The sequence below is a fragment of the Nesterenkonia halobia genome (genome assembly GCF_039536005.1).
Classification (GTDB): Bacteria; Actinomycetota; Actinomycetes; order Actinomycetales; family Micrococcaceae; genus Nesterenkonia; species Nesterenkonia halobia.
In genome coordinates, this window is the sequence record NZ_BAAAYG010000007.1 from 230,193 (window position 1) to 287,863 (window position 57,671).

A 57,671-nucleotide genomic window follows, 5' to 3' on the forward strand; every position below is an offset into this window, starting at 1 on the left:
GGCTCACCAGCGAGCTGATGTTCTTCGCCGGGCTGTTCGCGATGTTCTTCACCCTGCGGTCCTCGCAGGCCGAGATGTGGTCCGAGTACAGCGCGCAGCTCGACCTGCGGCTCGCGACGCTGATCACCGTGATCCTGGTGGCCAGCTCGGTGACCGCGCAGTTCGGCGTGTTCGCCGCCGAGCGCCATCAGCCCCGCCGCACCGGATCGCTGCTGAACGTCAAGGGCTGGGGGATGGTCGAGTGGTACATCCTGTCGTTCCTCATGGGCGCGGTCTTCATCGCCGGTCAGACCTTCGAGTTCGCCGAGCTGGTCCACCACGGGGTGACGATCCAGACGAACTCCTTCGGCTCCGCCTTCTACATCACCACCGGCTTCCACGGCCTGCACGTGATCGGCGGGCTCGTCGCGTTCTGCTTTGTGATCGCCCGGGCCTACTTCAGCGTGAAGTTCACCCATAAGGAGGCCAGCGCGGCGGTCGTCATCTCGTACTACTGGCACTTCGTCGACGTCGTGTGGATCGCCCTGTTCGGCGTCGTCTACATCCTGCCGACCGTCATCTAGCACGCACCCGCAGCGACGGCGCCGGCAGGCGACCGACACCCGTCCACTCGACTCGCGCTCCGCGGGCGGAGCGCAGGTCCCGCACCGAGAAGTTAGGACACGGCACGTGAAGGCACTCTCACAGAAGCGTCGCCACCCGTTCGCCGGCGTGGCACTGCTCCTCCTGGGTCTGTTGATGACCGGAGGTCTGTATGCCGCCGCCACCACGATCAACGAGGCGCAGGCCAGCAGCGAGGCGCAGGAGCACTCGGCCTCGGACATCGACGAGGGGGAGAAGCTCTTCGCGGCCAACTGCGCGAGCTGCCACGGGATCAACGCCGCGGGGACCGAGGACGCTCCCTCGTTGATCGGCGTCGGCGCGGCCTCGGTGGACTTCCAGGTCGGCACCGGCCGCATGCCCATGCAGATGCAGGGCCCGCAGGCGCAGCGCAAGCCGGCCCAGTTCAACGACGAGCAGACCCAGCAGCTGGCCGCCTATGTGGCCTCGCTGGGCGCCGGCCCGTCGGTGCCGGAGGAGGAGCACCTCGACGCCGAGGAGGGCGACGCCACCCGGGGCGGCGAGCTGTTCCGCATCAACTGCGCGATGTGCCACAACGCCGCGGCGGCCGGCGGTGCGCTCACCGAGGGGAAGTTCGCCCCCTCGCTGCACGGCGTCGAGGAGAAGCACATCTACGAGGCCATGCTCGTCGGCCCGCAGAACATGCCGGTCTTCAACGACGCCAATATCCCGCCCGAGGACAAACAGGACATCATCGCCTTCCTGAAGACCTACGAGTCGCAGGGCACGCCCGGCGGCTTCGCGCTCGGCTCGCTCGGGCCGGTGTCGGAGGGGCTGTTCGTCTGGAGCGGCGGCCTGGCGCTGCTCATCGGCGCCATGGTCTGGCTGACCTCCCGGTCGTCCTGATCCCCGCCCGGCGGTGAGCATCAGCACCGCGCACACGCACCCAGCACACGATCACTCAAGCAAAGGACGAGAACCATATGGGCGAGCACGGTAACGGCGACCCGAGGGAATCGGGCGCCGTCATCAATGCCGGTGACGGGGAGTCGGGGCAGTACGCCATCGACGACCCCGGACTGCCCCCGCACCGCCCGCGGCTGGCAGACGAGGACGAGAAGACCGCGAAGCGCTCCGAGCGCCAGGTCGCGGTGCTCTTCCTGGTCTCGATCATCGGCACCGTGATCTTCTTCATCGGCTACTTCGTCGTCGGCCACACCGCCGATCTCCACGAGGTGCGGCTGCAGAACACGCTGCTCGGCGTCGGCGTGGCCTTCGCCATGCTCGGCATCGGGCTGGGCGTGGTGCACTGGGCGAAGACGCTGATGCCCGACCACGAGCTGGTCGAGGCCCGCAAGCCGCTGCGCACCGAGGACCAGCGGCAGGAGGCCGAGCAGATCGTCGGGGACGTGCTGGAGGAGTCCGGGATCAAGCGTCGTCCGCTGATCCGCAACACCCTCATCGGCGCGGCCGTGCTGGCCCCGCTGCCCGCCGTCGTGCTCTTCCGCGACCTCGACCTCTCCGAGGACTTCGGCCCGGAGCGCATGCGTCACACCATCTGGGACGAGGGCGTCCGCCTGGTCCGCGATCCCACCGGCACTCCGGTGCGCGCGGCCGATCTGACGGTGGGCTCGGCGATGCACATCGTGCCGGAGACGCTGCTGGACATCACCGACCACGGGGAGAAGCTCGCCGAGAAGGCCAAGTCCGTGGTGCTGCTGATCCGCATGGACCCCGAGGAGATCCAGACGGTCTCGGAGGGCCGTGAGGACTGGACCTACGAGGGCATCATCGCCGCCTCGAAGGTCTGCACCCACGTCGGCTGCCCGGTGGCGCTCTACGAGCGGCACACTCACCACCTGCTGTGCCCCTGCCACCAGTCGACCTTCGACGCCGCCAACGAGTTCGAGGTGATCTTCGGCCCCGCGGGCCGTCCGCTGCCGCAGCTGCCGATCGCCGTCGACGACGAGGGCTTCCTCGTGGCGCGCAGCGACTTCACCGAACCCGTCGGCCCGAGCTACTGGGAGCGTGGCAACGCATGAGCACACAGGCATCCGACTCCACGGCGGCCGGACCGGCGGCCTTCCAGCCGGAGACTCGCACGGGTCGCATCGCCGACTACGTCGACCAGCGCGTGGGCGGCACGAACATGGTCCGTGAGTTCGGGCGGAAGATCTTCCCGGACCACTGGACGTTCATGTTCGGCGAGGTGGCGCTGTACAGCTTCGTCATCCTGATCATCTCCGGCATCTTCCTGACCTTCTGGTTCGACCCGTCCATGGCGACGGTCGAGTACGAGGGCAAGTACGCTCCGATGAACGGCATGGAGATGTCGGCGGCCTACGCGTCGTCGCTGGACCTCTCCTTCGACGTGCGCGGCGGGCTGTTCATGCGTCAGATCCATCACTGGGCCGCGCTGGTCTTCGTGATGGCGATGTCGGTGCACATGCTCCGGGTGTTCTTCACCGGCGCCTTCCGCAAGCCGCGCGAGCTCAACTGGGTGGTGGGCTGCTCGCTGCTGCTGTTGGGCCTCGGCGCCGGCTTCACCGGATATTCGCTGCCCGACGAGGTGCTCTCCGGCAACGGCCTGCGCATCATCGACGGCATCCTGAAGGCCCTGCCGGTGGTCGGATCCTACATGTCCTTCTTCCTCTTCGGCGGCGAGTTCCCCGGCGAGGCGGTCATCCCGCGGCTGTACGTGCTGCACATCCTGATCATCCCCGGGATCATCCTGGCCCTGGTGGTCGTCCACCTGTTCATGGTCGTGCTGCACAAGCACACGCAGTACCCGGGTCCGGGGCGCAGCGAGCGCAACGTGGTCGGCTACCCGGTCGGCCCGGTCTATGCGGCCAAGGCCGGCGGCTTCTTCTTCATCGTCTTCGGCATCCTGGCGCTGATCGCGGGCACCTTCCAGATCAACGCGCTGTGGAACTACGGGCCGTACGATCCCTCGCCGGTGCAGGCCGGCGCGCAGCCGGACTGGTACATCGGTCCCTTCGAGGGCGTGCTGCGCATGATGCCCGGGTGGATCGGGGACATCCCGCTGGAGTTCGTGATCCCCACGCCGTGGGGCGGCAACACGGTCGCCACTCCGGTGCTGGTTCCGCTGATCCCGATCGGCATCATGTTCGCCGGGATGTTCGTCTGGCCCTGGATCGAGGCCTGGATCAGCGGCGACAAGCGCGAGCACCACATCCTGGACCGTCCGCGCAACGCCCCGGCCCGCACCGCCTTCGGCACGGCGACGGTGACCTTCTACTGCATCCTCTGGGGGATGGGCGCCAACGACATCATCGCCACGCATTTCGATCTCTCGCTGAACGACATCACCTATTGGTCGCGGGTGCTGATCTTCGTCGGTCCGGTGTTCGCGTTCATCGTCACCAAGCGGATCTGCCTGGCGCTGCAGCGCAAGGACCGCGAGACGGTGCTCCACGGCCACGAGGCCGGCGTCATCGAGATGAAGCCGCACGGCGAGTTCACCGAGCGACACCGGCGGCCGGACGACTACGAGCTCTACACGCTGGTGGCCTTCGAGTCGCCGGAGCCCTCGGGCCCGGTGCCGGATGCGAAGGGCCGGATCACCCGCCTCGAGAAGCTGCGGGCCGGACTGAACCGCTGGTTCTACGAGGACCGGGTGGCCCCGGTGTCCCGCCAGGAGTACCTGGAGGCGCTGGAGCATGACCACCACGACGGTCATGACGACGGCGGTCTCGAGGCTCGCGAGCAGCAGCAGATCGGCTCCGGCCACCACTGATCGACCGGTGCTGATCCGCCGCCGGCGGATGCACGAACGGGCCCGGCCCCTCCGCGGAGGGGCCGGGCCCGTTCGTCGTCTGCGTCCGGGGGAGCGGGCGGGGAACGGCCGCCGGGGCCGGTCAGCGTCGACGCCTCCGGGCGCTCAGCGCTGTCCGCGCACGATCGCCCGCAGCTTCTCCAGCCGCTCGGCGACGGCGCGTTCCTGGCCGTTGCCGCTGGGCTGGTAATAGTCGACGCCGACGAGCTCGTCGGGCGGGTACTGCTGCGGCACCACATGGTGCGGCCCGTCGTGGGCGTAGGCGTATTCCGCCCCGTGCCCCATGCGCGCCGCGCCGGCGTAGTGGGCGTCGCGAAGATGGGGCGGCACAGTGCCGGTCCGGCCGGCCTTCACATCGGCGATGGCGGCGTCCAGAGCCTTATAGGAGGCGTTGGACTTCGGTGCGGTGGCGATGTGCACCGTCGCCTCGGCGAGCAGGATGCGCGCCTCGGGCATGCCGATGAGCTGGACGGCGTCGGCCGCCGCCACGGCGGTCTGCAGAGCCGTGGGGTCGGCCATCCCGACCTCCTCGCCGGCGGCGATCACCAGGCGCCGGGCGAGGAAGCGGGGGTCCTCGCCGGCGACGATCATCCGCGCCAGCCAGTGCAGTGCGGCATCGGGATCGGAGCCGCGCAGCGACTTGATGAATGCCGAGATGATGTCATAGTGCTGATCGCCGTCGCGGTCATAGCGCTGCACGGCATGGTCCATCGCCTGTTCGGCGTCGGCGGCGGTGATCACGCCGGCGCCCTCGGCGTCGTCCTCGCGACCTGCGGCGACGGCGGCCGCGGCCTCCAGCGTGGTGAGCACCCGCCGGGCGTCGCCGCCGGACATCCGCAGGATGTGGCCGCGGGCGTCGTCGTCGAGCGTCAGCGTGCCGTCCAGTCCGCGCGGCTCGGTCAGCGCACGGTCGAGGAGTCCGCCGAGGTCCTGCTCGGTCAGCGGCTGCAGGGTGAGCATCAGCGAGCGGGAGAGCAGCGGGGAGATGATCGAGAAGGACGGGTTCTCCGTGGTCGCGGCGACCAGGATGATCCAGCCGTTCTCCACTCCGGGCAGCAGGGCGTCCTGCTGGGCCTTGTTGAAGCGGTGGATCTCGTCGAGGAAGAGCACTGTGGTCACCCCGCGCAGGTCGCGGTCCTCCAGGGCCTGGTCCATGACCTTGCGGACGTCCCTCACGCCGGCGCGGATCGCCGAGAGCTCGACGAAGCGCCGGGTGTCGCCGCGGGCGATGACGTGGGCGATGGTGGTCTTGCCGGTGCCGGGCGGGCCGTAGAGGATGACCGACGCCGGGCCCGCCGGACCCCGCGAGCCCTCGGCGAGCACGCGCAGCGGCGAACCGGCGTCGAGCAGGTGCTGCTGGCCGACGATCTCGTCCAGCGACCGGGGCCGCATGCGCACGGCCAGCGGCGTGTGGCGTCCGGTGCCGGAGGCCCCGCCCGCGCCGTCGTCGGACTGTGCGCTGGAGAACAGGTCCCCGCCGAGCTGATCGGTCACCGTCGTCTCCTCGCCGCCGTCGTCGTCCGGATCCGCCCCGACTCTATCGCGCCGGAACGGGCCGCCGCGCCTCGGGGCGGCGCCGAACAGCACTGAACGGCGCTGAGCAGCACCGGGCGGCCCCCGGCGGGACGTGCCAGACTAGTCGCATGCGTGCTGTCATCCAACGCGTCTCCCGCGCCCATGTCCGGCTGACCGGCGACGACGACCCCGGGGCGACGGCGAGCGGCTTCGACGGCGAGGGCCTGGTCGTGCTGCTCGGCGTCACCCATGAGGACACCGCCGAGGAGGCCGAGCTGCTGGCCGACAAGATCGTCGGGCTGCGGATCCTGGCGGGGGAGCGCTCCTGCGCCCAGGCCGCGGCTCCGCTGCTGGTGGTCAGCCAGTTCACCCTGCACGCCGACGTCCGCCGCGGCCGTCGCCCCTCGTGGAGCCGGGCGGCCCCGGGCCCGGTCAGCGAGCCGCTCTACGAGTCCTTCGTCTCCGCGCTGCGCCGGCTCGGCGCGTGGGTGCACACCGGCAGCTTCGGCGCGGACATGGAGGTCGAGCTGGTCAACGACGGGCCGGTGACGCTCGTCGTCGACACCGACGAGCTCCGGGGCCCGCGGCGGGGCGGCGCCTGACGGCGTTCCGCCGCCGGACGCCGCCGCGCCTCAGGACTCGTCGACCGGCTGCTTCGCCGCGCCCTGGGTGCCCTCGCCCGGTGCCGGCTCCGGCTTGGCGTCCACGCCGGCCTCCCGGCGCTGCTGGGTCGTGATCGGCGCCGGGGCGGCGGTCAGCGGGTCGAAGCCGCCGCCGGACTTGGGGAAGGCGATGACCTCGCGGATCGACTCCTCGCCGGCCAGCAGGGCGACCACACGGTCCCAGCCGAAGGCGATGCCGCCGTGCGGCGGGGCGCCGAACTGGAAGGCGTCGAGCAGGAAGCCGAACTTCTCGCGGGCCTCCTCCTCGCCGATGCCCATGACCTCGAAGATCCGCTCCTGCACGTCCTGGCGGTGCACACGCAGCGAGCCGCCGGCGATCTCGTTGCCGTTGCAGACCAGGTCGTAGGCGTTCGCCAGCGCGGCGCCGGGGTCGACGTCGAAGGAGTCGGCGAACTCCGGCTTCGGCGCGGTGAAGGCGTGGTGGACGGCCGTCCAGGCGCCCGAGCCCACGGCGACGTCGCCGGCGGCGGTGGCCTCGTCGGCCGGCTCGAACATCGGCGCGTCGACCACCCAGACGAAGGACCAGGCGGCGTGGTCGATCAGCCCGACGGTCTCGGCGATCTCCACGCGGGCCGCGCCCAGCAGTCCGCGGGAGGCGGTGACCTCGCCGGCGCCGAAGAAGATGCAGTCTCCGGGGTTCGCGCCCACGGCCTCGGCGAGGCCGGCCTTCTCGGACTCGGAGATGTTCTTCGCCACCGGGCCGGAGAGCTCGCCGTCCTCGCCGACGAGCACATAGGCCAGGCCCTTGGCGCCGCGCTGCTTGGCCCACTCCTGCCAGGCGTCCAGCGTCCGCCGCGGCTGGGAGGCTCCGCCGGGCATGACCACCGCGCCCACGTAGGGGGACTGGAAGACCCGGAACGGGGTCTCGGCGAAGTACTCGGTCAGCTCGGTGAGCTCCAGTCCGAAGCGCAGGTCCGGCTTGTCGGTGCCGTAGCGCGCCATCGCCTCGCGATAGGTGATGTGCGGGATGGGGGTGTCGATCTCCACGTCGATCAGCGCCCAGAGCCGACGGATCAGCTCCTCGGACCAGCCGATGACGTCCTCCTGGTCGACGAAGCTGGCCTCGATGTCCAGCTGGGTGAACTCCGGCTGCCGGTCGGCGCGGAAGTCCTCGTCGCGGTAGCAGCGCGCGATCTGGTAGTAGCGCTCGAAGCCGCCGACCTGCAGCAGCTGCTTGAACAGCTGCGGCGACTGCGGCAGCGCGTACCAGGAGCCCGGCGCCAGGCGGGCCGGCACCAGGAAGTCGCGGGCGCCCTCCGGCGTCGAGCGGGTCAGCGTCGGAGTCTCGATCTCGGTGAACCGTTCGGCGTGCAGCAGCTCGCGGGCCACCCGGTTCGCCTCCGAGCGCAGCCGCAGCGCCTTCTGCGGGCCCTCGCGGCGCAGGTCCAGGTAGCGGTGGCGCAGCCGCGCCTCCTCGCCGACCTCCTGGTGGGCGTCCATCTGGAAGGGCAGCGGGCCGGCGGCGTTCAGCACCGTCACCGTGGAGGCGATGACCTCGACCTCGCCGGAGGCCAGCGCGGGGTTCTCGTTGCCCGCGGGCCGGCGCTCGACGGTGCCGGTGACCTGCAGGACGAACTCGTTGCGCAGCGCGGCGAAGTCCTCCTCCTCGCGGACGACGACCTGCACCACGCCGGAGGCGTCGCGCAGATCGAGGAAGGCCACGCCGCCGTGGTCGCGGCGACGGGCCACCCAGCCCACCAGGGTCACGGTCTCGGAGATGTGTGCGGCGTTCACGTCGCCGTTGTGCAGTGTGCGGAGCACGTCGTCCTTCCTTCAGGCCCTCCGTCGGTCGCGGAGCGGGCCGGTCGCATCGGCTGGTCGGAGCCCGGATCGGCTCAGCTCGCCCGGGGGAGCGGTCGTCCGGATGATTCTGTCACTGGCGGGTCGGCGGGGGCGCGGGCGGCCGCCCGCGGCGCCGCGGAGGGCGACTCCGCGGTCACTCCGCGCTCACTCGACGGGCACCACGCGCGGGGCGGCGTCCTCGAACGGCGGAGTCCAGGTCTGCGGGTCGGCGGGGGCCTGCTCGCCGGAGCGGATGTCCTTGACCTCGTGGTTCCCCTCGGCGTCGGTGAACCAGACGAAGGGGATGCCGCGCCGGTCGGCGTGGCGGATCTGCTTGCCGAACTTCTCCGCGGTCAGCGCGACCTCGACGGCGATGCCGCGGGCGCGCAGCTGATCGGCCACGTCCTGGGCCGCACCCCAGTCCTCGTCGGTGCGCAGGGTCATGTAGACCGCGCTGGGCACCGAGCGGGTGGCGGCGACGTCCTTCAGGATCTGCGAGACCAGCCGGGTGACCCCGATGGAGAGGCCGACGCCGGGGAAGGTCCGCTTCCCCGTCGAGGCCAGCGACTCGTAGCGCCCGCCCGAGCAGATCGAGCCCAGCGCCTCGCGGCCCACCAGCACCGTCTCGCAGACCGTGCCGGTGTAGTAGTCCAGTCCGCGCGCGATGGACAGATCGGCGACGACGCGGCCGGGGACCCGACGCTCCAGCTCGCCGACGACCTCGGTCAGCTCGGCCAGCCCCTCCTCCAGCAGCTCGTGCTCGCCGCCCAGCGCGCGGACCTGCTCGACGAAGGAGGTGTCGTCGGTGCGGATCTCGGCGAGCTTCAGCGCCTTGGCGGCCTGCTCCTCGGTGGCGCCGGCGGTCTCGGCCAGCTCGGCGGCGACCTTCTCCGGGCCGATCTTCTCCAGCTTGTCGATCGCCCGCAGCACGGCGGCGGTGTCCTCCAGGCCGATGGAGCGGTAGAAGCCTTCGGAGAGCTTGCGGTTGTTCAGCCGCAGCCGGAAGTCGCCGAGGGGCAGACGCTCCAGGGCGCGGGCCATGACGACGACCATCTCGACGTCGCTGCGGAAGGGGAGCGCGCCGTCGCCGACGATGTCGATGTCGGCCTGGGTGAACTCGCGGTAGCGGCCCTCCTGCGGCCGCTCGCCGCGCCAGACCTTCTGCATCTGGTACCGGCGGAAGGGGAAGGCCAGGTGTCCGGCGTTCTCCACCACGTAGCGGGCGAAGGGCACGGTCAGGTCGAAGTGCAGCGCCAGCCGGGCGTCTCCGGCGGAGGCCTCGTCGTCCTGCAGCCGGGAGATCCCGTAGATCTCCTTGTCGATCTCGCCCTTCTGCAGCAGCGTGTCGATGGTCTCGACCGCGCGCGCCTCCACGGAGGCGAACCCATGGGCCTCGAAGACCTCCCGCAGCGTGTCGAGCACATGCAGCTCCACGAGGCGCTCGTCGGGAAGCCACTCGGTGAAGCCGGAGAGGGAGGTCGAACGTGCCATGGAGGGTGCGCGCTCCTCGTGATCGTGGGGATGATGCGGGCAGTGCGGCGCGGCGTCGGCGCGGCGCCGGGACGCGCCCGGACCGCGGGTCCGGGGCCGCAGGACATCATACCGGCCGTCGACGGCGTGCGGTGAGCCGGACGTCGGCCGGCCCCGGCCGGGCCGATGCGGCTGAGGCGCAGCTCACCGTCGACGAGTCCGGGCCGGTAGGCTGGTGGACATGAGTCCCGCAGTGAAACCCGGTCACCACGAGACGTCGGCGGAGCAGGCGCGTCAGTTCGCCCGCGTCGACGACGAAGGACACGTCTACGCCCTCGCCGCCGGACAGCCCGAGCGACGGTCGGACGAGGCGGCAGGCCCCGCGGCAGACGCCGAGCGGACGGCCGACGGCGACGGAGACGAAGGCGGGGACGGAGCGCCCGACCCCTCAGCCTCCTCAGCCGCCTCTTCGTCCGAGAGCTCCGAGAGCTCCGCGAGCTCTCCGGACTATGTGGGGCAGTACCCCGAGGCGACCGCCGACGAGGCGCTGCTGTACTTCGCCCGGAAGTTCGACGACCTCTACGACCGGGCGCTGCTGCTGAAGGCCCGGGTGGAGTCCGCCGCCGACGGCGCCAGACCGCTGCGCGAGAGCATGCAGGCGCTGCGTCGCGAGCTGGAGTCGGGGCCGTGGGTCGGCGACGTCGCCGCACTGGGCGGCGTGCTCGACGAGATCGCCGCCGGCGTGGAGGGGCTCGCCGCGCAGGAGACGGCCGAGGCCGAGGCCGCAGTGGACGCCCACCTGGCCGCGCGCGAGGAGATCGTCGCCGAGGCCGAGCGGCTGGCCGCCGCCGACCCGGACCAGCAGCACTGGAAGACCGCCCAGCAGCGCATGCAGGAGCTCTTCGACGCCTGGAAGGCCGAACAGAAGAAGCCGCCGCGGATCACCAAGGCGCAGGAGGACCCCTACTGGAAGCGGTTCCGCGCGGCCCGCAGCACCTTCGACAAGAACCGTCGGGCCTTCTTCAGCCGACGCGACCAGCACCACGCCGAGGTCAAGCAGACCAAGGAGGAGCTGATCGCCCGGGCCGAGGAGCTGCAGCACAGCACCGACTACGGCCCCACGACGAAGGCCTTCCACCGGCTCATGGATGACTGGAAGGCGGTCGGCCGCGGGGCGCGGAAGACCGACGACGCCCAGTGGGCGCGGTTCCGCGCGGCGCAGGACGTCTTCTTCGCCGCCCGCGAGCAGGCCAACGCCGAGACCGATGCGCAGTACGCGCAGAACCTGGCGGCCAAGGAGCAGATCCTCGCCGAGCTCGAGGAGCTGATGCCCTTCACCAAGCCCGACCAGGTCCGGGAGCAGTACCACGCGCTGCTCGAGCGGTGGGACGAGGCCGGCCGCGTGCCGCGCGGCGACGTCAAGCGCATGGAAGGTGCGGTGAAGCGGATCCAGGATGCCTTCCGCGAGGCCGAGGACGCACAGTGGCGGCAGGCGGACCCGGAGACCCGGGCACGGCAGGACTCGATGCTCGCGCAGCTCGACGAGACCATCGGCGAGCTCGAGGAGTCGCTGGCGGCGGCTCGCGAGCACGGCGAGGAACGACGCATCAAGGAGGCCGAGGAGGCGCTCGAGGCCCGGCGCAGCTGGCGGCGGATGCTCGCCGGCGAGTGAGGCCGTCCGCCGGCGGGCGCGCCGTCGTCGACTCCGGGCCCGGTCGTCGACTCCGGACGCCGAGCGCGGCGACACGCCCGCCGCACGTCCCGAGGCGGTCCGCGCCCCGCTGATCACGGATGGATTACGATAGGCGACGAGCATTCCGGCCGGACCGGCCGGCGGGTGCGCGGGCCACGTTCTGGACCGCCCGTGCGGCGACTCCGTCGCGACGCGGCACCGGCGTCCGACGACGGACCGGCGCCCGCCAGCCCTTCGACGACCAGTGAGGACCCCCGCGTGAGCGATGACCAGCCGCCCGAGCACGGGTCGCGGCGGCGGCGAGCCGAGCAGAGCCCGCCGCCCCCGGGCAGCGACGCATCGGACGGGGGCGATCCGGACTCGCCGGAATCCTCGGCGGAGCCGCTCGCCCAGTCCGCCGAGACTCCCGCGGAGGCGCCCATCGGCACGGCGGCCGCCGGCGCGCCGTCGCCCGCGACGGCGGGCACCGGATCGCTGGACGCCGTGCTCTCGCGCGACCCGGTGGAGCCCTCGAGCGATCCCGAGCGCGGGCCGGAGGACGAGACGGACGATGAGACGGACGACGACGCCGACCCCGGGGCGTCGGAGGATCCGCAGGACCGGGAGCCCTCCGAGACCTCGCTCGACGCCCGGCTGCTGGGAGCCGACGAGCACATCGAGCACGATGCCGAGGGCACTCCGGTGCTCATCAGCTCCTCCGACTACGGCCGCGGCTACCAGACGGTGACCCCGCTGGCCGGCGCCCCGGGGCGCCGCATCCTCGACAAGCGGCGCCAGCGCCGTCGGCGGCGCAACATCACGCTGGTCTCGGTGCTCGCCGGACTGGTGGCGCTGATGGTGGTCCTGGCGGTGGTCTTCCGGACCGTCTTCGGCGGAGTCTTCAGCGAGCCCGAGGACTACGACGCCGTCGCCGGCGGGTCGGTGACCTTCACCGTCGAGCGCGGCGACGGCTGGGGAGCGGTGGCCCACAAGCTGTCCTCCGAGGGCATCGTCGCCAGCGCCGAGGCCTTCGACCAGGCGCTGCAGGACGCCGAGGAGGTCGGCACGCTGCAGGTGGGCGACTATGAGATGAACGAGCAGATGCCCGCCGAGGACGCCGTCGGCGTGCTCTCGGCCGAGCAGGAGAGCCAGCTCTACGTGGCGCTGAACTCCGGCACCCGCCTCGACGCCGCCTACGACGCGATCGCCGAGGCCACCGAGTACTCCGCCGACGAGCTCCGGGACGCCGCCGAGGACCCGACGGAGTTCGGACTGCCCGAGCAGGCCGAGAGCCTGGAGGGCTACCTGGCCGCCGGCGAGCATCGATTCCCCGTCGACGCCGGTGCGGCCGAGATCCTGCAGCAGCTGGTCGACGAGACGCTGGGCTGGCTCGAGGACGCGGGCGTGACGGATCCGACCGAGCAGTACGAGGCGGTGACCAAGGCCTCGCTGCTCACCGCCGAGGCGCAGCCGGACGACTACCGCACCGTCGCCGGGATCATCGAGAACCGGCTGCAGCCGGACAACTCGGAGACCGACGGATACCTGCAGATCGACTCGACGGCGAACTACGGGCTCGAGCAGCGCGATCTGCATCTGAGCCGCGAGGAGCTGGACGACCCGGAGAACGAGTACAGCACCCACGCTCACCGCGGCCTGCCGCCCGGACCGATCGAGGCGGTCACGCAGGAGGCGATCGAGGCGGCGGCCGACCCGGAGGACAACGACTACTACTACTGGGTGACCACGAATATCGCCACCGGCGAGACCAAGTTCGCCGAGACCTACTCGGAGCATCAGGAGTACGTGGAGGAGTACGACGCGTACTGCGAGGAGAACCCGGACGTCTGCGGCGACGGCGACGCGCCCAACACCGAGACGCGCAGCGAGTGAACTCCATGATCGACGGACCGGACCGAGCCGGAGACGCCGTCGCCCCGGACGGCGCCGCGGAGGCGACGCCGATCGCCCGCGCGGCGGTGCTGGGCAGCCCCATCGGCCACTCCCTCTCGCCGGCGCTGCACGGCGCGGCCTACGCCCATCTGGGGCTGGCGGCGGAGTACACCCGCCGGGAGGTCGACGTCGACGGCCTGCAGGCCTTCCTGGCCGCCGCCGACGCCGATCCGTCGGGGCCGCCCTGGCTGGGCTGGTCGGTGACCATGCCGCTGAAGGCCGCCATGGTCGAGCATATGGACGCCGTCTCGGACCGGGTGCGCCGACTCGGGGTGCTGAACACCGTCGTCCACCGGGACGGTCGGCGCCGCGGGGAGAACACCGACGTCGACGGCATCGTCGCCGCGCTGCGCGAGGCCCGCCCGGAGGGGCTCCGACCGGCCGCCGGCGGAGCGTCCGAAGCTCCCTTCGCCCTCGTCGGCGCCGGGGCGACGGCGGCGGCGACGCTGGCCGCCGCCGCGGAGCTGGGCTTCGTCGACGTCCGCTGCCACGCCCGGGCGCCGGAGCGCGCCGAGGCGCTGCGCCCGGTGGCCGAGACGCTGGGGCTGCGGCTGCTCACCCTGCCGCTGGAGGACCTGGTGGACGACCTCTCCGGCCGGGGCGCGCATCCGACTCCGGCCGCCGTGGTCTCCACGCTGCCGCCGTCCGCCGCCGACGGACTCGCCGAGCAGCTCGCCGCCCCCTCGGCGGGGCGCGGCGCGGCCGGCGAAGGCGGCGAGGTCGGCGCGCCGCGCACCGCCGAGGTGCCGCTGCTCGACGTCGCCTACGATCCCTGGCCCTCGCGGCTGGCCACGGCCTGGGAGTCTCGCGGCGGCGTCGTGGTCAGCGGGCTGTCGATGCTGCTGCACCAGGCCGTCGCCCAGGTCGACCTGTTCACCGCCGCGACGCCGCGTCCGGCGGCCGAGGAGCCGCCGGAGAGTCGGGCGGCGATGGTCGCGGCGATGCGCGCGGCCGTCGGCCTGCCCGGCTGACGCGCGGCGGCGCGGACCGCGTCCACGATGCGGGACCGGCCCGCCCGCCCCCTCGGCGCGGGGCCTCGACATGGCATGATGGAGCCATGTTGCGTTGGCTGACCTCCGGAGAATCGCACGGCCGCTCCCTCGTCGGGATCCTCGAGGGCCTCCCGGCCGGAGTCCCCGTCTCGACTGAGGACGTGCAGGCCGCGCTGGCCCGCCGGCGGCTGGGCTACGGTCGCGGCGCTCGGATGAAGTTCGAGCAGGACCAGGTCAGCCTGCTGGCCGGCGTCCGCCACGGACTGACCCTCGGCGCGCCGGTGACCATCGAGGTCGGCAACACCGAGTGGCCCAAGTGGGAGAAGGTCATGGCCCCGGATCCGATCGACCCCGCCGAGCTCGAGGGGCTGGCCCGGAATGCTCCGCTGACCCGTCCGCGACCGGGCCACGCCGACTACACCGGCATGCAGAAGTACGGCTTCTCCGAGGCCCGGCCGGTGCTCGAGCGCGCCTCCGCCCGCGAGACGGCCACGCGCGTCGCGCTGGGCACGCTGGCCCAGCAGTTCCTCGCCCAGCTGGACATCACCACGGTCTCGCACACCACCGCCGTCGGCCCGGTGGAGGTGCCCGAGGACGTCGAGACGCCCTCGGCCGCCGACGTCGAGCGGCTCGACGCCGACCCGCTGCGCTGCACCGATCCGGCGACCTCCGAGCGGATGGTGGCCGAGGTGGACGACGCGCACAAGGCCGGCGAGACGCTCGGCGGCTCCGTGGAGGTCGTCGTCGACGGCCTGCCGCCGGGGCTGGGCTCCTACGTGCACTGGGACCGCCGGCTGGACTCCCGGCTGGCCGGTGCGCTCATGGGCATCCAGGCGATCAAGGGCGTCGAGCTCGGCGACGGCTTCCGCACCACGCGGCGTCGCGGCTCGGCCGCCCACGATGAGATGGAGCCCGACGGCGAGGAGGTCCGGCGCAGCAGCAACCGTGCCGGCGGCGTCGAGGGCGGCATGAGCATCGGCACCCCGCTGCGCGTGCGGGCCGGCATGAAGCCCATCGCCACTGTGCCGAAGTCGCTGCGCACAGTCGACACCGCCACCGGAGAGGCCGCCACCGCCCACCACCAGCGCTCGGACGTCTGCGCGGTGCCGGCCGCCGGCGTCGTCGCCGAGGCCATGGTCGCGCTGGTGATCGCCCAGGCGGTGCTGGAGAAGTTCGGCGGAGACTCGGTCGCCGAGGTGCGCCGCAACCTGGAGGGCTATAAGCAGAACCTGCCGCGGCTGGGCGAGGAGCCCGGCGTCGCCGGCGCCGACGGGGACCCGCTGCAGGCTCCGGCGGCGATGCAGGACGAGTGAGCATGGACGGGGGTGTCAGGGTGTCCACGAGCGAGATCCCCGTCCCGGAGCCGCATCAGGGTGAGCCGCGCAGCATCGTGCTGATCGGTCCGATGGGCTCGGGCAAGTCCACCGTCGGCGCGGCGCTGGCCCGTCGGCTGGCGCGGCCGCACGTCGACAGCGACCATTTCTTCGTCGCGCGCCACGGGCCGATCGCCGACTTCTTCCGCGGCCACGGCGAACAGGCCTTCCGCGCCGAGGAGGAGCGGCTCGTCGCCGAGCTCCTCGACGCGCCGCGCCCGTCGGTGATCAGCCTGGGCGGCGGCTCGGTGCTCTCGGCCGCCACGCGCGAGCGGCTGCGTCCGCATCTGGTGGTGATGCTGGACCTGACGGTGGAGCAGGCGCTGCCGCGGCTGGGCGACGGCTCCTCCCGTCCGATGCTCGGCGGGGATCCGGCGGCCCGGTGGGCCGAGACCTACGCCGCCCGCGAGCCGCTCTACCGGCAGAGCGCCGACATCGTGCTCGACCCGGCCGATGGGACGATCGAGCAGAGAGTCGATACCATCGTTGCGCAGCTGGACCGCGGCCGACGTGCCCGGTCCGACGACTGAGCGTCCCACCCCGTCAGGAGAAGACCAGACTCGATGAACGACCAGGCCGATCCCGCACCCGAGCCCGATCAGCGCCCGCAGGGCGAGGAGACGGGCGCCGAGCAGACCTCCGAGGCCGCCGCGCCCGCCGGCGAGGCGCCGGAGCCGACGACGATCACCGTCGGCGACGGCGGCGGATCGGGCGGCCAGGCGCTGGGCTACGACGTCGTGGTCGGCAACGGGCTGCTCGCGCGGCTGCCGGAGATGATCGGCACGCAGCCCGAGCGGGTGCTGGTGATCCATCCGCGCGCGCTGCGGGCGACCGGCGACGTCGTCCGCGAGGATCTGGAGAACGCCGGCTACAAGGCCGTCGTCGCCGAGATCCCCGACGCCGAGGAGGGCAAGCACATCCAGGTCGCGGCCTTCTGCTGGCAGGTGCTGGGGCAGAACGACTTCACCCGCTCCGACGCGGTGGTCTCCGTGGGCGGGGGAGCGGTGACCGACGTCGCCGGCTTCGTCGCCGCCACCTGGCTGCGCGGCGTGCGGGTGGTGCACATGCCGACCACGCTGCTGGGCATGGTGGACGCCGCCGTCGGCGGCAAGACCGGCATCAACACCGCCGAGGGCAAGAACCTGGTGGGCTCCTTCCACCAGCCGGCCGGCGTGCTGGCGGATCTGGACACGCTGCTGACCCTGCCGCGCAATGAGCTGGTGGCCGGGCTCGCCGAAGTGGTCAAGTGCGGGTTCATCTCCGACGAGCGGATCCTGGAGATCATCGAGGAGCATCCGGAGCAGGCGCAGAATCCGCATTCGGCGCAGCTGCGCGAGCTCATCGAGCGGGCCATCGCGGTCAAGGCCGCCGTCGTCGGCCGGGATCCGAAGGAGGCCGGCCTGCGGGAGTCGCTGAACTACGGCCACACGCTGGCCCACGCGATCGAGCTCGCCGAGCGCTATCAGTGGCGGCACGGCGCGGCGGTCTCGGTCGGGCTCGTCTACGCCGCCGAGCTGGCGCGCAGCCTGGGCCGTCTGGACGACGCCGCCGCCGATCGGCACCGGTCGGTGCTGCAGCTGCTGGGCCTGCCGACGACCTACCGCGACGACCGCTGGAACCAGCTGCTCGAGGGCATCCGCCGGGACAAGAAGAACCGCGGCGACCAGCTGCGCTTCGTGCTGCTCTCCGCCCAGGGACAGCCGGCCACTGTCGAGATCCCCGACGCGTCGATCCTCTACGCCACCTACCAGGAGATCGCCGAGCCGGAGACGGCCGGTCCGGTGAGCCTGTAGAATCGACTGTCGGCGTCCGCCGGGGCCGCCCCCGTCGCGTCCTCGCAGCACGCGCGCGGTGCGCCGACCGAGCACGCCGACGTCGACGACACGCCGTCGGCGTCGCGACCATGACCACGCGATACGAGCACGCGAAGAAGGGCAGTCTGTGGCCTCCTCCAACGACATCAAGAACGGAGCCGTCCTCGAGCTGGACGGCCAGCTCTGGACCACGCTGGAGTTCCAGCACGTCAAGCCCGGCAAGGGCGGCGCGTTCATCCGCACCAAGCTGAAGAACGTCACCTCCGGCAAGGTCGTGGACCGCACGTTCAACGCCGGGGCGAAGGTCGACTTCGCCGTGGTGGACCGCTCGAACTACCAGTTCCTCTACGTCGACGGCGACGAGTACGTCTTCATGGACCTGCGGGACTTCGACCAGATCGGCGTGCCGGCCGGAGTCGTCGGCGACGCGGCGAACTTCCTGATGGAGAACCAGGAGGTCACCGTCGCGCTGCACGAGGGCACTCCGCTCTACATCGAGATGCCGCCGTCGGTGGTCATGGAGATCACCTACACCGAGCCCGGCCTGCAGGGCGACCGCTCCTCCGGGGCGACCAAGTCGGCCACTGTGGAGACCGGCCACGAGGTGCAGGTCCCGCTGTTCGTCGAGCAGGGCACCCGCATCAAGATCGACACGCGGAACTCGGAGTACCTCGGCCGCGTCACCGACTGAGGCGCCGGCCGCCGCGGACGACGACGGCGGGCACGACTGACGACACGAGCGACGAGACGACGGACCCCAGGACGGACGAGGAACAGTGGCCAAACGAAGCAAAGCGCGCCGGCGGGCGCTGGAGATCCTCTTCGAGGCCGAGCAGCGCGGCGGCGATCCGCTCGAGGTGCTGCGGCGGCGCCGCGAGAGGGACGACATGGTCGTCAACGATTACACCGTGACTCTTGTGCAGGGCGTCGCGGAGGAGCAGGATCGCCTCGACGAGCTCATCTCCACCTATGCCCGCGGCTGGACGCTGGACCGCATGCCGCGGGTGGACGTGATGGCCCTGCGCCTCGGCGCCTGGGAGCTGCTCAGCAACGACGAGATCCCCGACGGCGTCGCCGTCTCCGAGGCCGTCGCCCTGGTGCGGGAGATGTCCACCGACGAGTCCCCGACCTTCGTCAACGGTCTGCTCGGCCGGCTCCAGCAGCTCAAGCCCACGCTGGAGTGAGCCGCCGATCCCGTCCGGGCGTCTCCGCCGACCATGACGCGCGGCGCGCGCGGTCGGCGGCGACGCGCTAGGATGGGACCCGGCGCCGGCTCTCCGACGGCGACGGCGCCGACAACTGCACATCGAGCTCCCCGGCGACCTGCCGGGGGAGCCGTCTCCTTTAAGGATCGTCCCGTGAGGCGAGGAAGGAGCCCCTGGTGGCACAGACCCCGGAGACCTCCCAGGTCATGTCCGCGTCCGATCTGGACCGGGCACTGACCCGCATCGCGCACGAGATCGTCGAGTCCCATCGCGGGGTCGAGGGTCTGGTGCTGCTCGGCATCCCGCGCCGCGGGGTGCCGCTGGCCCGCCGCCTCGGCGAGCGGCTGGCGCGCATCGACCCCCGGTTCTCGCCCGAGGACGCCGTCGGGTCGCTGGACATCACGCTGCACCGCGACGATCTGCGCACCGCCGCGGCCCGCACCCCGGAGCCCACTCGGGTGCCGAGCACCGGCGTCGACGGCACCACCGTGGTGCTCGTCGACGACGTGCTCTACTCGGGCCGCACCGTCCGCGCGGCGCTCGACGCGCTCTCCGCGCTGGGCCGTCCCGCCACGGTGCGACTGGCCGTCATGGTCGACCGCGGCCACCGCGAGCTGCCCATCCGCGCCGACCACGTCGGCAAGAATCTGCCCACCTCCCGCGACGAGCGGGTCTCGGTGGTGCTGTCGGCCGTCGACGAGGTCGCCGCCGAGGACGAAGGCGTGCTCATCGAGAGGGGGCGGGCATGAAGCATCTGCTCTCCACCGCCTCGCTGGCGCACGCCGACGCCTCGGCCATCCTGGACACCGCCGAGGAGATGTCGGCGGTGTCCACCCGCGAGGTCAAGAAGCTCCCCACGCTGCGCGGCCGCACCGTGGTCACGCTCTTCCACGAGGACTCCACGCGCACCCGCGTCTCCTTCGAGGCCGCGGCCAAGCGCCTCTCCGCCGATGTGATGAACTTCTCGGCCAAGGGGTCCTCGGTCTCCAAGGGCGAATCGCTGAAGGACACCGTCCAGACGCTGGAGGCCCTGGGCGCCGACGCCGTGGTGATGCGCCACGCCGCCGCCGGAGCGGCCCATCAGCTCGCCGCCGCCGACTGGACCGACTGTGCCGTGGTCAACGCCGGCGACGGCACCCACGAGCACCCCACCCAGGCGCTGCTGGACGCGCTGACCCTGCGCCGCGGACGCGCCGCGGCCGCCGGAGTGGACCCGCGCGGCACCGATCTGGCCGGCATGCGGGTGCTGATCGTCGGCGACATCCTGCACTCCCGGGTGGCCCGCTCCAACGTCTGGCTGCTGCACACTCTCGGCGCCGAGGTCCACCTGGCCGCACCGCCGACGCTGCTGCCGGTCGGCGTCGAGCACTGGCCTGCCGCCGTGCACTATGACGTCGACGTCGCGCTGGCCGCCGAGCCGGATGCGGTGATGATGCTGCGCGTGCAGGCCGAGCGGATGGGCGGGGCCTTCTTCCCCAGCGCCGGCGAGTACACGCGCCGCTGGGGGCTCACCGACGAGCGGCTCGCCGTCGTCGAACGCCTGCCGGGCCCGGCCCGCGACGGCTCCGGGGCGATGATCCTGCACCCCGGGCCGATGAACCGCGGCGTGGAGATCTCCTCCGCCGCGGCCGACTCGCCGCTGAACCGGGTGCTCGACCAGGTCTCGCACGGCGTCTCGGTCCGGATGGCGGTGCTGCACCTGCTGCTCAGCGGCGACCGCGGCCCCGACCGGGCCGCGGAGGCCGCCTCGCCCGCCGCCGAACCCTCCACGGACAGGAGCCGCTCATGAGCACCATCTCCCAGCCGCCGCACTCCGCCGCGCCGAGCGCCGAGGAGGCGACCGCGCCGGTGCTGATCCGCGGCGCCCGGCCGTACGGCGACGAGCCGACCGACCTGCTGCTGCGCGCCGGCCGCATCGCGGCCCTCGGCGCGCAGGCGGCCGCGACGGCCGCGGAGCTGGCCGAGGACGGGACGCCGGTGCTGGCCGTCGAGGCGGCCGGCCAGATCGCCCTGCCCGGCCTGGTCGACCTGCACACCCACCTGCGCGAACCCGGCCGGGAGGACGCCGAGACCGTCGAGACCGGCAGCCGGGCGGCCGCCCTGGGCGGCTTCACCGCCGTGCACGCGATGGCCAACTCGACCCCGGCCGCCGACTCCGCCGGCGTCGTCGAGCAGGTCCACCGGCTCGGCCGCGAGGCCGGCTGGACCCGCGTGCAGCCGGTCGGGGCGGTCAGCGTCGGACTGGCCGGCGAGCGGCTGGCCGAGCTCGGCGCGATGGCCGAGTCCTCGGCGGCGGTGCGGATGTTCTCCGACGACGGGATGTGCGTCCACGACCCGGTGCTGATGCGTCGGGCGCTGGAGTACGTCAAGGCCGTCGACGGCTTCGTCGCCCAGCACGCCCAGGAGCCGCGGCTGACCGCCGGAGCGCAGATGCACGAGGGCGCCGTCTCGGCGGAGCTGGGCATGCCGGGCTGGCCGGCGGTCGCCGAGGAGTCGATCATCGCCCGCGACGTGCTGCTGGCCGAGCACGTCGGCTCCCGGCTGCACGTCTGCCACGTCTCCACCCGCGGCTCGGTGGAGATCATCCGCTGGGCGAAGTCCCGCGGCGTCGACGTCACCGCCGAGGTGACCCCGCACCACCTGCTGCTGACCGACGAGCAGGTGCGCAGCTTCGACCCGGTCTACAAGGTCAACCCGCCGCTGCGCACCGCCGAGGACGTCGAGGCGCTGCGCGCCGCGCTGGCCGACGGGACGATCGACGTCGTCGGCACCGACCATGCCCCGCACCCCGACCAGGCCAAGGAATGCGAGTGGGTGGACGCGGCGATGGGCATGACGGGGCTGGAGACCGCCCTGCCGGTGCTGATCGCCACGATGATCGAGACCGGGGCCATGGACTGGCGACGCCTGGCCGAGGCCACGTCGGCCCGTCCGGCGCAGATCCACCGCCACGCGCATCTGGGCCGGCCGATCGCCGTCGGCGAGACCGCCGACCTGGTGCTCGTCGACCCGGCGGAGCGGCGCACCGTGCGGCCTCAGGAGCACGCGACGAAGGGCCGGAACTCGCCGTACGCCGGCCGGGAGCTGCCGGGCCGGGTGCGGGCCACCTTCCTGGAGGGCCACCCGGTGGTCCTCGACGGCGCGCTGGCGACCTCGCGGACCGGACGGACCGCGGACCGGACGGTCGCGCCATGACGCCGACCTACCTGCTCTGGTTCGCCGGAGCGGCCGTCGTCGTCGCCCTGCTCGTGCTGCTGCTCGGACTGGGCTGGCGGGCCCGACGACGACGGCAGCGGCACCTGCCCGCGCCCGCGGCGCTGCCCGAGGAGCTCGTCCGCGCGGAGCCGCTGGCCGCCGGAGAGGGCATGGTCATCGGCACCGTCGACGCCGCCGACCCGCTGGACCGGGTCGCCGTCCACGGACTCGGCATCCGCACCGACGGACGGCTGGAGGTCCACGAGTCCGGCGTCGCCGTCTTCCGGGCGGGCGCGCCGAACCATCTCATTCCGCGGGAGGACCTCACCCACGCGCGCACCGATCGCGGCGTCGTCGGTAGATTCGTCGAACGGGACGGAGCGCTGATCGTCGGCTGGCGGCTCGGCGACCAGCGGGTCGAGACCGCCTTCCGCGCCCGTCACGCCGACTCCCATCGCACGCTGCTCGAGGCGCTGCACCGCCTGACCCCGACCACCGACGCCACGCTCGACGAGCCGGCGTCGACCGATCCTGAGGAGCGACAGTACCCATGAACACCTTCGAGCCGGCCCTCCTCGTCCTCGAGGACGGCACCGTCGAGGAGGGGACCGCCTACGGCGCCCGCGGCACGCGGCTGGGCGAGGCGGTCTTCTCCACCGGCATGACCGGATACCAGGAGACGCTGACCGACCCGTCCTACGCGCGGCAGATCGTGGTCCAGACGGCCCCGCACATCGGCAACACCGGGGTCAACGACGAGGACCCCGAGTCCCGCCGCATCTGGGTCGCCGGCTACGTCGTCCGCGACGCCGCCCGGCGGCCGTCGAACTGGCGCAGCCGCCGCACGCTGGAGGAGGAGCTGATCGCCCAGGACGTCGTCGGCATCCAGGGCGTGGACACCCGCGCGATCACCCGGCACCTGCGCGAGGCCGGAGCGATGCGCGCCGGGATCTTCTCCGGCGCCGAGGCCGAGCGGCCGACCGCCGAGCTGGTCGAGGCCGTGCGCGGCCAGGAGCCGATGGCCGGGACCCGGCTGGCCGAGGAGGTCAGCGTCTCCGAGCCCTACGTCGTCGAGCCCGCCGACCACGGCTTCGCCGGCGAGCCGCTCGCCGCCGTCGCGGCGATCGACCTGGGCATCAAGACGATGACTCCGGTGCGGCTGGCCGAGCGGGGGCTGCGCGTCACCGTGCTGCCGGCGACGACGAGCTTCGCCGAGCTGCAGGCGCTGCGCCCCGACGGCGTCTTCCTCTCCAACGGGCCCGGCGACCCGGCGACGGCGGCCGCGCAGATCGGGCTGCTGCGCGAGGTGCTCGCCGCGCGGATCCCGTTCTTCGGCATCTGCTTCGGCAACCAGATCCTCGGCCGGGCGCTGGGCTTCGGCACCTATAAGCTGCCCTTCGGCCATCGCGGGATCAACCAGCCGGTGATGGACCACGCCACCGGCACTGTCGAGATCACCGCGCAGAACCACGGATTCGCCGTCGACGCGCCCATCGGGCAGGTCGTCACCGCCCCCGAGGAGCGCTTCGGCCGGGTCGAGGTCAGCCACTCCAGCCTCAACGACGACGTCGTCGAGGGCCTGCGCTGCCTGGACGTGCCGGCCTTCTCCGTCCAGTACCACCCCGAGGCCGCCGCGGGTCCGCACGACTCCGCCTACCTCTTCGACCGCTTCGTCGAGCTGATGACCGGCGCCGACGCCACGACCACAGGAGGAGACACCACCCATGCCTAAGCGCACCGATCTGCAGTCGGTCCTGGTCATCGGCTCGGGGCCGATCGTCATCGGCCAGGCCGCCGAGTTCGACTACTCCGGCACCCAGGCGCTGCGGGTGCTCAAGGAGGAGGGCATCCGCGTCGTCCTGGTCAACTCCAACCCGGCGACGATCATGACCGACCCGGAGTTCGCCGACGCGACCTACGTCGAGCCCATCAGTCCGGAGGTGGTCGCCAAGATCATCGCCCAGGAGAAGCCCGACGCAGTGCTGCCCACGCTGGGTGGGCAGACTGCGCTGAACACCGCCATCGCCCTGGACAAGCAGGGCGTGCTCGCCGAGCACGGGGTGGAGCTGATCGGCGCGAACATCGACGCCATCGAGCTGGGCGAGGACCGCGAGAAGTTCAAGGGCGTCGTCGAGCGCTCCGGCGCGGAGTCGGCCCGCTCGCGGATCGTCAATTCCATGGACGAGGCGCTGGCCGCCGCCGAGGACCTCGGCTATCCGATGGTCGTGCGCCCCTCGTTCACCATGGGCGGGCTCGGCTCGGGGCTGGCCCACGACGAGGAGGACCTGCGGCGCATCGCCGGCGCCGGTCTGCACTACAGCCCCACCTCGGAGGTGCTCCTGGAGGAGTCCATCCTGGGGTGGAAGGAGTACGAGCTGGAGATGATGCGCGACGCCAACGACAACGTCGTGGTCGTCTGCTCCATCGAGAACCTCGACCCGGTCGGCGTGCACACCGGCGACTCGATCACCGTCGCGCCGGCGATGACGCTCACCGACCGCGAATACCAGAAGATGCGCGACGTCGCGATCAACGTCATCCGCGAGGTCGGCGTGGACACCGGCGGCTGCAACATCCAGTTCGCCGTCGACCCGGCCACCGGCCGTGTGGTGGTCATCGAGATGAACCCGCGGGTCTCGCGCTCCTCGGCGCTGGCCTCGAAGGCCACCGGCTTCGCGATCGCGAAGATCGCGACCAAGCTGGCGGTGGGCTACACCCTCGACGAGATCCCCAACGACATCACGCAGAAGACTCCGGCGAGCTTCGAGCCGACGCTGGACTACGTGGTGGTCAAGGTCCCGCGCTTCGCCTTCGAGAAGTTCCCCGCCGCCGACCCGACGCTGACGACGACGATGAAGTCCGTCGGCGAGGCGATGGCCATCGGTCGCAGCTTCACCGAGGCGATGCAGAAGGCCCTGCGGTCGCTGGAGCAGCGCGACAGCGAGTTCGCCTTCCCGCAGCTGACCGGCGAGCAGATCGAGGAGCTGCTGGCCGGCATGGCGACGCCGACCACCGAGCGCCTCCACCAGGTCCAGCAGGCGATGCACGCCGGCGCGGCCCTGGAGCGCGTGCAGGAGATCACCGGCATCGACCCCTGGTATCTGGACCAGCTGCAGCTGATCAACGAGACCGCCGCGGCGCTGCGCGCGGCGGGCGAGCTCACTCCCGCGCTGCTGCGGACGGCCAAGCGCCACGGCTTCTCCGACGAGCAGATCGGGGCGCTGCGGCACATGGCGCCGGCCGTGGTCCGCGGGGTGCGCCATGCGCTGGGGATCCGCCCGGTCTACAAGACGGTGGACACCTGTGCCGCCGAGTTCGAAGCCTTCACGCCCTATCACTACTCGGCCTATGACCGTGAGGACGAGATCGCCTCCCACGACAAGCCCTCGGTGATCATCCTGGGCTCGGGGCCGAACCGCATCGGGCAGGGGATCGAGTTCGACTACTCCTGCGTCCACGCGACGATGGCGCTGCGCGAGGCCGGGCACGAGACGGTCATGATCAACTGCAACCCGGAGACGGTCTCCACCGACTACGACACCTCCGACCGGCTCTACTTCGAGCCGCTGACCCTGGAGGACGTCCTGGAGGTCATCGCCGCCGAGGAGCGCACCGGGGGAGTCCTCGGCGTCTACGTCCAGCTCGGCGGCCAGACGCCGCTGAAGCTCGCCCAGCAGCTCGCCGACGCCGGCGTGACCATCCTGGGCACCTCGCCGGAGGCCATCGACCTGGCCGAGGAGCGCGGCGAATTCGACCAGGTGCTGCGCCGCGGCGGGCTGATCGCGCCGAAGAACGGCACGGCGGTCAGCTTCTCCGACGCGAAGCGCGAAGCCGAGGAGATCGGCTACCCGGTGCTGGTCCGGCCGTCGTACGTGCTGGGCGGCCGCGGCATGGAGATCGTCTACGACGAGGCCGGCCTGGAGCGCTACATCAGCAACGCCACCGAGGTCTCCGCCGAGCACCCGGTGCTGGTCGACCGCTTCCTGGAGGATGCGATCGAGGTCGACGTCGACGCGCTGTTCGACGGCGAGGAGCTCTACCTCGGCGGCGTGATGGAGCACATCGAGGAGGCCGGCATCCACTCCGGCGACTCGGCCTGCGCGCTGCCGCCGATCACCCTGGGCCCCGACGTCGTCGAGCGGGTCCGGCAGGCCACCGACGTCATCGCCCGCGGCGTGGGCGTGCGCGGGCTGATCAACATCCAGTTCGCCGTCGCCTCCGACGTGCTGCACGTCATCGAGGCCAACCCGCGGGCCTCGCGGACGGTGCCCTTCGTCTCCAAGGCCACCGGCGTCGCGCTGTCCAAGGCCGCCGCGCTGATCGGCACCGGCGTCTCGATCGCCGAGCTGCGCGCCGGCTCCGGCCACCCGAGCGCCGGGGCGCTGCCGGCGACCGGCGACGGCTCCCAGCTGCCTCCGGGCGCGGCGGTGGCGGTCAAGGAGGCCGTGCTGCCCTTCAGCCGCTTCCGCACCCCGGAGGGGCGCGTGGTCGACTCGCTGCTCGGCCCGGAGATGCGGTCCACCGGCGAGGTCATGGGCATCGACAAGCACTTCGACACCGCTTTCGCGAAGTCCCAGCTGGCCGGCAACAACCCGCTGCCCACCGGCGGCCGGGTGTTCGTCTCGGTGGCCAACCGCGACAAGCGGGGGGTGATCATGCCGGTCAAGCGCCTCGTCGACCTGGGCTTCGAGATCGTCTCCACCGGCGGCACCGCCGACGTGCTGCGGCGCAACGGCGTCGAGACCGAGGTGGTCGACAAGATCGCCGACGTCGACGGCGGCCGCACCGTGCTCGACCTGGTCGAGGGCGGCGAGATCTCGCTGATCGTCAACACGCCCTCCGGCGGCGACGCCCGCAGCGACGGCTACGAGATCCGCGCGGCGGCCACCTCGGTGGGCACCCCCGTGATCACCACTGTCGCGGAGTTCGGCGCCGCGGTGCAGGCCATCGAGGCGCTGGGCCGGTTCAGCTGGTCGGTGACCTCGCTGCAGGACCACCACGCGCGTCTGGCGAGCCTGGGATGAGCGACGGCGACCGGCCCGGCGTCGGCGACCGGCTCAGCTTCGGCGACCGGCTCGCCGCGGCGATGACCGCCTCCGGCCGGCTCTGCGTGGGCATCGACCCGCATGCCGAGCTGCTGGCCTCCTGGGGGCTGGCCGACGACGCCGAGGGACTGCGCGCCTTCGGCGAGCGGGTGGTCGCGGCCGCGGCCGACGTCGTCGGGGTGGTCAAGCCGCAGGTGGCGTTCTTCGAGCGGCACGGCCCGGCCGGGATGCAGGCGCTGGCCGAGGTCCAGCGCAGCGCCCGGCAGGCCGGCCTGCTGGTGATCGCCGACGCCAAGCGCGGCGACATCGGCTCGACGATGGCCGGCTACGCGGAGGCCTGGCTGGACCCGGCCGCGCCGCTGGCCGCCGATGCGCTGACCGTCAGCCCGTACCTCGGCGTCGGCGCGCTGGCCCCGGCGGTGCAGGCCGCCCGGACCCACGGCGCCGGGCTGTTCGTCCTCGGGCTGACCTCGAATCCCGAGGGGCAGGACGTGCAGCTCGCCCGGTCGGCCGCCGGAGCGACGGTGGCCGGCGAGGTCGCCGCCCGGGTGGCGGAGCTCAACGCCGCCGGCGGCCGGCCCGCCGGAGACCAGCCCTCCCCGGCGCCGCTGGGCGATCTCGGCCTGGTCGTCGGCGCGACCACCGCTCCGCTGGCCGCCGAGCACGGGATCGACCTGACCGCCGGACGGCCGCCGCTGCTGGCGCCCGGCTACGGAGCCCAGGGCGCCGACGTCGCGGCGATGCGCGCCGGCTTCGGCGAGGCCTGGGAGCGTCAGGTGCTGGTGAACGCCTCGCGCGGGATCCTGCGCGCCGGGCCCGCGGAGCGCGATCTGGTCGCGGCGATGGAGGCCGCGCGTGAGGACCTCGACGGCTGACGGGCCTGGGCCCGGTGCCCGGACCTGGGGAAAGACGGATCTGAGGGAGGAGATTCCCTCGTCGCTGATCTATTGCCCCGGGCGACGGAACAGGGCTAGATTCGTCGACATGAGTTGGATGGCGTGAGGGAGGCTGCGAGCAGCAGGAGCACCCCGGGCGCCTCGTCATGAGGAGAATCACGTGGCCCTGCGAGAACTGAGCAAGGAAGAACGCGACGTCGCCCGTCAGAAGGCCCTGGCGGCGCGCATCGAGCGCGCCGAGCTGAAGGAGGCCTTCGGGGAGGGACGCGTCAGCTTCGACGACGTGCTGAACAAGGCCGAGCGCTCCGAGGCGGTGGCCCGACTGAAGACGGTCGAGCTGCTGGAGGCGCTGCCGGGCATCGGCAAGGTGACCGCGGCGAAGACCCTGGAAGACCTGGGCATCTCGGAGAACCGCCGCATCGGCGGGCTCGGCGTGAAGCAGCGCACCGCGCTGGCGCGCCACCTGGCCCAGCTCTGACCGACCGGCCGCCCCGCCGGAGGCCTCGAGCCTCCGACGGCGTGCGGACCGCCGGGGGAGCGGGTCCGACCGGAGCGCGGGGAGGGGTGTGTGCCGGATGCCGGGGAGGTCCGGCGGGCGCGACGCGCCGGGCAGGCGGTACGATGGTCTGCGATCCCGCCCGTCGACGCGCTCGAGAAGGAGCATCCTGTGAGCCGACCCCAGGTCACCGTGCTGGCCGGTCCCACCTCCGTGGGCAAGTCCACGATGAGCCGGCACATCCGCGAGAATCACCCGGAGGTGACCTTCTCGGTCTCGGCCACCACCCGGGCGCCCCGGCCCGGAGAGGTCGACGGCGTCGACTACCACTTCCTCAGTCCGGAGGAGTTCGACCGGCTCATCGAGGCCGACGAGCTGCTCGAATGGGCCACCGTCCACGGCGCGCATCGGTACGGCACGCTGCGCTCGACGGTGCAGGAGGGGCTCGACGCCGGCCGCAGCGTGCTGCTGGAGATCGATCTGCAGGGCGCGCGCCAGGTCAGGCGCACGATGCCCGACGCGCAGTTCGTCTTCCTCACCCCGCCCTCCTGGGAGGAGATGGTGAGTCGCCTCACCGGACGGGGCACCGAGTCCGAGGAGGAACAGCGTCGACGGCTGGAAACCGCTAGGATGGAGCTCGCGGCGGAATCGGAGTTCGACGTCACCGTGGTGAACGACGAGCTCGAGCGCGCCGCCGCCGAACTTCTCTCCCTCATGGGCTTCGACCTGGACTCGCACCCCGCCGAGCCGGGCGCGGAGCCGTCGACGGACCGCCCGTGACATCGTCCGAAGCGCCGTCCGACACGTCATCCGACACAGCACCCGAGACCCGAAGGACACCCCCGCAGTGACTGAGCAGCTCGAAGGCATCATCAACCCGTCGATCGACTCCCTGGTGCAGAAGACCGACTCCAAGTACGCCCTGGTGCTCTTCGCCGCGAAGCGCGCCCGGCAGATCAACGCCTACTACGCCCAGCTGCACGAGGGCCTGTTCGAGTACGTGGGCCCGCTGGTGGACACCAAGCTGAACGAGAAGCCGCTGTCCATCGCGCTGCGCGAGATCAACGAGGACCTGCTGGTCAACCACCCGGCCAGCAACCCGGCCTCCTGATCCGCGGCGAGGCACGGCACGCCAGCATGCGCATCGTCCTGGGAGTCAGCGGAGGCATCGCCGCCTATAAGGCCGTCCATCTGCTGCGTCTGCTCCGCGAGGAGGGCCACCAGGTCGACGTCGTGCCGACGCGCGCCGCGCTGGAGTTCGTGGGCCGCCCCACCTGGGAGGCCATCAGCGGCCGCGCGGTGACCACCGACGTCTTCGAGTCGGTCGACGAGGTCCGCCATGTCCGGCTGGGCCAGCAGGCCGATCTGGTCGTCGTCGCCCCGGCGACGGCGGATCTGCTCGCCCGCGCCCGGGCCGGCACCGCCGACGATCTGCTGACCTCGACGCTGCTGGCGACCGAGGCGCCGACTGTGCTGGTGCCGGCGATGCACACCGAGATGTGGCGGCACCCGGCCACTGTCGACAACGTCGCCGTGCTGCGCGACCGCGGCGTCGACGTCGTCGAGCCGGCCTCCGGGCGGCTGACCGGCGCCGACACCGGACCCGGACGGCTGCCCGAGCCGGAGGAGATCCACGCGCATCTGCGCCCGCTGCTCGACGGTGAGGGCGCCTGCCCCCGCCCGGCGGACGAGCCGGCCGCGGCCTCGGATCCCATCCGGGCCGAGGAGGCGTCCTCGGCCGCCGGGCCGCTGGCCGGCCGCCGCGTGGTGGTCACCGCCGGCGGCACCCGCGAGGCGCTGGACCCGGTGCGCTACCTGGGCAACCGCTCCTCGGGTCGGCAGGGCGTCGCGCTGGCCGAGGCCGCGCTGGCCGCCGGCGCCGAGGTGCATCTGATCGCCGGCATCGTCGAGACCGAGCTGCCGGCGGCAGGACCCCGGCTGAGCCTCGAGCATGTCGAGTCGGCCCGCGAGCTGCAGCAGGCCGTCGCCGCGCAGGCGCCGAGCGCCGACGTGCTGCTGATGGCCGCCGCCGTCGCCGACTTCCGTCCGGCCGACTACGCCGCGGCGAAGATCAAGAAGACCGACGACGTCGACGCCCCGACGATCACGCTGACCCGCAACCCCGACATCCTCGCCGAGACGGTGCGCGCCCGCCCCGCCCGTGGCGGCCCGACGGTGATCGTCGGCTTCGCCGCCGAGACCGGCGACGGCGCGACCGATCCGCTGGAGCTGGCGCAGACCAAGCTGCTGCGCAAGGGCTGCGAGCTGCTGGTGCTCAATCGCGTCGGCGAGGGGCTGGTGTTCGGCCGGGACAGCACCGAGATCCACGTGCTGGCCTCCTTCGGCGTCCAGGGCGTGCTCGGCGACGTCGAGCCGGCCCATGTGGTCGGCACCAAACGAGAGGCCGCCGACGCCGTCGTCGACCGCGCGGCGCGGCTGCTGGTCGCCGCCGGCGGCCGTTTCTGAGTGTGACGCCGACCGTCCCGCCCGGCGGGTCGGGGAGTAGGATGTGGCAGTGACTTCGAGCAACCGCGCAGCAACCCAGTCGGCGCAGGACCGCGCCCTCCGCCTGTTCACCTCCGAGTCGGTGACCATCGGCCATCCGGACAAGATCTGCGACCAGATCTCCGACGCGGTCCTCGACGCCATGCTCACCGTCGATCCCGACTCGCGCGTCGCCGTCGAGACGCTGACCACCACCGGTCTGGTCCACGTGGCCGGCGAGGTCACCACCTCCGGCTACGTGGAGATCCCGCAGATCGTGCGCCAGACGCTGCTGGACATCGGCTACGACTCCTCGGCCAACGGCTTCGACGGCGCCCGCTGCGGCGTCTCGGTCAGCATCGGCCAGCAGTCCCCGGACATCTCCGCCGGGGTGTTCAACTCGCTGGAGGCCCGCTCGGGCGCCCGCGACCCGCGCGACGCCCAGGGCGCCGGCGACCAGGGCATCATGTTCGGCTACGCGACCAACGAGACCGACACCTACATGCCGACCTCCATCGCGCTGGCCCACCGGCTCTCCGCGCGGCTGACCGAGGTGCGGCAGAACGGGCAGCTGGAGTTCCTGCGCCCCGACGGCAAGACCCAGGTCACCGTCGGCTTCGACGGCGCCCGCCCGGTGACGCTGGACACTGTGGTCGTCTCCTCGCAGCACGCCGAGGAGACCACCCAGGCCGAGCTGCAGGCCGCGCTGAACGAGCAGGTCATCGCCCCGGTGGTGGAGTCCTCCGGACTGGACGTCTCCGGCACCGACACGATCATCAATCCCTCCGGGCCCTTCGTCGTCGGCGGTCCCGTCGGCGACGCCGGGCTGACCGGCCGGAAGATCATCGTCGACACCTACGGCGGCTTCGCCCGTCACGGCGGCGGCGCCTTCTCCGGCAAGGATCCCTCGAAGGTGGACCGTTCGGCCGCCTACGCGATGCGCTGGGCGGCGAAGAACGTCGTCGCCGCCGGGCTCGCCGACCGCGCCGAGATCCAGGTCGCCTACGCCATCGGCCGGGCCCGTCCGGTCGGGGTCTACGTGGAGACCTTCGGCACTGAGCACGTCGATCCGGAGCTGATCGCCCGGGCGGTCGACGAGGTCTTCGACCTGCGGCCGCTGGGCATCATCGAGGATCTGGACCTCAAGCGGCCGATCTACCGGCAGTCGGCGCGCAACGGCCACTTCGGCCACGACGGCGACACCTTCCCCTGGGAGCGCCTGGACCGGGTGGACGAGCTGACGTCCTTCGTCGGCGCCTGAGGGGCGCCGGTGCACGGCGTGGACGACGGGGACGGCAGGGACGCTGACGGGCCGGACTCCGGCCCGGCGTCGGAGACGGCGGGCGACGCCGGCGAGGCGGCCGGTGACGCGCGGCAGGAGTCCGCACCGCGCCAGCCGGCGCTGCTGGACAGCCTCGCGCCGCCGCCGGCGCCGAGCCTGCCCGCCGGGGCGGCGACGCAGCAGCCCATCGCCCGCGTGCTGCTCGACTCCGGGGTGCCGCATCTGGACCGGCCCTTCGACTACGTCGTCCCCGCTGACCGCGACGAGAGAGTCGTGCCCGGCTGCCGGGTCAAAGTCCGCTTCTCCGGCCGCGAGATGCTCGGCCACGTCGTCGAGCGCGCCGAGGCCGCCGGCACCTCCTCGCGGCTGTCCCTGATCCATAAAGTCGTCTCCTCGACGCCGGTGCTCGCCCCGCAGATCCTGCAGCTGGCCGAGCAGGTCGCCGCCCGCGGCGCCGGAGTGGCCTCCGACGTGCTGCGCGCGGCGGTGCCGCCGCGGGTCGCCCGGGTGGAGAAGGAGTTCGAGGGCCTGGTCCCGCCCGAGGAGTCGCTGCGTCCCGAGACGCCGGGACTGCGCCGGGCCGCGCTGGCGCTGACCTCCTACGGGCCGCAGAGCTGGGTGGAGATGATCGTCAGTGCGGTGCGCGAGGCGCTGGAGCCCGGCGAGGGCTCGGACGGCGCCGCGGCGTCGGACGCGGGGACCGGGGGAGACGCCGTCGTCGTGCTGCCCGACCAGCGCGACGTCGACCGCGCCGCCACGCGGCTGGAGGAGGTCTTCGGCGCCGAGGACGTCGCCCGGCTGACCGCCGACGTCGGCCCGACCCCGCGCTACCGGGCCTTCCTGCGGCTTCGGATGGGCCAGGCCCGGATCGCAGTGGGCACCCGCTCGGCGATCTTCGCCCCGGTGGCCGCTCCGCGGCTGATCGTCGTCCTCGACGACGACGACCCGTCCCACGCCGAGCCGCGCGCGCCGTATCACCACGTCCGCGAGACCGCGCTGCTGCGCACTGTGCAGACGGGGGCCTCGCTGCTGTTCCTCTCCACCGCCCGCAGCCTGGAGGTCCAGCGGTTGGTGGATCTGGGCTGGCTGACCGAGACCGCCCCGGATCGGCAGCTGCGCCGCGAGGCGACGCCGCTGGTGATGGCCAACGCCGACTCCTACCAGCAGGAGCACGACCCCTCGGCCCAGCGCGCCCGGATGCCGGCGGCCGCCTACCGCACCTCCCGCGAAGCCCTGGAGCACGGACCGGTGCTGATCCAGGTCGGCCGGGCCGGCTTCATCCCCGCGGTGCTCTGCGAACGCTGCCGCAGCCGGCAGGAGTGCCCCAGCTGCCACGGGCCGCTGACCATCCCGGCCCACCACGGCCAGTCCCGCACGCTGCGCTGCCGCTGGTGCGGGCTGCACCACCGGGACCACCGGTGCACCGTCTGCGGCCACGGAGCCTTCCGCGCCGGCTCGCGCGGCGCCGACCGCACCGCCCATGAGCTGGGCCGGGCCTTCGCCGGGGTGCCGGTGGTCTCCTCGACCGGTGACCACCCGGTGGAGTCGGTGTCCTCGCAGGCCGCCCTGGTGGTCTCCACTCCGGGCGTGGAGCCGGTGGCCGAGGACGGCTACGCCGCGGCGCTGCTGCTCGACGGCGACGCTCAGCTCACCCGCGAGGGTCTGGACGTGCCGCGCCGGGTGCTGGCCCGCTGGTTCCGCGCCGCCTCGCTGGTCCGCCCGCGCCGTGAGGCCGCCCGCGGCGAGGGAACGGTGGTGGTCACCGCCGGCGCCGAGGAGCTCACCGCCGCGCTGGTGCGCTGGGACCCGGTCGGCTGGGCGCGGCGCGAGCTGGCCCGCCGCCGCGAGCTGGGGCTGCCGCCGGCGCGCCGGATGCTCTCGCTGACCGGCGAGGCGCAGGAGACCGAGCAGCTGATCGGCCAGCTGCAGCTGCCCGAGGGACTGGCCTGGATCGGCCCGGCGCCGGTGGACGAGGAGCGGCAGCGCTGGCTGCTGTTCTTCAGCTATGCCCAGGCCGAGGAGGTCGTCGGCGAGATCCGCCGGGTGCGCCGGACGCACAGCGCCCACCGCGAGGGCCGCGGGGTGCGGATCGCCGTCGACGACGTCGACGCGCTGCAGTTCTGAGGGGTCGTCCTTCCCGCGGCGAAGGGCTCGTTCTGCCGTAGGGCTGTGAGATGTCGTAGGGCTATAGCGTTGCGACATCTCACAGCCCGGCGATGAATCGCCGTGGAGGCGGGGGGCGCGATCAGGTCACCGTCGCGGCCCGGTCAGAACACCCCGGCGTCGAGGTCGGCGAGGAAGCGACCGATGGCCCGGGCCGCCGGGGCGGGCGTCTCGTAGTGGACCAGGTGCCCGACGCCGCGCAGCACCTCCAGCCGCGCCTGCGGCAGCGCCTCGCGCAGCCGCCGTCGGCCCTCGGCGGTGCTGAGCTGGTCCCGGGCGGCGCCGATGAGCAGCACCGGCAGGTCCAGTGCGGCGGCGAACTCGCCGACAGTGTGCCGGCTGGAGGCCCGGTAGGCCTCGTCGACGGTGCGCCGATCGGAGAAGCCGCTGAAATGCCGCCGGTGCTGGTCGCGGACGTAGGCGGCGATCTGGGCGTCGCGGCTGGTGAGCATCGTCAGGTTCGTCAGTTCGATGACCGGCCGGCAGCGCAGCAGTCTCAGCGCCGCCGGCTCGGGCACCGCCCGGGCGGCGGCGTAGAAGGCCTCCACGCTCAGTGCGCCGGGCAGCAGCGAGCCGGTGAAGATGTCGTCGCTGATCGGGCAGATCAGCACCAGCGACGCCCAGGACCGCCGGGTGCGGGCCGCATGGGCGGCGACGACCAGCGAGCCGAAGGAGTGCCCGGCCAGCACGTCCTCGGCGCCCAGCCCCAGGGCCGCGGCCAGCCCCTCGACGACGGCGGCGTAGGTCTCCAGGTCGTGCTCGCGTCCGGGGACCGGGGCGGTCTCGCCGAAGCCGGGCAGATCCGGGACGAGCACCTCGTGGTCCGCGAGCGCATCGGCCAGCAGCGCCATGCCGTGGTGGTCGCCGCGGAAGCCGTGGATGAGCAGCAGACGGCGGGCGGGGGAGCCGTCGGAGGAGCCCGTCGTCGGGGCGGCGTGCCGCCAGACGCGGACCGGGTGGTCGCGTCCGCCGACGTCGACGGTCACGGTCGCCGGCTCGCCGGTCCGCGGCGGGGCGCCGGTCCAGGAGGCGCCGCCGTCGTCGGCGGATGCGGCAGGGGTCGCGGCGGGCATCGCGGAGCGGAGGTCTGTCACCGTGCCAGGCTAGCGCGGCGGGCCCGGTGACGGCCTCAGAGTCGGCACCGCGCCGTCGTGCGCGTCCCGTTAGACTGGGTCGGGTCGGCGCGCGGCCCTCCCGCGCCGCCTGCCCCTGACCACGCCACTCGACCACGAGGTGCCCCACACGTGAGCAACGCGAGCGATTCCGCGGCGACGCCGGCCGCGCCGTCCGGCCAGCACGAGCAGCAGCACGACCAGTACGACGTCGCCGCGATCGAAGCTCGGTGGCTGCCGTACTGGGAGCAGGAGGGCACCTTCGTCGCCGCCGAGGACGACGAGCGCGAGCGCAAGTACGTGCTGGACATGTTCCCGTACCCCTCCGGCGACCTGCACATGGGCCATGCCGAGGCCTTCGCCATCGGCGACGTCCCGGCCCGCTACGCCCGGCTGCGCGGCTACAACGTGCTGCACCCGATCGGCTGGGACTCCTTCGGGCTGCCGGCGGAGAACGCCGCGATCAAGAACGATGCGCATCCGGCCGAGTGGACCTACCGCAACATCGACACGCAGGCGGCCTCCTTCAAGCGCTACGCCATCTCGGCGGACTGGACCCGCCGGCTGCACACCTCCGACGAGGCCTACTACCGCTGGACCCAGTGGCTGTTCCTGCAGTTCCACCAGCGCGGACTCGCGTACCGGAAGGACTCGCCGGTCAACTGGTGCCCGAAGGACCAGACCGTGCTGGCCAACGAGCAGGTCGTCGACGGCGCCTGCGAGCGCTGCGGCACCGAGGTCACCAAGAAGTCGCTGAACCAGTGGTACTTCGCCATCACCGAGTACGCCGACCGGCTGCTCGACGACATGGAGCAGCTCTCCGGCCGCTGGCCCGAGCGGGTGCTGGCGATGCAGCGCAACTGGATCGGCCGCTCGACCGGCGCCTCGGTGCGCTACACCATCGAGCCGGCCGCCGACGGCGCCGACGTCGAGCCGGTGGAGGTCTTCACCACCCGGCCCGACACGCTCTACGGGGTGACCTTCATGGTGGTCGCCGCCGACGCTGAGCTGGCCGAGCAGCTGGTCACCGACGAGCACCGCGCGGCGCTTCAGACCTACCGCGAGCAGCTGGGCTCGGTCTCCGACATCGAGCGGCAGTCCGCCGAGCGCGAGCGGACCGGCGTCTTCCTCGGCCGCTACGCGGTCCACCCGCTGACCGGGGAGAAGCTGCCCGTCTGGGCCTCGGACTACGTGCTGGCCGACTACGGCACCGGCGCGGTGATGGGCGTGCCCGCCCACGACCAGCGCGACCTGGAGTTCGCCCGGGCGATGGGCCTGGACGTGCGCGTCGTCGTCGACACCGGCGAGGACGACCCGGCCGAGACCGGTGTGGCCACCGCCGGCGAGGGCACTGCGATCAATTCGCCGGCCTGGGAGGGCGAGGACAAGGCCGCGGCCATCGAGCGCGCGGTCGAGGTGCTGGCCGAGCAGAGCGTCGGCGAGGCGACGGTGAACTACCGGCTGCGCGACTGGCTGCTCTCCCGCCAGCGGTTCTGGGGCGCGCCGATCCCGATCGTCCACTGCGCGGCCTGCGGCGAGGTCCCGGTGCCGGAGGACCAGCTGCCGGTGCGGCTGCCCGACGACCTGCGCGGCGAGCAGCTCTCCCCGAAGGGCCGCAGCCCGCTGGCCGCCGCCGAGTCCTGGGTGCACACCACCTGCCCGTCCTGCGGCGGTGCGGCCGAGCGCGACACCGACACCATGGACACCTTCGTCGACTCCTCCTGGTACTTCCTGCGCTTCCTGAGCCCGAACGACGACAGCCAGGTCTTCGACGTCGAGGCCGCGAAGCGCTGGATGCCGGTGGACCAGTACGTCGGCGGCGTCGAGCACGCGATCCTGCACCTGCTCTATGCGCGCTTCTTCACTAAGGTCATCCACGACCTGGGGCTGATCGACTTCGACGAGCCGTTCAGCGCGCTGATGAACCAGGGACAGGTGCTCAACGGCGGCAAGGCGATGAGCAAGTCGCTGGGCAACGGCGTCGACCTGGGCGAGCAGCTCGACGCCTACGGCGTCGACGCGGTGCGGCTGACCATGGTCTTCGCCTCGCCGCCGGAGGACGACGTCGACTGGGCCGACGTCTCGCCGTCGGGCTCGGCGAAGTTCCTGGCCCGCGCCTGGCGGCTGGCCCAGGACGTGACCAGCGCGGTCGGCGCCGACCCGGCCGAGGGTGCCGCCGGACTGCGGGCGACGACGCATCGCACCGTCGCCGAGGTCGAGCAGCTGGTCGAGGCGCAGAAGTTCAACGTGGTCGTCGCCCGGCTGATGGAGCTGGTCAACGCGATCCGCAAGGAGATCGACGCCGGCGCCGGCGCGGGTGATCCGGCGGTGCGCGAGGCGACCGAGATCACCGCCCAGATCCTCTCGCTGGTGTCTCCGTACACCGCCGAGGACATGTGGGCGGCCCTGGGCCGCGAGCCCTCGGTGGCGAACTCGAGCTGGCCGGTCGTCGAGGAGACGCTGCTGGTCGACGACACCGTCACCGCCGTGGTGCAGGTCAAGGGCAAGCTGCGCGACAAGCTCGAGGTCCCGGCCGACATCTCCGCCGAGGACCTGGAGGCGAAGGCGCTGGCGCTGCCGAAGATCCAGAAGTACGTCGACGAGGGCGGCGGCGTCCGCAAGGTCATCGTCCGCGAGCCGAAGCTCGTCAACGTGGTGACCGGCTGATCGGCGCAGAGCCTGCGATGGACGATGCGCAGCGGATCGGCCAGCGGAGCGAGCCACGGACTGAGCAGCGCCTCGAGTCCTGGGGCGCGGCCTGGCAGCGGCGACTGCGCGGCTCCCGACGCGCGGCGGGGCTGCGCGCCGGACTGCGCCGCCGCCGGCCGCGCGTCGCAGTGGTCACCGACTCCTCGGCGGCGTTGCCGCTGCCGGCGCTCGGGTCGCTGGCCGAGGCGATCACCGTGGTGCCGATCCCGGTGATGATCGGCGAGCAGATCCACTCGGAGTCCGGCGAGGAGCTGGCCCGGGAGCTGCCGCTGGCGCTGGCCCAGGGCAGCCGGGTGGTCACCTCGCGGCCGTCGCCGGGGCGGCTGGCCGAGGCCTATGCGGAGCTGGCCCGGAGGGGCGTCGACCACATCGTCTCCGTGCACCTCTCCGCCGAGCTGTCCGGCACCGTCGAGGCCGCCCGGCTGGCCGCCGAGCAGGTCGACGTCGCCGTCGAGGTCGTCGACTCCCGGCAGACGGGGATGACCATGGGCCATGCGGTCCTGGAGGCGGCAGTGTGCGCGCTGCTGGGCGGCACGGCGGCGGAGACCGCCGCAGCGGCCCGGAAGACCGCAGAGGCGAGCACAGCGCTCTTCGTGGTGCCCAACCTGGAACAGCTGCGCCGCGGCGGTCGGATCACCGCGCTGAGCGGGCTGCTGGGCACGTTGCTCTCGGTGCGGCCGCTGCTGGCGCTGCGCGAGGGGGCGATCCAGCTCGAGGAGCGCCCGCGCAGCCTCGAGAAGGCCGTGGAACGGCTGACCGCCCGGGCGGTCGAGGAGGCCGCGGTCCGTGCTCCGGCGCGGATCGCCGTCCACGGCTTCGGCAACGCCGAGCAGGCCCTCGCATTGGCCGAGACCCTCGACGAGCACTCCGCGGCGCCGGTGCCGGTGGTCGACGTCCCGCCCTCGCTGGCGGCGCATCTGGGCCTCGGCGTCCTCGGGATCTGCCTGAGCCCGCTCGACGGCTCGGCCGGATCAACCGATCCTGCCGCCCCGGCCCGCGAGACTCCTGCACAGGGCGGCTCCGCGGGCTGAGGACACGCCGTGGCCTCCACAGCCGCGGCCGATCGGCTCGGCCCGGGCTCGCCGAGTCTCTAGCCTCGGCGGCATGGACGACCAGGGGCCCTTCGACGACGACCCCGTGCTCTCCCGACGGGAGCGGCTGCGCGTCCAGCGCGAGGCCGCTCACCGGGCGCCGACGCGCGTGGGTCTGCGCTTCACCGCCGCGGCGACGGTGGTGGTCGGGCTGCTGGTCTGGCTGGCGGTCTCCTGGCTGACCAGCAGCCCCTCGGCCTCGGAGCAGCCGCCCGAGGATCCCACGCTGCGCGCCGAGCCCGGCCCGGGCGGAGGAAGCGGCTCGGCATCCGGCTCGGAAGCCGGCGGAGAGGCGACGACCGACGCCGGGGAGGCGACCGCGAGCGATCCGGAGTCCGCCGACGCCACGAGGACGGACCCGCCGTCGGGCTCCGAGGCTCCCGAGACCTCGGCGACGGCGGAGACCCCTGCGGCGATCGTCGTGCACGTCGCCGGCGCCGTCGTCGAGCCCGGGGTGGTGGAGCTTCCGCCCGGCGCCCGCGTCCGCGACGCCGTGGAGGCCGCCGGCGGACTGACGGAGGACGCCGCCGCCGAGGGGATCAATCTGGCCGCCGAGGCCGTCGACGGCGGCTATCTGCGCGTGCCCACGCTCGAGGAGCTGGAGTCCGGCGAGACGGCGGGCGGACCGGCCGCCCCGGGCGGCGGAGGCGCCGGGCCGAGCGGCGGAGCCGGAGGAGGCGCGGAGGGCACCGAGGACGCCGGGCCGATCGACCTGAATCGGGCCGACGCGGAGACGCTGCAGGGCCTCACCGGCATCGGGCCGGCGCTGGCCGAACGGATCCTCGAGCACCGGGAGACGGCCGGGCCCTTCGAGTCGTTGGAGGACCTGGCGGGAGTGCGCGGCATCGGTCCCGCCACGCTGGAGGACCTCGAGGGCCAGGTGACCTGGTGAGCCCGCGGCCGCTGGATCTGCGGCTGCTGCCGGCGGCCGCGGGGACCTGGGCGGCCGCCGCGGCGGCAGTGCACCTCGACGCCGCGGGCGCGCTGGCGCTGGGGCTGGTGCTGCTGGGCGGGGCCGTCCTGCTGGGCGTGCTGCTGGCGGCCGTGCTGCGCCTGCTCTCCGACGGCGGGCAGTCGCGACGCCTGCGGCAGACGGCGGTGCATCTGGTGCTGGCCTGCAGCCTGGCCGGTGCCGCGGCGCTGACCGCGGGCCTGGAGCTCTCCGGGCATCAGGAGAGCGGATGGGACCGGGTCGTCGAGGAGCGGGCGCCGCAGCAGCTCACCCTGCGTGCGATCTCGGATCCGCGGCGGCTCGCCGAAGCCGGCCTCGACGGCACGCCCCGGGCGATCGTCGAGGTCGAGGTGCTCACCCGACGAGAGGCCGAGCAGCCGCGTGAGGTCGAGGCCTCGGCGGTGCTGCTGCTCGAGGCCGAGGAGGCCGGGGCGATCCATCACGGCGAACGCCTGCGCGGGCTGCTGCAGTCGACGCCGACTGAGCCCGGAGACCGCGCGACGGCGCTGCTCACGCCCTTCGGCGAGCCGATCGACCAGCTGCCGCCCGACGGCTGGACGCGCCTCTGGCGGGTCGTGGAGCCCATGCGGACCGCCACCGCGGAGGCGGCGGAGTCTGCGCCGGGGGAGGCCCCGCAGCTGCTGCCGGGGATGGTCCTCGGAGACCGCTCGCAGCAGTCCGAGGAACTGACCACGGCGATGCAGCAGGCGGGACTGAGCCACCTGACCGCAGTCAGCGGGGCGAACTGTGCGCTGGTCCTGGGCGCGGTGCTGGCCGGGCTGCGGCTGCTGCGCCTGCCGCGCTGGTGCTCGCCGCCGGCGGCCGTGGTCACGCTGGGTGCCTTCGTGCTGCTCGTCCACCCCGAACCGAGCGTGATCCGAGCCGCAGTGATGGGCGGGATCGGAGCGCTGGCGATCTTCGCCGGCCGCGGGCGGGCGGCCTTCCCGCTGCTCTGCGTCTGCGTGATCACCCTGCTGGTCGTCGACCCGTGGTTCGCCATGGAGCCGGCCTTCGTGCTGTCGGCGGCCGCGACGGCCGGGATCGTGCTCATCGGCACGCCCCTGCAGCGGCTGCTGGAGACGGTGATGCCGCGCTGGGCGGCCTCCGTGCTGGCACTGGCGTGCGCGGCCCAGCTCTTCGTCACCCCGCTGCTGGTTCCGCTGGCCGAGGGGATGAGCCTCTATGCGATCCCGGCCAATGTGCTCGCCGCGCCGCTGGTTCCGCTGGTCACCGTGCCGGGGACCGCCGCGGCGGTGCTGGCCGCCTGGCTGCCGGGCCTCGCCGAGGCGATGCTGTGGTGCTGCGGCATCCCGGCGGCGCTGATCGCCGCCGTCGGTCGCGAGACTGCCGACCTTCCGCAGGCCATGGTCGACTGGCCCGACGGCGGCGCCGGAGCGGTCCTCGGCATGCTCTATATCCTGGCCGCGCTGGGTCTGGTCCGCTCTCTGGTCCTCCGGCGTCTGAGCCGGTCGGGGACCGGGGTCCTCGCCGCCGCGGCGGCGGCGCTGCTCGCCCTGGTGATGCCGGTGCAGGCGGTGCCCGGCCTCTCCGGGCTGCTGGCGCCGACGCCGGTGGGCTCGGGACCCGGCGAGGACTGGCGGATCGCCCAGTGCGACGTCGGCCAGGGAGACATGCTCGTGGTGCGCACCGGGGACGAGGAGGCGATCGTCGTCGACGCCGGGCCCGCTCCGGACCCGGCCGACGCGTGTCTCGACACGCTGGGGGTCGCGCAGGTGCGGGTGCTGGTCCTCTCCCACGAGCATCAGGATCATGTCGGAGGCGTCGACGGCGTCGCCGAGGGTCGGAAGGTGGGGAAGGTCCTGCACGGCGGCAGTCGCGCGTGGGACGCCGCCGCCGAGCTGGGGCTCGACGGCGTCCCGGTGCACCGGGCGGAGCCGGGCGTCTCCGGACGCGTCGCCGGCCGGATGCCCGTGGAGTGGCGCGTGGTCCATGCCGCGGCCGAGGCGGAGAGGCCGAACGACGCCTCGGCGGCGGTGCACTTCGCCGTGTCGTCCCGCGGCGCGCCGTCGTCCCCGACGGACGGCGGCGACCGCACCGTCGATGTGCTGACGCAGGGGGACCTGGAGGCCGCCGAGACCCGGAAGGCGCTGGACGCCGGCATGCTGCCCGAGGACATCGACCTGTTGAAGGTCTCGCACCACGGGGCCCGCGACGGCGGCACGGCGCTGATCACCCGACGCCGTCCCGAAGTCGCGGTGATCTCCGTCGGCGAGGAGAACGACTACGGGCACCCGGCCGGGGTGACCCTGCAGGCGCTGCAGGCGGCGGGGACGACGGTCTACCGCACCGACGAGCACGGGCTGGTCACGTTCTCCCTCGACGACGGCGTCCTGCGGGTGCGGACGGGCGGCTGAGCGCATCCCTCGGCCGGGTCGCGGAGGACGGAGCGGACAGACGCAGGGGCCGGACACGACAGAAGGGGCGGGAGCCGACGGTGTCCGTCGACTCCCGCCCCTTCCGGGCGGTCACGGTCCGCGCAAGGCGGACCGAGCCGGCTGCGGCGGCGTCAGCCGCCGCGGATCAGGTCGTTCAGGCGACCGGCAGCTTCAGCTCGTCGCCGACGAAGATGAGGTTCGGGTCCTCGATCTGGTCCGCGTTGGCGTTCAACAGGTCGCGCCAGTTCTCGATGCCGTGCTCGGCGGCGATCTTGGCCAGCGTGTCGCCGGACTGGACCTGGTGGGTCTCGCCGGAGACCTCGACCTCGGCCGACTGGGCGGCGGACTGCTGCTGAGCCTCGGCCTGAGCCTGCTGCTCAGCCTCAGCCTGGGCCTGGGCCTGGGCCTCAGCCTGGGCCTGCTGCTCGGCCTGGCGCTGGGCCTCCGCCTCAGCCTCGGCCTGAGCCTGCTGCTCAGCCTCGGCCTGGGCCTGCTGCTCGGCCTGGCGCTGGGCCTCGGCCTCAGCCTCGGCCTGGGCCTGCTGCTCGGCCTCCGCCTCAGCCTGACGCTGGGCCTCCAGCTCCGCGTCGGTCGGGCCCTGGTCGGCCGGCTCCGGCTCGGGCTCCGGTGCGGGTGCCGGGTCGCCGGAGAGGCCCAGCTTCGCCGAGCAGGCCGGCCAGGCGCCCCAGCCCTGCATGGACTGCAGCTTCTCGGCCCGCTGGATCTGCTCAGCCTTGGAGGCCTCGTGCGGCATGCCCGAGCCGCCGACGGCGGCCCAGGAGGACGGGGTGAACTGCAGTCCACCGTAGAAGCCGTTGCCGGTGTTGGCGCTCCAGTCGCCGCCGGACTCGCACTGAGCCAGCTGGTCCCAGACGGAGGCGTTGGCGGCCGGGGCGGTCGCGGCGACGCCGACGCCCGCCAGGGTCGCGGCGGCCATTCCGCCGCCGACGATCTTCTTGAAAGTCTGCTTGGTCTGCATTGGCAGTTCGCTCCGAAGTCCCCACACTCGGACCCTCCCGGGCCGTCGTCATGCCACCGTCCGCCTTCTTTCACATGTATTGCGGTCATGGTCACCGGAGCCGGCAGTGTGGACGGTGTCAGGGGGCCTGCCGGCACCTGTGCTTCTGCGAGGTCGGCCCGGAACGGGAGGAGCTGAAGCCGGAGGCCGGTGCTGCCACCAGCTGCGCCTCAGATCACGCCGACATCACAGAAGATGTCCGCAAACCAGTAAAAGGTCTCAGAACGGTTGCGTCAACTCGCTCCATGAGCGTGTCGAACATCCAGATCGGCGCCATGGCGGGGATCGAGGGGCGTTATCGTCCTGTGATCAAGTTTTCTGTGAAAATCATGTGAGCGGGGTGTCGTCCCGGCCGACCCGTCGTCGCTCCAGGTCAGGAGGTCGGGGGCGGGTGCTGCCCGACCATCGACCGCAGGGTGTGACACTCAGCACAGCCTGCGTCCACCCGGCGTTCGCCTGCTCGTCACCTGCTCGTCGTGCCCTGCGCGACCTCAGGCGGTGCTCAGGTCACGCTCAGGTTACGACGTGCTCGAAGCGGCGGCGCCGGGACTCGGCGCGGGCCTCGGGACGACGACGGGGCCCATGCTTCCGATCAGAAGCATGGGCCCCACGTACCATCCGGGTGAGCGACGGGATTCGAACCCGCGACCCTCGCGACCACAACGCGATGCTCTACCTGCTGAGCTACGCCCACCACGACTGCGACCTGCGCCGCATCCGTGCTCTTCGAGCGCCCCGGTGAACCCCGGGGCTGTCGAACAGCAGATGACAGTCTACACATATCCGTCCGGCGATGAGACATCGAGACCCGCCCGAAGCAGGTGTGATGTCCCTCTCACCGGCATCGGGCCGGCGTCACGCCTGGCGGAAGACCGTCGCCCGGTAGTGCCGCAGCTCCTCGATCGAGTCCCGGATGTCGCCCAGCGCGCGGTGGTTGCCGGTCTTCTCCGGCGCGCCCTCGCGGGCCTGCGGGTGCCAGCGAGAGGCCAGCTCCTTGATCGTGGAGACGTCGATGATCCGGTAGTGCAGATGGTCGACCAGCTCCGGCATGGCCAGGCGCAGGAACGCCTTGTCCGCGTGGACCGAGTTGCCGGCCAGGGGGGCGACCCCGGCCTCCGGGACCCAGGTGCGCACGTAGTCGAGCACGCGGCGCTGAGCCTCCTCGACACTCGTGCCGGAGTCCAGCTCGTCGAGCAGGCCCGAGGAGCGATGCATCCGCCGCACGAAGTCGCCCATCGCCTCCAGCGCGCCGTCGTCGGGGCGGATCACGACGTCGACGCCGTCGCCGAGGATGTTCAGCTCGGTGTCGGTCACCAGGGCGGCCACTTCGAGCAGCACGTCGGAGTCGGGATCGAGTCCGGTCATCTCGCAGTCGATCCAGACCATGCGCCCGGACCAGTCGCCGGCGGCGCTGGAGCCGGACGGCCGGGTGCCGGGAGCCGCTCCGGAGGCGGTCTCGGTCGTCGCGGCGGTCGTCGCAGGGGGAGTCGTCTCTGAAGAAGTCACGGGCAGAGTCTATCGAGGAGTCGGAGCCGGCGGCACGGCGTCGGGCACGGTATCGGGCACAGCGACCGGCACCGTGACCGACTCTGCGTCGCCGGGCGTCGCCGGCCTTCCCGGGGCGCCGGCTCGAGCCCCGCCAGCACGCGGATCCGCGCCCGCACGGCGCCCCGGCGTCGTGCGGCCCCGGTGGTATCTTCGGGGGGATGACCGAGCAGGCCGCCGCCGACGATCCCGCTTCCCGGACGCCGAGACCCGGCGGTCGGTCCCGCGAGGTGCTCTCCCGCATCCAGGAGTTCGGCCGCACCGAGCACCGCCCGCGCAGTCCCCGCGGACCCCTCGTGGAGGGGGTGCTGGGCTCGCTGCTGGTGCTGCTGGGTTCCTTCGGCGTCGGCTGGCTGGTCTCGATCTCGGCGGCCGCGCGGCTGGACTGGGTGATCCTGCTGCGCACCGAGCCGGCCGGGGTGATCGCCTCGACGGCGGCGCTCACCCTGGGCTGCTGGGTGATGTTCCGCGCCTGGCTGCGCCTCGGGCGAGCGCTGGAGGGCTTCGGCGGGAGGAGCCTGCGCACGGTCACGCTGGCCGCGGTGCTCTGGTCGCTGCCCCAGCTGGTCTCGGCCCCGATCTTCTCCCGCGACGTCTTCGCCTATCTGGGCCAGGGGAGGCTGGTGCTCGCCGGCCGCGACCCCTACGAGACCGGCGTCTCCTCGGTGGCGAACTGGTTCCAGCTGGGCACCGACGTCCTCTGGGCGGAGTCCGAGACGCCCTACGGCCCGATCTTCCTCTGGCTGGAGGCCGGGGTGATGCGACTGACCGGCGACGACGTCGACCTGGCCATCCTGCTCTTCCGGGCCGCCTGCGTGCTCGGCGTCGTGCTGATCATGGTCTGCGTGCCGCCGCTGGCCCGGATGCACGGCGTCGACCCGGGGCGCGCCCAGTGGATCACCGTCGCGAACCCGCTGCTGATTGTCAGCTTCATCTCCTCTGCGCACAATGATGCGCTGATGGTCGGCCTCGCCCTCGCCGGGATCTGGGCCGCCGCCCGCGGCCGCGGCGTCGTCGCCACGCTGCTGGTGGTGCTCTCGATCGGCATCAAGCCCATCACCATGGTGCTGCTGCCGTTCATCGGGCTGCTCTGGGCCGGCCCGGGCGCCTCCTGGCCGCGACGTCTGAGGTATTGGGCGATGACCGCGGCACTGGCCGCCGTGGTGCTCGTCGCCGTCGGGTTCGTGCAGGGCTCGGGCTTCGGCTGGGTGAGCGTGCTGGCCGGCACCGGCACCGGCAGCGTGTTCTGGTCGCCGATCGGCATCCTCGACACGGCGCTGAGCACGCTGCTGGACTCGCTGGGCCTGGCCTCGTACTGGACGCTGGACACGCTGAAGCTCCTCGGCCGACTGATCTCGGTGGCGATCGTGATCGTGCTGATGATCCGCGGCTCGGAGCAGCACATCGTCCAGCGGATGATGTGGGCGCTGACCGCGCTGGTGGTGCTCTCGCCGATCATCCAGCCCTGGTACCTGCTGTGGCTGCTGCCGCTGTTCGCCGTCACCGGCATCCGCGGCGACTGGCAGTTCAAATGGGTCGTCTTCACCGTGGCCTTCTTCCTGGCCTTCGGCGCGATGGACCAGCTCTCGATCTGGAACTTCCTGCAGCTGGAGGGCCGGATGGCGGCATTGTCGCTGGCCATCTCCTGGACCTGCATCGCCTGGATGGCGCTCGTCGACCGCGGCACCCGCTGGGTGCTGTTCCAGGGGTGGCGCACCTGCGGGCCGACGGCGCGGCACGCGGCGGATCCGACGACGGCGCGGCGGCCGGGGCGGCACGAGCGTCCCGGGAGCAGCGGGGATGCGCATGCGTGAGTCCCGTCTCGGCCGCTTCGTGGTGGCTCTGCGCGAGCTGCTCGGCCGTCTGCCGGTGACGTCCTGGCTGATCGGCGGCGAGGAGGCGGCGGTCTCGCACACGCTGCGCCAGGGGCTGCTGGCCGCGCTGCTGATCATGGTCGGCTCCTGGGGCGTGGGCTGGCTGCCCATCACCCCGGACTCGCTGCTGGCGACCAGCCCGATGCTGCTGCCGCTGCGCACCACCACTGGCGGGGTGGTCACCTGTACAGTGCTGCTGGTGCTGGGCACGCTGCTGCTGGTGCGCTCCTGGCTGCGCCTGTCGCGCCGGGTGGGCGGCTGGACTGCGGAGGCCACGGCGACAGCGCGCACGGCGGTGTGGATGTGGTCGGCTCCGCTGCTGCTGACGCTGCCGATCATCTCCCGCGACGTCTATTCCTATCTGGCCCAGGGGCGGGTGCTGCAGAGCGGGATGAATCCCTACGAGACCGGGGTATCGGAGCTGCCCGGCTGGTTCATGGAGGGCGCCGACGGCGTCTGGGCGCAGTCGCCCTCGCCCTACGGGCCGCTGTTCCTCCTCATCGCACGCGGCATCTGGGTCCTCTCCGGCGGGGTCCCGGAGATCGGCATCCTGTGCTTCCGCCTGCTCAGCCTGGCCGGAGTGCTGCTGATGGTCCGCGTCATCCCGCGGCTGGCCCGCGCGATGGGCTCGCAGCCGGCCTGGGCGCTGTGGCTGTGCCTGCTGAATCCGCTGAGCCTGCTGGTGCTGCTGCCGGCGGCGCACAACGACGCGCCGATGCTGGGGCTGGTCCTGCTGGGCCTGTGGTGGTGTCTGCGCCGCCGGCGGCTGGCGGCCGTCGTGGTGCTCACCGCCGCCGTGGCGATCAAGCCCATCGCCGTGGTCGTGCTGCCCTTCGCGATGCTGCTGACGCTGGACCGCACCGACTCCTACGCGCTGCGGCTGCGCGAGTGGCTCGTCGCCGGAGCGGTGGCGGTGGTGCTGCTGCTGGCGGCCGGCCAGGCCCTCGGCGTCGGGCTGGGCTGGGTGACTGCGGCGCTGACCGCCGGGTCGGCGATCACCCAGGCGGCACCGGTGGGGCTGCTCGGCGGCGCCGTCGGCTGGGTCGTCGCCGAGGCCGGCGGTCCCGAGGCCGACGTCGTCGCCTCGGCGGTCCATCTGGGCTTCCGCGTGCTCTCGGTGCTGCTGGTCGCAGTGATGCTGCTGCGGCCGCGGCTGGGCAATCCGGTGCTCTGGGCGGGCTACGCCGTCGCCCTGGTGGTGGCCTGCTCGTCGGTCATCCAGCCCTGGTACCTGCTGTGGGTGCTCCCGCTGGTCGCCGTCGTCCACGTCCACCGGGGGCGGCTGCTGATGCTGGTGACGCTGGTGCTCACCGGAGTGGTGCTGGTCTCGCTGGTCGGCCAGCTCTCGGTGGCCCAGTGGATCGACACTGCCACAGTGCAGAGCATCGCCGTGCTCGTCGCGCTGGCCTACCTGGCCTTCCTGGTGCTCATCGACCCCGGCACCGGCGAGCATTTCGACCTCTCCCGCCCCGCCCAGCGGTGGAACCTCGCCGAGGGCTGGACCTCGGTGCGCGCCCCGACGATCCGCAGCCGCTCCTGGTCGAGGCGGGAGCTGGTGCCCGACACAGTGCCCGGCCCCGGGGGCAGCTCCGGTGCCGGTGCCGATGCCGGTGCCGATGCCGGTGCCGATGCCGGGACCGCCCGAGGGTCGCCCGCCGACGGGCCGACAGATCCCGCCGACCACCCCCGCCCCGCCGACCACCCCCGCCCGGAGGACCCCAGGTGAGACGACCGTCGCAGCACTCCGCCGACCATCCCGCCGATCAGCCTGCCGAACGCCCCGCAGAGGACCGCCGGGAGGATTCCGCCCGCCCGACCGGGCCGGGCCGGCTGCACCTGCCGACAGGCCCGCGCCTGCTGGCGCTGCTGCTGGCCGCGACCGTCGTCGGCGCAGTGCTCTCGGTGCTGGCGGTGCAATGGTGCCGGATCAACGGCTGGGCCAGCCCCGACCAGCACGTGCACATGTGCTACTCCGACTTCTCGCTGCTGTTCACCGAGCGCGGGCTCGCCGCGGGCGTCTTCCCGTTCCTCGATCCGGCTCCCGAGGGCCAGGTGATGGAGTACCCGGTGCTCCTCGGCCTGGTCGCCGGCGCCCTGGCCTCGCTGGTGCCGGGCACCGGCGAGGGCGCGGATCGGGTGCTGGCCTTCTACGACCTCAACCACGCCGCCGTCGTGCTCTGCTGGCTCGGCACGGTGCTGGCCACCGCCGCCTCGGCCGGACGTCGGCGCGGCGACGCGCTGCTGGTCGCTCTGGCCCCAGGGATCATCCTGACGCTGTCGGTGAACTGGGACATGTGGGCGGTGTTCCTGGGGGCGCTGGCGCTGCTGCTCTTCGGCCGCTCGCGGCCGGTCTGGGCCGGGGTGCTGCTGGGCCTGGGTACGGCGATGAAGCTGTATCCGCTGTTCTTCCTCGGCGCGATCCTGGTGCTGTGCCTGCGCAGCGGGCGGCTGCGCTCGCTGGCGGCGGTCGTCGGCGGCGCCGCGGGCACCTGGCTGGTGGTCAACCTCCCGTTCATGCTCACCGCCTTCGACCAGTGGGCGACCTTCTACCGGTTCTCCTCCGACCGCGAGGTCTCGTTCTCCTCGATGTGGCTGGCCTTCACCTGGCTGCCGCTGGACGGGCAGGGCTTCTCGCTGCTGTCCAACGGGCTGTTCCTGCTCTGCTGCCTGGGCATCGCCTGGCTTGCCCTGGCCGCGCCGACGCGTCCGCGCCTCGCGCAGCTGTGCTTCCTGATCGTCGCCTGCTTCATCCTGCTGGGCAAGGTCTATTCGCCGCAGTTCGTGATGTGGCTGATCCCGCTGGCGGTGCTCGCCCGGCCGAAGCTGCGCGGGCTGGTCGTCTGGCAGGCCGTCGAAGTCTTCCACTGGGCGGCGGTGTGGCTGATGAGCGCGAAGATCACCTCCGGCGGGGAGTTCGGCGCCGGCCATCACCTCATCGAGGTCGCCTACGGGCTGGGCATCGTGCTGCACATGGCGGCGGTGATCCATCTGGTGGTCCAGGTGGTCCGTGAGATCCTGGACCCGCAGCGCGACGTCGTCCGCGTCGGCGAGCCGCCGGTGTTCGATCCGCTGGCCGGCACCACCGCCGGCCGCGAGGACCGGTTCACGCTGCCGGGGCGGGGAGCGCGGCTGCGGGCGGGGCTGCGCTGGTGAGCACGCCCGGACACACGCCGACGGCGGAGAGAGCGGCGGAGAAGGAGGCGAGGCGAGCATGTGCGGCCGCTACGTGATGGCCCTGCGGGCCGGCGACCTGGTCGACGCCCTCTCGGCCGCCGGGCTCGATGAGGTCGAGGTCCCGGCGACGACGGCGATCCAGCAGTCCTGGAACATCGCTCCGACGGCGACAGTGCCGATCCTCGTCGAGCGGCTCGTCGAGGCGGCCGACGGCGCGGAGTCGTCCGCCGCGTCCGCCGCGTCCGCCGCGTCCTCCGCGGAGCCCTCGGCGTCGCCGGCCGGGGCGAGGCGCCGCGAGATCCACTCGGCGCGCTGGGGCCTGCTGCCGCGCTGGGCCGAGTCGGCGGCGTTCAGCGCCAAGACCTTCAACGCCCGCTCGGAGACGGCGGCGAGCAAGCCCAGCTTCCGGTCGGCGGTGCGTCGGCGGCGCTGCGCCGTGCCGGCCCAGGGCTACTACGAGTGGCGGGCCGCCGTCGACGAGACCACCGGCAGGACGGTCCGCACCCCGCACCACATCCGCCCGGCCGACGGCTCGGTGCTGCTCTTCGCCGGGCTCTACGAGTGGTGGCAGGACCCCGAGCTGGTCGCCGCCGGCGCCGACTCCTGGGTGCTGTCGACGACGATCCTCACCGGCCCCTCGCCCGAGCCGGGACCCGGCGATGCGACCAACGAGGGAGACGAGACGCTGCAGACGCTGGCCGATCTGCATGATCGCCTCCCGCTTGCCCTGGACGCCGAGACCGCCGCGGACTGGATCCGCCCGGGCGAGCGCGACCGCGACGAGGCCGCCGTCCAGCTGGAGCGGCTGCAGGCGGCGGCGCTCGACGTCGCCCGCGGCTTCGCGATCGACGAGGTCGACCGGGCGGTGGGCAACGTCCGCAATGATTCCCCGGAGCTGACGCGGCCGATCGAGGGTCTGTTCTAACATCGTCAGATGCTCTCGATGCTGACGACGATCGCGCCGATGTTCATCGTGCTCGCCGTCGGATTCCTGGCGGGCTTCGCCGCCCGCTTCCGTCAGGCCCAGTCCGGGCTGAACGCCTTCGTCTTCTACTTCGGGCTGCCCTCCTTCGTCTTCTCGGCGGTGCTGGCCGCCCCGCCGGCGCAGGGCGTGCCGGCCGCGGCGATCCCGCTCGCCGCCGGCGTGACGCTGATGCTCTCAGTGCTGACCTACGCCGCGACGCGGGCGATGGGAGCGCGGGCGGCCTCCGGCGCCGCCCCGACGTCGTTGGCGGCGACCTTCGGCAACGTGGGCTACTTCGGCATGCCCATCACGCTCAGCACCGTCGGCCCCGAGGCCGCACTGGCCGCCGGCGTGCTGCACCTGACGCACAACATGATCTACATGACCGGCTACCCGGTGGTGCGCACAGTAGCCACCGGAGCGACGGGCCCGGCCGGTTTTCGCGCGGCTTGGCGCCGTCGGCTCTGGCCGATCGTGCGCAAAGCGGTGCTGCTGAACCCGGTCGCGCTGTCCATGGCCGCGGCGCTGGCGGTGGTGCTGACCCCGCTGGCAGTGCCGGAGGTGCTCTCCGAGAGCGTGGCGATGGTCGGCGACACCGCGGTGCCGGTGGCGCTGTTCGCCGTCGGGCTGGCCATGCATCCGGCGCTGGAGGGCGTGCGCTCCGGAGGGGTCCCCAAGCGCGCCATCACGCTGGGCACTGCGGTGAAGATCCTCGTGCTGCCGCTGGCCACCTGGCTGGCGGTGCTGCCGCTGGCCGATCACCTCGGCCCCGTCTGGGCCGCGGCCCTGGTGCTGATGGCCGCGATGCCCTCGTCGACGACGGTCTTCGTCTTCTCCGAGGAGTACGACGGCGACGGGCGGCTGGCCGCGGCGATCCTGGTCGCCGGCACGCTGGCCTCGATCCTCACGATCCCGCTGGCGGCCGAGTTCCTGCTGCTCTGACGGGACGGAGGCCGTCGCCGGCCCGGCTCAGCCCAGCCGCTGGGCGAGCATCACCAGGATGTCGCCGGGGCCGCGGAGGTAGGTCAGCCGGACGGCGTCCCGGTAGGTGGCCACGCCGCGCAGCGGGCGGCAGCCGTGGCTCGCCGCGATCTCCAGGGCCTCGTCGAGGTCGTCCACGGAGAAGGCCACCCGATGCATCCCGACCTGATGGGGCTGGGCGGGCGCCGCCGCGATCGCCGGCGGACGGATCTGCTCGAAGAGCTCCAACCGTCCGGCGCCGTCCGGCGTCTGGAGCATGGCGAGGCGTGCCCGGTGGCCGTCGAGCCCGACCACGGTGTCGGCCCACTCGCCTTCGACGGTGTCCCGGCCGAGCACGGTGAGGCCGAGGTCGGTGAAGAAGGCGACGGCGGACTCCAGATCGGGGACGGCGATGCCGACGTTCTCCAGTGCGATGCTCATGCACGGCAGGTTACTGCGCCCGGGGTCCGTGCGGACAGAGTCGGCCCCACGGGGCACGGGGCACGGGGCGTCGTCGGCTCCCTCGGCCGGCCCGACGTCTCGTCTGGGCTCGGCTCGGCTCGGCTCAGCCCGAGCGCACGGTCTGCGTCGTCGACTCCACCGCGCGGCGCAGGGTGTCGGCGGCGCGCTCGCCGATGAGCCGGTGCGTCGCGGTGTCGGGATGCAGCGCATCGGGCAGCGGGTGGGTCCGCGCATCCTCGGCGCCGTAGAGCCCCGGGCCCTCGACCAGGTGCAGATGCGGATCCTCGGCGGCGCGGTCGGCGGCGATGCGGGCCAGCTCCTCGCGGATGATCGTCAGCGTCAGCCGGCCGGCGGCCACCTGAGCCGGATCGCCGGTCGCCCGGGCGAGGGACCGCGGCCCGCCGCCGTCGTCGACCTCCGCGATCTCCACCGGGCCGGGGGTGTGCTCGTGGATGCCGCACCAGATCGGGGTCATCAGCAGCAGCGGCGTCTCCGGGTGCCCGTCGCGGATCGTGTCGAGGAATCCGTGGACGGCCGGGGCGAAGCTGCGCAGCCGGAAGGTGTCGCCGTTGACGATGTTGATGCCCAGCTTCACCGAGAGCAGATCTGCGGGCAGATCCCGGAGGGACCGGGCGGTGTACTGGTCGAGCATCGCCTGGCCGGCGAAGCCCAGATTCACCAGATCCAGCCCGGCCGAGCGCGCGGCGACGGCGGGCCAGGCATGGGAGGCGCCGACGGCGACGGCGCCGTGGCTGATCGAGCTGCCGTGGTGGACCCAGCGTGGACCCGGCTGGGCGGCCGGGGCCACCGGGGCGTCGCCGTGCACGGCGATCAGTTCCGTCGGCTCCTCAGTCGGCAGCCAGATCTCGACGAGCCGCTCGCCGTCGGGCAGCCGCCCGCCCGGGCAGGCCGCGGCGACGTCGACGACCCATTCCTCCGCGGCGGGTTCGGCGACCGGCTGGGCGAGCAGCTCGCCGTCGACGAGGACGTCATAGACCTGGGCCGGGCGCAGCGGGTCGTCATGGACTGTCCGGTCCAGCGGGACCACTTGCAGCAGCAGCCGGTCCGCGGCAGTGCGCATCCGCAGCCGCACGCCCGAGGGGGCGGCGACGACGGCGGCCATGCCCTCGTCATGGATCTGCCGGCGGGCCCGGCCGGGCAGTCGCCACGGGCACAGCCCGCGCTCGCCGGCGGTCAGCTCCACCGCACCATGGACCAGCTCCGCCGTGACGGGGGAGGACTGCAGGGAGGCGTCGTCGAGCATGTCGCGCATGCGCTCCACTCTACTGCGGCCGCCGCGAGGCCGCCGCCGCGTCAGTCAGTCCGGCCAGCACCAGGGGCAGCACGGGCCGCGGGGTGCGCGTCAGCCCCACGACGGCGATCCAGAGGAGGGTGAGCAGCACGGTCGTCAGGATCGGCGTCTCGAGCACGCCGGTCATGCGGGTCAGCGGGCGCCGCAGCGCCAGCAGTCCCAGCGAGAGGATCATTCGCCAGCGCAGGTCACTCACGGCGCATCACCCGCCCCAGGTTCTGCAGACCCGCGGCGACGGCGCCGGTCACGAGACCGAGCGCGACCCCGGTGAACAGGCTCGAGATCACCGCCGCTCCGCGGGTGAGGAGCGCATTGGCGGCGGGCGGGAGATCCTGGAGCCGCCCGCCGAGCTGCGGCGTCCCGCCGTCGAAGGCCTGTTCCCACAGCAGCTGGTGGCCGAGGGCCAGCAGGAATCCGTAGACCGCCCCGACGGCCAGCAGGCTCAGCAGCGGCCGGGGTGCGCGCCGCAGCAGCACCACGAACACCCAGAGCACCGGCGGCAGCACTGCCAGCAGGGCGTTGAGCGGAGATCCGGGTGGGACGAGGGCGAGATCGTGAGTGATCACCCGCGGCACCGCCAGCAGCGCCAGCAGCAGCACCCCGTACCACCGCAGCCCGGGGGAGTATGCGGCGGCGTCGGCGGGGGCGTCGGGGACGGCAGAGGCGCGGGCCGAGCGCGACGAGGGATCGGGCGACAGTCTTTCCGGTGTCATGGGTCCACGATCCCGCGGGGCCGGCGCGGGCGAATCCGTCCGGAAGCGACGTCCTCGATCGCCTGCGGGCGACGTCGGGAGCCGGCCGACGTCGCCCGCAGGCGATCCCGCCGCGGTCCGAGGCGCCCTAGACTCGCTGTCATGGGCACTGCGAGAGGACTGCGGCCGAGCTGGGCGCCGATCGTCGTCGACGCCCTGCTCGGGGTGCTCGTCGTCCTCGCGGTCGCCATCATGATCAGCGCCGACCAGGCCGGGGAGCGCCCGCCGGAAGTCAGCACCTATCTCTGGGCCCTCGGGCTCGGGGCCCTGATGCTGCTGCGCCGCACCCGTCCGCTGCTGGTGCTGTGGCTGACGGTGCTGGGGATCTTCGCCTACTACGCCGCCGGCTACCCGGTGATCGGCCTCTCCGTGCCGGCGTTCGCCGCCCTGTTCTCCGCCGCCGAACGGCGCGGTCCGCGCTCGCCGGCGCTGGCCGCCGGCGCTCTGCTGGTGGTCAGCTATGCCGTCCGCCTGCTCCAAGGCCAGGACCCCGCGCGAATCCTGGGCTACGAGGCGGTGGGACATGTGGCGCTGATGGCCAGCGCCGTCGCCCTGGGGGATGCCCTGAGGGCCCGGAGGAGGCTGCAGCGCAGCGGCCGGGAGCTCCTCGAGGCCACGGTGGCGGCCGAACGCAGTCGCGCGCGGCAGGCCGTCGCGGAGGAGCGTGCGGCGATCGCCCGCGAGCTGCATGATTCGCTCGGCCACCAGCTCACAGTGATCGCGATGCACGCCGAGATCGCCCGCGAGGCCGAGGCCCGGCGGTCGCCCGGCCCGCCTGACCAGCCTGACCAGCCGCGCGCGGCGCTCCAGACCATCGGAGAGACGGCACGGTCGATGCTCGTCGAGCTGCGCGCCACGGTGCGCCAGCTACGCCGCGCCGGAGCCGAGGCCCGGACCGAAGATCAGGATGCCGGGGCCGAGCATCTGCCGCCGGCGCATCGGCAGACCGCCGCAGCGCGGACGCCGCCGACGCTGGCCGGACTGCGCGAGACGGTCATCCCACAACTGCCGCTGACGGTGGACCTGGACCTGTCCTTGGAGACCGATGCCCCTCCGGCCGTGGAGTCCGCCGTCCACCGGATCGTCCAGGAGTCGCTGACCAACGTGGTGCGCCATTCCCGCGCCGATTCCGCACAGGTGACGATCGCCGCCGACGCCTCGCAGCTGCATGCGGCGGTCCGGGATCCGGGACCCCCGCGTCCTGAACCAGGCCCTGTCTGCCCCGATGGGGTCGGGCTCGCCGGCATGCGGGAGCGTGCCCGGTCGCTGGGCGGAGAGCTGGAGGCAGGACCGGCCGAGACCGGTTCGGGACCCGGGTGGCGCGTGGATGCCTGGATCCCGCTGGGCGGGCAGGAGGAGCAATGAGCATCCGTGTGCTGATCGTCGACGATCAGGACCTCGTCCGCGCCGGGCTGCGGACCCTGCTGAGCGGCGGCCCGGGGGAGGAGGGCGAGTCTCTGGACGTGGTCGGCGAGGCGACCGACGGCGACGACGCGCTGCGCCGGGTCGAGCAGCTGCGGCCCGCGGTGGTGCTGATGGATCTGCGGATGCCCGGCCGCGACGGGATCGCGGCGACCCGGGCCATCCGCGCTCGAGAGGACCTCGTCGAGGTCCGGGTGGTGGTGCTCACGACCTTCGACGACGACGCCGACATCCTCGCCGCCGTCCGGGCCGGAGCCGCGGGATATCTGCTGAAGGACACCCCGGCCGCCCGGCTGCGCGAAGGGGTGCGCACCGCCGCTGCCGGCGGCAATCTCCTCTCGCCGATGATCGCGCGCCGACTGATGGAGCATCTGGCCGACGGAGCGCTCGGAGACGATCCGGGTGACCATGACGGAGGCGAGGACGACGAGCAGGTCGGTCCGTCGGCGGACCTCTCGCAGCTGACCGGACGTGAGATCGAGGTGCTCGCCGAAGTCGCCCGCGGCCGGAGCAACGCCGAAGCCGGCGCCGCGCTGCACCTGAGCCCGGAGACCGCGCGCACCTACGTCAGCCGCATGCTGCACAAGCTGAGCGCCCGGGACCGCACCGAGCTGGCCATCCTCGGGCGACGCGCCGGTCTGCATCGTGGAGAGGAGCGTGGAGACCGGCGCCGCAGCTGACCCTCGGCGCCGACGCCCGGCCGCGTTCTCCGGGCGTTAACCTCCAGGCTCCATGCTGTCGGTCCGTGAGAGACGCAGAAACTGCCCGGCCGGAGCCGAACAGCTCATCCGGCCGCATCGAGGACAGCACACCCGGCCGCACCCTGGAGGTGCTGCTGGTCTTCCTGCGCCTGGGCCTGACCTCCTTCGGCGGCCCCGTGGCGCATTTGGCCTACTTCCGCGAGGCCTTCGTCGAGCGCCGCGGCTGGCTCTCCGAACGGGCCTACGCCGACCTCGTCGCCCTGTGCCAGTTCCTCCCGGGACCGGCCTCCAGCCAGGTCGGCATGGCCCTGGGACTGCAGCGGGCGGGATTCCGCGGCATGTTCGCCGCCTGGGCGGCCTTCACCCTGCCCTCGGCAGTGCTGCTGGTCGCCGCCGCCCAGGGCGTCGCGCTCGCCGGCGACCTCTCCGAGGCCGGGTGGGTGTCCGGGCTGAAGGCCGCCGCCGTCGCCGTCGTCGCCCATGCGGTGCTCGGCATGGCTCGGGCCCATGCTCCGGATCCGCGCCGGGCGACGATCGCCGCGACCGGGATGATCCTGGTGCTGCTGATCCCGCATCCGGCGGTCCAGGTCGGCGTCATCGTCCTCGCCGGGCTCGCCGGACTGCTCCTGCTGCCCGACGACGAGTCCCCGGCCGGCGTCGAGGACGCCTTCACCGTGCGCATCCGCCGCCGTGTCGCCGTCGCCGCCCTGACGGGCTTCGGACTGCTGCTGGTCGGACTGCCCGCGCTCGCCGCCGCGCTCGCCGGCACCGTCGCCGGTCCGGCGGCGACGCTGGTCGACCTCTTCTACCGCGCCGGCGCTCTGGTCTTCGGCGGCGGCCACGTGGTGCT

General features: G+C 72.9%; 48 protein-coding genes and 1 tRNA gene (2 of these 49 cut by a window edge). 38 read left to right on the top strand and 11 right to left on the bottom strand.

All coding sequences use genetic code 11. The features are described from left to right. From ctaE to qcrB, 4 genes are all read left to right on the top strand, one after another. Window positions 1-563, top strand: partial view of an aa3-type cytochrome oxidase subunit III gene (gene ctaE, locus ABD652_RS10055; RefSeq protein WP_344720849.1) — the 3' portion only. 85 nt of this gene lie to the left of the window's left edge; 563 of the gene's 648 nt are visible here — the last part of the coding sequence; its start codon lies beyond the left edge, outside the window; it ends in the stop codon at window positions 561-563. 106 nt (window positions 564-669) lie between these two features. Then, complete coding sequence (qcrC, locus tag ABD652_RS10060) at window positions 670-1,467, top strand: cytochrome bc1 complex diheme cytochrome c subunit (protein WP_344720851.1); 798 nt, start codon at window positions 670-672, stop codon at window positions 1,465-1,467. A 77-nt stretch (window positions 1,468-1,544) separates the two neighbouring features. Further along, a complete protein-coding gene (gene qcrA, locus ABD652_RS10065) occupies window positions 1,545-2,603 on the top strand; it encodes a cytochrome bc1 complex Rieske iron-sulfur subunit (RefSeq protein WP_344720853.1) in 1,059 nt (352 codons plus the stop codon). Continuing rightward, entirely contained in the window at window positions 2,600-4,318 is a 1,719-nt protein-coding gene (gene qcrB, locus ABD652_RS10070) for a cytochrome bc1 complex cytochrome b subunit (RefSeq protein WP_344720855.1), read from the top strand. Before qcrA ends, qcrB begins: the two co-directional genes overlap by 4 nt. 144 nt (window positions 4,319-4,462) lie before the next feature. Here qcrB and ABD652_RS10075 read toward each other — a convergent pair whose 3' ends face one another. Beyond that, window positions 4,463-5,851 carry a replication-associated recombination protein A gene (locus ABD652_RS10075; protein ID WP_344720857.1) on the bottom strand — a complete coding sequence of 463 codons (1,389 nt, stop codon included), beginning with the start codon at window positions 5,849-5,851 and terminating at the stop codon, window positions 4,463-4,465. A gap of 149 nt (window positions 5,852-6,000) precedes the next feature. Between ABD652_RS10075 and dtd the strand changes: the two genes are divergently transcribed. Next, on the top strand, window positions 6,001-6,474 hold the full coding sequence (dtd, locus tag ABD652_RS10080) for a D-aminoacyl-tRNA deacylase (protein WP_344720859.1): 474 nt from the start codon (window positions 6,001-6,003) through the stop codon (window positions 6,472-6,474). 30 nt (window positions 6,475-6,504) lie between these two features. Here the strand turns inward: dtd and aspS are convergent, their stop codons facing one another. Further along, a complete protein-coding gene (gene aspS / locus ABD652_RS10085; protein WP_344720861.1) occupies window positions 6,505-8,316 on the bottom strand; it encodes an aspartate--tRNA ligase in 1,812 nt (603 codons plus the stop codon). Between the two features lie 186 nt (window positions 8,317-8,502). Beyond that, on the bottom strand, window positions 8,503-9,828 hold the full coding sequence (hisS, locus tag ABD652_RS10090) for a histidine--tRNA ligase (RefSeq protein ID WP_344720863.1): 1,326 nt from the start codon (window positions 9,826-9,828) through the stop codon (window positions 8,503-8,505). Window positions 9,829-10,048: 220 nt separating this feature from the next. Here hisS and ABD652_RS10095 point away from each other — a divergent pair, with 220 nt between their 5' ends. From ABD652_RS10095 to ABD652_RS10195, 21 genes are all read left to right on the top strand, one after another. Further along, window positions 10,049-11,479: a DUF349 domain-containing protein gene (locus ABD652_RS10095; RefSeq protein WP_344720865.1), complete on the top strand. Its 1,431-nt coding sequence runs from the start codon at window positions 10,049-10,051 to the stop codon at window positions 11,477-11,479. A gap of 279 nt (window positions 11,480-11,758) precedes the next feature. Further along, the gene (locus ABD652_RS10100; protein ID WP_344720867.1) at window positions 11,759-13,372 is read left to right on the top strand and encodes an endolytic transglycosylase MltG; all 1,614 of its coding nucleotides are present in this window, start codon (window positions 11,759-11,761) and stop codon (window positions 13,370-13,372) included. A gap of 5 nt (window positions 13,373-13,377) precedes the next feature. Then, complete coding sequence (locus ABD652_RS10105; RefSeq protein ID WP_344720869.1) at window positions 13,378-14,403, top strand: shikimate dehydrogenase family protein; 1,026 nt, start codon at window positions 13,378-13,380, stop codon at window positions 14,401-14,403. An 86-nt stretch (window positions 14,404-14,489) separates the two neighbouring features. Next, on the top strand, window positions 14,490-15,737 hold the full coding sequence (gene aroC / locus ABD652_RS10110; protein WP_344720871.1) for a chorismate synthase: 1,248 nt from the start codon (window positions 14,490-14,492) through the stop codon (window positions 15,735-15,737). 2 nt (window positions 15,738-15,739) lie between these two features. Continuing rightward, the gene (locus ABD652_RS10115) at window positions 15,740-16,327 is read left to right on the top strand and encodes a shikimate kinase (protein WP_344720873.1); all 588 of its coding nucleotides are present in this window, start codon (window positions 15,740-15,742) and stop codon (window positions 16,325-16,327) included. Window positions 16,328-16,360: 33 nt separating this feature from the next. After that, the gene (gene aroB, locus ABD652_RS10120; RefSeq protein ID WP_344720875.1) at window positions 16,361-17,590 is read left to right on the top strand and encodes a 3-dehydroquinate synthase; all 1,230 of its coding nucleotides are present in this window, start codon (window positions 16,361-16,363) and stop codon (window positions 17,588-17,590) included. Window positions 17,591-17,738: 148 nt separating this feature from the next. After that, window positions 17,739-18,302 carry an elongation factor P gene (efp, locus tag ABD652_RS10125; RefSeq protein WP_153143785.1) on the top strand — a complete coding sequence of 188 codons (564 nt, stop codon included), beginning with the start codon at window positions 17,739-17,741 and terminating at the stop codon, window positions 18,300-18,302. A gap of 85 nt (window positions 18,303-18,387) precedes the next feature. Beyond that, on the top strand, window positions 18,388-18,795 hold the full coding sequence (nusB, locus tag ABD652_RS10130) for a transcription antitermination factor NusB (protein WP_344720879.1): 408 nt from the start codon (window positions 18,388-18,390) through the stop codon (window positions 18,793-18,795). Window positions 18,796-18,992: 197 nt separating this feature from the next. Continuing rightward, window positions 18,993-19,565 (top strand): bifunctional pyr operon transcriptional regulator/uracil phosphoribosyltransferase PyrR, encoded by a 573-nt coding sequence (pyrR, locus tag ABD652_RS10135; protein ID WP_344720881.1) that lies wholly within the window; start codon window positions 18,993-18,995, stop codon window positions 19,563-19,565. Beyond that, on the top strand, window positions 19,562-20,605 hold the full coding sequence (locus ABD652_RS10140) for an aspartate carbamoyltransferase catalytic subunit (RefSeq protein WP_344720883.1): 1,044 nt from the start codon (window positions 19,562-19,564) through the stop codon (window positions 20,603-20,605). The genes pyrR and ABD652_RS10140 overlap by 4 nt, the downstream gene beginning before the upstream one ends. Further along, window positions 20,602-22,011, top strand: coding sequence for a dihydroorotase (locus tag ABD652_RS10145; protein ID WP_344720885.1), 1,410 nt, complete (start codon window positions 20,602-20,604; stop codon window positions 22,009-22,011). The genes ABD652_RS10140 and ABD652_RS10145 overlap by 4 nt, the downstream gene beginning before the upstream one ends. Beyond that, window positions 22,008-22,565, top strand: a complete 558-nt coding sequence (locus ABD652_RS10150; RefSeq protein WP_344720887.1) for a PH-like domain-containing protein — start codon at window positions 22,008-22,010, stop codon at window positions 22,563-22,565. Before ABD652_RS10145 ends, ABD652_RS10150 begins: the two co-directional genes overlap by 4 nt. Then, on the top strand, window positions 22,562-23,743 hold the full coding sequence (gene carA / locus ABD652_RS10155; RefSeq protein WP_344720889.1) for a glutamine-hydrolyzing carbamoyl-phosphate synthase small subunit: 1,182 nt from the start codon (window positions 22,562-22,564) through the stop codon (window positions 23,741-23,743). The genes ABD652_RS10150 and carA overlap by 4 nt, the downstream gene beginning before the upstream one ends. Beyond that, entirely contained in the window at window positions 23,736-27,035 is a 3,300-nt protein-coding gene (carB, locus tag ABD652_RS10160; RefSeq protein WP_344720892.1) for a carbamoyl-phosphate synthase large subunit, read from the top strand. Before carA ends, carB begins: the two co-directional genes overlap by 8 nt. Then, on the top strand, window positions 27,032-27,931 hold the full coding sequence (pyrF, locus tag ABD652_RS10165) for an orotidine-5'-phosphate decarboxylase (RefSeq protein ID WP_344720895.1): 900 nt from the start codon (window positions 27,032-27,034) through the stop codon (window positions 27,929-27,931). Before carB ends, pyrF begins: the two co-directional genes overlap by 4 nt. A gap of 181 nt (window positions 27,932-28,112) precedes the next feature. Beyond that, the gene (mihF, locus tag ABD652_RS10170; RefSeq protein WP_153143777.1) at window positions 28,113-28,430 is read left to right on the top strand and encodes an integration host factor, actinobacterial type; all 318 of its coding nucleotides are present in this window, start codon (window positions 28,113-28,115) and stop codon (window positions 28,428-28,430) included. Between the two features lie 189 nt (window positions 28,431-28,619). Next, window positions 28,620-29,228: a guanylate kinase gene (gene gmk / locus ABD652_RS10175; protein WP_153143776.1), complete on the top strand. Its 609-nt coding sequence runs from the start codon at window positions 28,620-28,622 to the stop codon at window positions 29,226-29,228. 67 nt (window positions 29,229-29,295) lie between these two features. Further along, window positions 29,296-29,559, top strand: coding sequence for a DNA-directed RNA polymerase subunit omega (rpoZ, locus tag ABD652_RS10180; protein WP_153143775.1), 264 nt, complete (start codon window positions 29,296-29,298; stop codon window positions 29,557-29,559). Window positions 29,560-29,585: 26 nt separating this feature from the next. Then, window positions 29,586-30,914: a bifunctional phosphopantothenoylcysteine decarboxylase/phosphopantothenate synthase gene (locus tag ABD652_RS10185; protein ID WP_344720901.1), complete on the top strand. Its 1,329-nt coding sequence runs from the start codon at window positions 29,586-29,588 to the stop codon at window positions 30,912-30,914. Between the two features lie 49 nt (window positions 30,915-30,963). Continuing rightward, complete coding sequence (metK, locus tag ABD652_RS10190) at window positions 30,964-32,193, top strand: methionine adenosyltransferase (protein WP_344720903.1); 1,230 nt, start codon at window positions 30,964-30,966, stop codon at window positions 32,191-32,193. Window positions 32,194-32,202: 9 nt separating this feature from the next. Beyond that, entirely contained in the window at window positions 32,203-34,338 is a 2,136-nt protein-coding gene (locus ABD652_RS10195; RefSeq protein WP_344720905.1) for a primosomal protein N' family DNA-binding protein, read from the top strand. A gap of 143 nt (window positions 34,339-34,481) precedes the next feature. Here the strand turns inward: ABD652_RS10195 and ABD652_RS10200 are convergent, their stop codons facing one another. Continuing rightward, on the bottom strand, window positions 34,482-35,471 hold the full coding sequence (locus ABD652_RS10200) for an alpha/beta fold hydrolase (protein WP_344720907.1): 990 nt from the start codon (window positions 35,469-35,471) through the stop codon (window positions 34,482-34,484). A gap of 150 nt (window positions 35,472-35,621) precedes the next feature. Here ABD652_RS10200 and leuS point away from each other — a divergent pair, with 150 nt between their 5' ends. From leuS to ABD652_RS10220, 4 genes are all read left to right on the top strand, one after another. Further along, a complete protein-coding gene (gene leuS / locus ABD652_RS10205) occupies window positions 35,622-38,156 on the top strand; it encodes a leucine--tRNA ligase (protein ID WP_344720909.1) in 2,535 nt (844 codons plus the stop codon). A gap of 17 nt (window positions 38,157-38,173) precedes the next feature. Continuing rightward, window positions 38,174-39,229: a DegV family protein gene (locus tag ABD652_RS10210; protein ID WP_344720911.1), complete on the top strand. Its 1,056-nt coding sequence runs from the start codon at window positions 38,174-38,176 to the stop codon at window positions 39,227-39,229. Window positions 39,230-39,302: 73 nt separating this feature from the next. Beyond that, a complete protein-coding gene (locus ABD652_RS10215) occupies window positions 39,303-40,181 on the top strand; it encodes a ComEA family DNA-binding protein (protein WP_344720913.1) in 879 nt (292 codons plus the stop codon). Continuing rightward, window positions 40,178-42,616, top strand: a complete 2,439-nt coding sequence (locus ABD652_RS10220) for a ComEC/Rec2 family competence protein (RefSeq protein WP_344720916.1) — start codon at window positions 40,178-40,180, stop codon at window positions 42,614-42,616. The genes ABD652_RS10215 and ABD652_RS10220 overlap by 4 nt, the downstream gene beginning before the upstream one ends. Before the next feature lie 175 nt (window positions 42,617-42,791). On the opposite strand, the gene ABD652_RS10225 is transcribed toward ABD652_RS10220, so the two are convergent. The 3 genes from ABD652_RS10225 to orn all read right to left on the bottom strand — a co-directional run bounded on the left by ABD652_RS10225 (window position 42,792) and on the right by orn (window position 45,161). Then, entirely contained in the window at window positions 42,792-43,616 is an 825-nt protein-coding gene (locus tag ABD652_RS10225) for a transglycosylase family protein (RefSeq protein ID WP_344720918.1), read from the bottom strand. Window positions 43,617-44,276: 660 nt separating this feature from the next. After that, a tRNA-His gene (locus tag ABD652_RS10230) sits at window positions 44,277-44,349 on the bottom strand. 161 nt (window positions 44,350-44,510) lie between these two features. Beyond that, window positions 44,511-45,161, bottom strand: a complete 651-nt coding sequence (gene orn, locus ABD652_RS10235) for an oligoribonuclease (protein ID WP_344720920.1) — start codon at window positions 45,159-45,161, stop codon at window positions 44,511-44,513. Between the two features lie 200 nt (window positions 45,162-45,361). Here orn and mptB (ABD652_RS10240) point away from each other — a divergent pair, with 200 nt between their 5' ends. Genes mptB (ABD652_RS10240) through ABD652_RS10260 form a run of 5 tightly spaced genes read left to right on the top strand, consistent with a single transcriptional unit; the run spans window position 45,362 to window position 52,154 of the window. Further along, window positions 45,362-47,014 (top strand): polyprenol phosphomannose-dependent alpha 1,6 mannosyltransferase MptB, encoded by a 1,653-nt coding sequence (mptB, locus tag ABD652_RS10240; protein ID WP_344720923.1) that lies wholly within the window; start codon window positions 45,362-45,364, stop codon window positions 47,012-47,014. Beyond that, on the top strand, window positions 47,007-48,800 hold the full coding sequence (gene mptB / locus ABD652_RS10245) for a polyprenol phosphomannose-dependent alpha 1,6 mannosyltransferase MptB (RefSeq protein WP_344720926.1): 1,794 nt from the start codon (window positions 47,007-47,009) through the stop codon (window positions 48,798-48,800). The genes mptB (ABD652_RS10240) and mptB (ABD652_RS10245) overlap by 8 nt, the downstream gene beginning before the upstream one ends. Continuing rightward, window positions 48,797-50,227 carry a glycosyltransferase family 87 protein gene (locus ABD652_RS10250; RefSeq protein WP_344720928.1) on the top strand — a complete coding sequence of 477 codons (1,431 nt, stop codon included), beginning with the start codon at window positions 48,797-48,799 and terminating at the stop codon, window positions 50,225-50,227. The genes mptB (ABD652_RS10245) and ABD652_RS10250 overlap by 4 nt, the downstream gene beginning before the upstream one ends. A gap of 58 nt (window positions 50,228-50,285) precedes the next feature. After that, the gene (locus ABD652_RS10255) at window positions 50,286-51,173 is read left to right on the top strand and encodes an SOS response-associated peptidase (RefSeq protein ID WP_344720930.1); all 888 of its coding nucleotides are present in this window, start codon (window positions 50,286-50,288) and stop codon (window positions 51,171-51,173) included. A gap of 9 nt (window positions 51,174-51,182) precedes the next feature. Continuing rightward, entirely contained in the window at window positions 51,183-52,154 is a 972-nt protein-coding gene (locus ABD652_RS10260) for an AEC family transporter (protein WP_344720932.1), read from the top strand. A 27-nt stretch (window positions 52,155-52,181) separates the two neighbouring features. On the opposite strand, the gene ABD652_RS10265 is transcribed toward ABD652_RS10260, so the two are convergent. The 4 genes from ABD652_RS10265 to ABD652_RS10280 all read right to left on the bottom strand — a co-directional run bounded on the left by ABD652_RS10265 (window position 52,182) and on the right by ABD652_RS10280 (window position 54,659). Beyond that, a complete protein-coding gene (locus ABD652_RS10265) occupies window positions 52,182-52,613 on the bottom strand; it encodes a VOC family protein (RefSeq protein WP_344720934.1) in 432 nt (143 codons plus the stop codon). Between the two features lie 124 nt (window positions 52,614-52,737). Then, entirely contained in the window at window positions 52,738-53,907 is a 1,170-nt protein-coding gene (locus ABD652_RS10270; protein WP_344720937.1) for an SGNH/GDSL hydrolase family protein, read from the bottom strand. A 10-nt stretch (window positions 53,908-53,917) separates the two neighbouring features. Beyond that, window positions 53,918-54,142, bottom strand: a complete 225-nt coding sequence (locus ABD652_RS10275; protein WP_344720939.1) for a hypothetical protein — start codon at window positions 54,140-54,142, stop codon at window positions 53,918-53,920. Beyond that, window positions 54,135-54,659, bottom strand: a complete 525-nt coding sequence (locus ABD652_RS10280) for a hypothetical protein (protein ID WP_344720941.1) — start codon at window positions 54,657-54,659, stop codon at window positions 54,135-54,137. Before ABD652_RS10280 ends, ABD652_RS10275 begins: the two co-directional genes overlap by 8 nt. A 141-nt stretch (window positions 54,660-54,800) precedes the next feature. Between ABD652_RS10280 and ABD652_RS10285 the strand changes: the two genes are divergently transcribed. The 3 genes from ABD652_RS10285 to chrA form a co-directional block, all read left to right on the top strand. Continuing rightward, window positions 54,801-56,063: a sensor histidine kinase gene (locus tag ABD652_RS10285; protein ID WP_344720943.1), complete on the top strand. Its 1,263-nt coding sequence runs from the start codon at window positions 54,801-54,803 to the stop codon at window positions 56,061-56,063. Beyond that, window positions 56,060-56,800, top strand: coding sequence for a response regulator transcription factor (locus tag ABD652_RS10290; protein WP_344720945.1), 741 nt, complete (start codon window positions 56,060-56,062; stop codon window positions 56,798-56,800). Before ABD652_RS10285 ends, ABD652_RS10290 begins: the two co-directional genes overlap by 4 nt. A 116-nt stretch (window positions 56,801-56,916) precedes the next feature. Then, window positions 56,917-57,671: the 5' portion of a chromate efflux transporter gene (gene chrA / locus ABD652_RS10295; RefSeq protein WP_344721090.1), read on the top strand. It continues 460 nt past the right edge of the window; 755 of the gene's 1,215 nt are visible here — the first part of the coding sequence; it begins with the start codon at window positions 56,917-56,919; its stop codon lies beyond the right edge, outside the window.

Bases quoted from the DNA above. Each gene is read 5' to 3' on its own strand.
- ABD652_RS10255 (WP_344720930.1), top strand. From the start codon at position 50,286: ATGTGCGGCCGCTACGTGATGGCCCTGCGGGCCGGCGACCTGGTCGAC.
- ABD652_RS10280 (WP_344720941.1), bottom strand. From the start codon at position 54,659: ATGACACCGGAAAGACTGTCGCCCGATCCCTCGTCGCGCTCGGCCCGC.
- dtd (WP_344720859.1), top strand. From the start codon at position 6,001: ATGCGTGCTGTCATCCAACGCGTCTCCCGCGCCCATGTCCGGCTGACC.
- aroB (WP_344720875.1), top strand. From the start codon at position 16,361: ATGAACGACCAGGCCGATCCCGCACCCGAGCCCGATCAGCGCCCGCAG.
- carB (WP_344720892.1), top strand. From the start codon at position 23,736: ATGCCTAAGCGCACCGATCTGCAGTCGGTCCTGGTCATCGGCTCGGGG.
- ABD652_RS10140 (WP_344720883.1), top strand. From the start codon at position 19,562: ATGAAGCATCTGCTCTCCACCGCCTCGCTGGCGCACGCCGACGCCTCG.
- ABD652_RS10270 (WP_344720937.1), bottom strand. From the start codon at position 53,907: ATGCGCGACATGCTCGACGACGCCTCCCTGCAGTCCTCCCCCGTCACG.
- ABD652_RS10215 (WP_344720913.1), top strand. From the start codon at position 39,303: ATGGACGACCAGGGGCCCTTCGACGACGACCCCGTGCTCTCCCGACGG.
- ABD652_RS10095 (WP_344720865.1), top strand. From the start codon at position 10,049: ATGAGTCCCGCAGTGAAACCCGGTCACCACGAGACGTCGGCGGAGCAG.
- mptB (WP_344720923.1), top strand. From the start codon at position 45,362: ATGACCGAGCAGGCCGCCGCCGACGATCCCGCTTCCCGGACGCCGAGA.
- ABD652_RS10290 (WP_344720945.1), top strand. From the start codon at position 56,060: ATGAGCATCCGTGTGCTGATCGTCGACGATCAGGACCTCGTCCGCGCC.
- mptB (WP_344720926.1), top strand. From the start codon at position 47,007: ATGCGTGAGTCCCGTCTCGGCCGCTTCGTGGTGGCTCTGCGCGAGCTG.
- ABD652_RS10150 (WP_344720887.1), top strand. From the start codon at position 22,008: ATGACGCCGACCTACCTGCTCTGGTTCGCCGGAGCGGCCGTCGTCGTC.
- pyrF (WP_344720895.1), top strand. From the start codon at position 27,032: ATGAGCGACGGCGACCGGCCCGGCGTCGGCGACCGGCTCAGCTTCGGC.
- carA (WP_344720889.1), top strand. From the start codon at position 22,562: ATGAACACCTTCGAGCCGGCCCTCCTCGTCCTCGAGGACGGCACCGTC.
- ABD652_RS10210 (WP_344720911.1), top strand. From the start codon at position 38,174: ATGGACGATGCGCAGCGGATCGGCCAGCGGAGCGAGCCACGGACTGAG.
- qcrA (WP_344720853.1), top strand. From the start codon at position 1,545: ATGGGCGAGCACGGTAACGGCGACCCGAGGGAATCGGGCGCCGTCATC.
- ABD652_RS10225 (WP_344720918.1), bottom strand. From the start codon at position 43,616: ATGCAGACCAAGCAGACTTTCAAGAAGATCGTCGGCGGCGGAATGGCC.
- ABD652_RS10285 (WP_344720943.1), top strand. From the start codon at position 54,801: ATGGGCACTGCGAGAGGACTGCGGCCGAGCTGGGCGCCGATCGTCGTC.
- hisS (WP_344720863.1), bottom strand. From the start codon at position 9,828: ATGGCACGTTCGACCTCCCTCTCCGGCTTCACCGAGTGGCTTCCCGAC.
- ABD652_RS10260 (WP_344720932.1), top strand. From the start codon at position 51,183: ATGCTCTCGATGCTGACGACGATCGCGCCGATGTTCATCGTGCTCGCC.
- ABD652_RS10185 (WP_344720901.1), top strand. From the start codon at position 29,586: ATGCGCATCGTCCTGGGAGTCAGCGGAGGCATCGCCGCCTATAAGGCC.
- ABD652_RS10145 (WP_344720885.1), top strand. From the start codon at position 20,602: ATGAGCACCATCTCCCAGCCGCCGCACTCCGCCGCGCCGAGCGCCGAG.
- qcrB (WP_344720855.1), top strand. From the start codon at position 2,600: ATGAGCACACAGGCATCCGACTCCACGGCGGCCGGACCGGCGGCCTTC.
- ABD652_RS10265 (WP_344720934.1), bottom strand. From the start codon at position 52,613: ATGAGCATCGCACTGGAGAACGTCGGCATCGCCGTCCCCGATCTGGAG.
- ABD652_RS10105 (WP_344720869.1), top strand. From the start codon at position 13,378: ATGATCGACGGACCGGACCGAGCCGGAGACGCCGTCGCCCCGGACGGC.
- aroC (WP_344720871.1), top strand. From the start codon at position 14,490: ATGTTGCGTTGGCTGACCTCCGGAGAATCGCACGGCCGCTCCCTCGTC.
- ABD652_RS10115 (WP_344720873.1), top strand. From the start codon at position 15,740: ATGGACGGGGGTGTCAGGGTGTCCACGAGCGAGATCCCCGTCCCGGAG.